Annotated in this window: 51 protein-coding genes and 1 tRNA gene (1 of these 52 running past the window's edge); 31 read left to right on the forward strand and 21 right to left on the reverse strand. The window is 67.6% G+C overall.

The window, feature by feature from the left end; translation table 11 throughout:
* The first annotated feature begins 446 nt into the window (after positions 1–446).
* The 9 genes from VKV57_04210 (at position 447) to VKV57_04250 (ending at position 11,652) form a co-directional block, all read left to right on the forward strand.
* On the forward strand, positions 447–980 hold the full coding sequence (locus VKV57_04210) for a hypothetical protein (protein HLW59113.1): 534 nt from the start codon (positions 447–449) through the stop codon (positions 978–980).
* Between the two features lie 71 nt (positions 981–1,051).
* Entirely contained in the window at positions 1,052–2,338 is a 1,287-nt protein-coding gene (locus VKV57_04215) for a terminase large subunit (GenBank protein HLW59114.1), read from the forward strand.
* Positions 2,339–3,654: 1,316 nt separating this feature from the next.
* On the forward strand, positions 3,655–3,861 hold the full coding sequence (locus tag VKV57_04220) for a helix-turn-helix domain-containing protein (protein HLW59115.1): 207 nt from the start codon (positions 3,655–3,657) through the stop codon (positions 3,859–3,861).
* 511 nt (positions 3,862–4,372) lie between these two features.
* Positions 4,373–4,735, forward strand: coding sequence for a hypothetical protein (locus VKV57_04225; GenBank protein ID HLW59116.1), 363 nt, complete (start codon positions 4,373–4,375; stop codon positions 4,733–4,735).
* Positions 4,736–4,801: 66 nt separating this feature from the next.
* Entirely contained in the window at positions 4,802–5,203 is a 402-nt protein-coding gene (locus tag VKV57_04230; protein ID HLW59117.1) for a hypothetical protein, read from the forward strand.
* 59 nt (positions 5,204–5,262) lie between these two features.
* Complete coding sequence (locus VKV57_04235) at positions 5,263–5,559, forward strand: hypothetical protein (GenBank protein HLW59118.1); 297 nt, start codon at positions 5,263–5,265, stop codon at positions 5,557–5,559.
* A complete protein-coding gene (locus tag VKV57_04240) occupies positions 5,556–7,991 on the forward strand; it encodes a hypothetical protein (protein HLW59119.1) in 2,436 nt (811 codons plus the stop codon). The genes VKV57_04235 and VKV57_04240 overlap by 4 nt, the downstream gene beginning before the upstream one ends.
* Positions 7,992–8,028: 37 nt before the next feature.
* Positions 8,029–9,969, forward strand: coding sequence for a DNA polymerase (locus VKV57_04245; GenBank protein HLW59120.1), 1,941 nt, complete (start codon positions 8,029–8,031; stop codon positions 9,967–9,969).
* A gap of 525 nt (positions 9,970–10,494) precedes the next feature.
* Positions 10,495–11,652 (forward strand): tyrosine-type recombinase/integrase, encoded by a 1,158-nt coding sequence (locus VKV57_04250; GenBank protein ID HLW59121.1) that lies wholly within the window; start codon positions 10,495–10,497, stop codon positions 11,650–11,652.
* Positions 11,653–11,713: 61 nt separating this feature from the next.
* On the opposite strand, the gene VKV57_04255 is transcribed toward VKV57_04250, so the two are convergent.
* From VKV57_04255 to VKV57_04265, 3 genes are all read right to left on the reverse strand, one after another.
* Positions 11,714–11,788 (reverse strand) — tRNA-Thr (locus VKV57_04255).
* 108 nt (positions 11,789–11,896) lie between these two features.
* On the reverse strand, positions 11,897–12,067 hold the full coding sequence (locus VKV57_04260; protein HLW59122.1) for a hypothetical protein: 171 nt from the start codon (positions 12,065–12,067) through the stop codon (positions 11,897–11,899).
* A 48-nt stretch (positions 12,068–12,115) separates the two neighbouring features.
* Positions 12,116–13,876: a gamma-glutamyltransferase family protein gene (locus tag VKV57_04265; protein ID HLW59123.1), complete on the reverse strand. Its 1,761-nt coding sequence runs from the start codon at positions 13,874–13,876 to the stop codon at positions 12,116–12,118.
* A gap of 231 nt (positions 13,877–14,107) precedes the next feature.
* On the opposite strand from VKV57_04265, the gene VKV57_04270 reads away from it, so the two are divergent.
* The 4 genes from VKV57_04270 to VKV57_04285 are packed head-to-tail and all read left to right on the forward strand — an operon-like array spanning position 14,108 to position 18,142.
* Positions 14,108–15,061 (forward strand): YegS/Rv2252/BmrU family lipid kinase, encoded by a 954-nt coding sequence (locus tag VKV57_04270; protein HLW59124.1) that lies wholly within the window; start codon positions 14,108–14,110, stop codon positions 15,059–15,061.
* A gap of 5 nt (positions 15,062–15,066) precedes the next feature.
* Complete coding sequence (locus tag VKV57_04275) at positions 15,067–16,239, forward strand: glycosyltransferase (GenBank protein ID HLW59125.1); 1,173 nt, start codon at positions 15,067–15,069, stop codon at positions 16,237–16,239.
* A complete protein-coding gene (locus VKV57_04280; protein ID HLW59126.1) occupies positions 16,236–17,393 on the forward strand; it encodes an MFS transporter in 1,158 nt (385 codons plus the stop codon). The genes VKV57_04275 and VKV57_04280 overlap by 4 nt, the downstream gene beginning before the upstream one ends.
* An 8-nt stretch (positions 17,394–17,401) precedes the next feature.
* Positions 17,402–18,142 (forward strand): polysaccharide deacetylase family protein, encoded by a 741-nt coding sequence (locus tag VKV57_04285; protein HLW59127.1) that lies wholly within the window; start codon positions 17,402–17,404, stop codon positions 18,140–18,142.
* On the opposite strand, the gene VKV57_04290 is transcribed toward VKV57_04285, so the two are convergent.
* The 4 genes from VKV57_04290 to VKV57_04305 all read right to left on the reverse strand — a co-directional run bounded on the left by VKV57_04290 (position 18,143) and on the right by VKV57_04305 (position 22,371).
* On the reverse strand, positions 18,143–18,634 hold the full coding sequence (locus VKV57_04290; GenBank protein ID HLW59128.1) for a VOC family protein: 492 nt from the start codon (positions 18,632–18,634) through the stop codon (positions 18,143–18,145).
* A gap of 122 nt (positions 18,635–18,756) precedes the next feature.
* Positions 18,757–20,346: a GGDEF domain-containing protein gene (locus tag VKV57_04295; GenBank protein HLW59129.1), complete on the reverse strand. Its 1,590-nt coding sequence runs from the start codon at positions 20,344–20,346 to the stop codon at positions 18,757–18,759.
* 338 nt (positions 20,347–20,684) lie between these two features.
* Positions 20,685–21,077: an SRPBCC family protein gene (locus VKV57_04300; protein HLW59130.1), complete on the reverse strand. Its 393-nt coding sequence runs from the start codon at positions 21,075–21,077 to the stop codon at positions 20,685–20,687.
* 406 nt (positions 21,078–21,483) lie between these two features.
* Positions 21,484–22,371 (reverse strand): helix-turn-helix transcriptional regulator, encoded by an 888-nt coding sequence (locus VKV57_04305; protein ID HLW59131.1) that lies wholly within the window; start codon positions 22,369–22,371, stop codon positions 21,484–21,486.
* Between the two features lie 234 nt (positions 22,372–22,605).
* Here VKV57_04305 and VKV57_04310 point away from each other — a divergent pair, with 234 nt between their 5' ends.
* Positions 22,606–23,616, forward strand: a complete 1,011-nt coding sequence (locus VKV57_04310) for a hydroxyacid dehydrogenase (protein HLW59132.1) — start codon at positions 22,606–22,608, stop codon at positions 23,614–23,616.
* A gap of 122 nt (positions 23,617–23,738) precedes the next feature.
* Here VKV57_04310 and VKV57_04315 read toward each other — a convergent pair whose 3' ends face one another.
* Genes VKV57_04315 through VKV57_04335 form a run of 5 tightly spaced genes read right to left on the reverse strand, consistent with a single transcriptional unit; the run spans position 23,739 to position 27,880 of the window.
* A complete protein-coding gene (locus tag VKV57_04315; GenBank protein HLW59133.1) occupies positions 23,739–24,290 on the reverse strand; it encodes a hypothetical protein in 552 nt (183 codons plus the stop codon).
* Entirely contained in the window at positions 24,287–25,129 is an 843-nt protein-coding gene (locus VKV57_04320; protein HLW59134.1) for an ABC transporter permease, read from the reverse strand. Before VKV57_04320 ends, VKV57_04315 begins: the two co-directional genes overlap by 4 nt.
* Complete coding sequence (locus VKV57_04325) at positions 25,126–26,061, reverse strand: ABC transporter permease (protein ID HLW59135.1); 936 nt, start codon at positions 26,059–26,061, stop codon at positions 25,126–25,128. Before VKV57_04325 ends, VKV57_04320 begins: the two co-directional genes overlap by 4 nt.
* A gap of 8 nt (positions 26,062–26,069) precedes the next feature.
* Positions 26,070–27,578, reverse strand: coding sequence for an ABC transporter substrate-binding protein (locus VKV57_04330; GenBank protein HLW59136.1), 1,509 nt, complete (start codon positions 27,576–27,578; stop codon positions 26,070–26,072).
* Positions 27,575–27,880: an MTH1187 family thiamine-binding protein gene (locus VKV57_04335; GenBank protein HLW59137.1), complete on the reverse strand. Its 306-nt coding sequence runs from the start codon at positions 27,878–27,880 to the stop codon at positions 27,575–27,577. The genes VKV57_04330 and VKV57_04335 overlap by 4 nt, the downstream gene beginning before the upstream one ends.
* 206 nt (positions 27,881–28,086) lie before the next feature.
* On the opposite strand from VKV57_04335, the gene pyk reads away from it, so the two are divergent.
* Positions 28,087–29,550, forward strand: a complete 1,464-nt coding sequence (gene pyk, locus VKV57_04340; protein HLW59138.1) for a pyruvate kinase — start codon at positions 28,087–28,089, stop codon at positions 29,548–29,550.
* A 71-nt stretch (positions 29,551–29,621) separates the two neighbouring features.
* The gene (trxB, locus tag VKV57_04345; protein HLW59139.1) at positions 29,622–30,542 is read left to right on the forward strand and encodes a thioredoxin-disulfide reductase; all 921 of its coding nucleotides are present in this window, start codon (positions 29,622–29,624) and stop codon (positions 30,540–30,542) included.
* Here the strand turns inward: trxB and VKV57_04350 are convergent.
* Positions 30,539–31,057, reverse strand: coding sequence for an NUDIX domain-containing protein (locus VKV57_04350; GenBank protein ID HLW59140.1), 519 nt, complete (start codon positions 31,055–31,057; stop codon positions 30,539–30,541). The two genes, trxB and VKV57_04350, sit on opposite strands and share 4 nt — an antisense overlap.
* Before the next feature lie 93 nt (positions 31,058–31,150).
* Here VKV57_04350 and VKV57_04355 point away from each other — a divergent pair, with 93 nt between their 5' ends.
* Positions 31,151–31,447, forward strand: a complete 297-nt coding sequence (locus VKV57_04355; protein ID HLW59141.1) for a hypothetical protein — start codon at positions 31,151–31,153, stop codon at positions 31,445–31,447.
* Here the strand turns inward: VKV57_04355 and VKV57_04360 are convergent.
* The 4 genes from VKV57_04360 to VKV57_04375 form a co-directional block, all read right to left on the reverse strand.
* On the reverse strand, positions 31,444–32,547 hold the full coding sequence (locus tag VKV57_04360; protein HLW59142.1) for an aminopeptidase: 1,104 nt from the start codon (positions 32,545–32,547) through the stop codon (positions 31,444–31,446). The genes VKV57_04355 and VKV57_04360 overlap by 4 nt on opposite strands.
* A gap of 637 nt (positions 32,548–33,184) precedes the next feature.
* Positions 33,185–34,459 carry an MFS transporter gene (locus VKV57_04365; GenBank protein ID HLW59143.1) on the reverse strand — a complete coding sequence of 425 codons (1,275 nt, stop codon included), beginning with the start codon at positions 34,457–34,459 and terminating at the stop codon, positions 33,185–33,187.
* Between the two features lie 58 nt (positions 34,460–34,517).
* Entirely contained in the window at positions 34,518–35,786 is a 1,269-nt protein-coding gene (locus VKV57_04370; protein ID HLW59144.1) for an FAD-dependent oxidoreductase, read from the reverse strand.
* A gap of 276 nt (positions 35,787–36,062) precedes the next feature.
* Entirely contained in the window at positions 36,063–36,752 is a 690-nt protein-coding gene (locus tag VKV57_04375; GenBank protein HLW59145.1) for an isochorismatase family protein, read from the reverse strand.
* Between the two features lie 407 nt (positions 36,753–37,159).
* Between VKV57_04375 and VKV57_04380 the strand changes: the two genes are divergently transcribed.
* Both VKV57_04380 and VKV57_04385 read left to right on the forward strand, forming a co-directional pair.
* A complete protein-coding gene (locus VKV57_04380) occupies positions 37,160–39,580 on the forward strand; it encodes a xanthine dehydrogenase family protein molybdopterin-binding subunit (protein HLW59146.1) in 2,421 nt (806 codons plus the stop codon).
* 12 nt (positions 39,581–39,592) lie between these two features.
* Positions 39,593–40,597: an LLM class flavin-dependent oxidoreductase gene (locus VKV57_04385; GenBank protein ID HLW59147.1), complete on the forward strand. Its 1,005-nt coding sequence runs from the start codon at positions 39,593–39,595 to the stop codon at positions 40,595–40,597.
* Between the two features lie 63 nt (positions 40,598–40,660).
* Here the strand turns inward: VKV57_04385 and VKV57_04390 are convergent, their stop codons facing one another.
* From VKV57_04390 to VKV57_04400, 3 genes are read right to left on the reverse strand one after another with little or no spacing between them, the layout of a single operon-like run.
* Positions 40,661–41,548, reverse strand: a complete 888-nt coding sequence (locus tag VKV57_04390) for an ABC transporter permease (protein HLW59148.1) — start codon at positions 41,546–41,548, stop codon at positions 40,661–40,663.
* Entirely contained in the window at positions 41,548–42,498 is a 951-nt protein-coding gene (locus tag VKV57_04395) for an ABC transporter permease (GenBank protein ID HLW59149.1), read from the reverse strand. The genes VKV57_04390 and VKV57_04395 overlap by 1 nt, the downstream gene beginning before the upstream one ends.
* A gap of 3 nt (positions 42,499–42,501) precedes the next feature.
* A complete protein-coding gene (locus tag VKV57_04400) occupies positions 42,502–43,302 on the reverse strand; it encodes a FadR/GntR family transcriptional regulator (GenBank protein HLW59150.1) in 801 nt (266 codons plus the stop codon).
* A 119-nt stretch (positions 43,303–43,421) separates the two neighbouring features.
* On the opposite strand from VKV57_04400, the gene VKV57_04405 reads away from it, so the two are divergent.
* The 4 genes from VKV57_04405 to VKV57_04420 all read left to right on the forward strand — a co-directional run bounded on the left by VKV57_04405 (position 43,422) and on the right by VKV57_04420 (position 48,667).
* Complete coding sequence (locus tag VKV57_04405) at positions 43,422–44,996, forward strand: ABC transporter substrate-binding protein (protein ID HLW59151.1); 1,575 nt, start codon at positions 43,422–43,424, stop codon at positions 44,994–44,996.
* A 626-nt stretch (positions 44,997–45,622) separates the two neighbouring features.
* Complete coding sequence (locus VKV57_04410; protein ID HLW59152.1) at positions 45,623–46,633, forward strand: ABC transporter ATP-binding protein; 1,011 nt, start codon at positions 45,623–45,625, stop codon at positions 46,631–46,633.
* Complete coding sequence (locus VKV57_04415; protein HLW59153.1) at positions 46,623–47,411, forward strand: ABC transporter permease; 789 nt, start codon at positions 46,623–46,625, stop codon at positions 47,409–47,411. Before VKV57_04410 ends, VKV57_04415 begins: the two co-directional genes overlap by 11 nt.
* Positions 47,412–47,629: 218 nt before the next feature.
* Complete coding sequence (locus VKV57_04420; GenBank protein HLW59154.1) at positions 47,630–48,667, forward strand: LLM class flavin-dependent oxidoreductase; 1,038 nt, start codon at positions 47,630–47,632, stop codon at positions 48,665–48,667.
* A 132-nt stretch (positions 48,668–48,799) separates the two neighbouring features.
* Here the strand turns inward: VKV57_04420 and VKV57_04425 are convergent, their stop codons facing one another.
* On the reverse strand, positions 48,800–49,342 hold the full coding sequence (locus VKV57_04425) for a hypothetical protein (GenBank protein HLW59155.1): 543 nt from the start codon (positions 49,340–49,342) through the stop codon (positions 48,800–48,802).
* 217 nt (positions 49,343–49,559) lie between these two features.
* On the opposite strand from VKV57_04425, the gene VKV57_04430 reads away from it, so the two are divergent.
* From VKV57_04430 to VKV57_04465, 8 genes are all read left to right on the forward strand, one after another.
* On the forward strand, positions 49,560–51,245 hold the full coding sequence (locus tag VKV57_04430) for an ABC transporter substrate-binding protein (GenBank protein HLW59156.1): 1,686 nt from the start codon (positions 49,560–49,562) through the stop codon (positions 51,243–51,245).
* Between the two features lie 163 nt (positions 51,246–51,408).
* Positions 51,409–52,332 carry an ABC transporter permease gene (locus VKV57_04435; protein HLW59157.1) on the forward strand — a complete coding sequence of 308 codons (924 nt, stop codon included), beginning with the start codon at positions 51,409–51,411 and terminating at the stop codon, positions 52,330–52,332.
* Complete coding sequence (locus VKV57_04440; GenBank protein HLW59158.1) at positions 52,329–53,201, forward strand: ABC transporter permease; 873 nt, start codon at positions 52,329–52,331, stop codon at positions 53,199–53,201. Before VKV57_04435 ends, VKV57_04440 begins: the two co-directional genes overlap by 4 nt.
* A 33-nt stretch (positions 53,202–53,234) precedes the next feature.
* Positions 53,235–54,476 (forward strand): amidohydrolase family protein, encoded by a 1,242-nt coding sequence (locus tag VKV57_04445; protein HLW59159.1) that lies wholly within the window; start codon positions 53,235–53,237, stop codon positions 54,474–54,476.
* Between the two features lie 13 nt (positions 54,477–54,489).
* Complete coding sequence (locus VKV57_04450; protein ID HLW59160.1) at positions 54,490–55,308, forward strand: SDR family NAD(P)-dependent oxidoreductase; 819 nt, start codon at positions 54,490–54,492, stop codon at positions 55,306–55,308.
* A 96-nt stretch (positions 55,309–55,404) separates the two neighbouring features.
* A complete protein-coding gene (locus VKV57_04455; protein ID HLW59161.1) occupies positions 55,405–56,481 on the forward strand; it encodes a 2-dehydropantoate 2-reductase N-terminal domain-containing protein in 1,077 nt (358 codons plus the stop codon).
* A 238-nt stretch (positions 56,482–56,719) separates the two neighbouring features.
* A complete protein-coding gene (locus VKV57_04460) occupies positions 56,720–57,397 on the forward strand; it encodes a CDP-alcohol phosphatidyltransferase family protein (GenBank protein HLW59162.1) in 678 nt (225 codons plus the stop codon).
* Positions 57,394–57,671 carry the 5' portion of a phosphatidate cytidylyltransferase gene (locus VKV57_04465; GenBank protein ID HLW59163.1) on the forward strand. The gene runs 673 nt beyond the window's last position, so only the first 278 of its 951 coding nucleotides appear in the window; it begins with the start codon at positions 57,394–57,396; its stop codon lies off the right edge, out of view. The genes VKV57_04460 and VKV57_04465 overlap by 4 nt, the downstream gene beginning before the upstream one ends.

Here is a 57,671-nt window from a genome sequence, read left to right on the forward strand (position 1 = left end):
CAACCGGGAGCGCCCGCATCAAGGCTATCGACTGCAAGGCCGGACGCCGGCGACGTTGTTCGCCGGCAGGAAGGTCAGCTAACCAATGCCGGAACGTTCGGTTGGAGTGCAAAGGTGTCAACACCTCATCCACACTGGACAATCTAGGGGTTACTAGTGGAGATCCCGCTTCAGTCCACTCGGTATACCAAAGTCCATTCCGTTACCCGAAGTGTAGAAATCCTCTGGGGGAATGGTAGACCACGCTCCCCTACTCGGTACATGATTGGACTCATGTTTGGGCACAGGTCAACAAACAAACCCTTGAAAAACAAGCCCTAGAAATAGTGGCGGCGGGAATCGAACCTGCAACCTCTCACCCAAGAATGTAGTTGTTCGGCAAGAAAGACGAATCAGCGGGAGTCTTCCAGAATCCCTCGAATCAATGGTGTTGGAGGGGATCCCGAATGCCACCGACGACCGCCGCGGGAAAGCGCCGTGCGCTGGCCAATCTACGCCAACATCGCTCTCTCACGCCTAGCAAGGCCTTCGCACGGGTCCCGTCCGACGCCATCGCGGCCAAGCGCCAAGAGGTCGAAGCAATCCTGCAGGGGGACGCCGCAGGGTGGCTGCAGCCGTCCGACTCCGTCACGGTCGACCTCCTGGCTCGGGTGCTTGTTCGCCTCGATGCCATCGACGGGACAGAAGCAATTGACCGCTGGCTCCGTCAGCAGGCGCATGCGGCCAAGCCGGTGATGGGGATGCCAGGCTTCGTGCAAATTTATCTGCGCCTGCTCGAACGCGCGCATAGGTTGAGCGAGTCACTCGGGCTTACGCCCGTCTCTCGAAACCGCCTCGGGATCGTTGCCGGAGCGGGACTGGACCTCGCGGCGGCCTTGGCGGCAATGTCCAAAGGGGAGAAAAGCTGTCCCCCCGCCTTCCGATCTGACGGACCGGCCCCGCCCGAGGAGAAATCATCGAACGACGAGGTCGAGGAATAGTGGCGATCCAGAGGGTAGATCGGCAAACGCGGGACTTGGTAGACCAGTTGAGTCGGTGGCGCCGCGACCGCATGGCCTTCCGTCGCGAGGCGATTCTGCTGGAGGACGGGACACCTTGGGGCGAGGTGGCAGAGCCGTGGCAGCTCGAGGACTTCGCCGCCCTCGACAGCGGTCAGCATCGGCACGCCTATCTTGAACGACCTCGGGGCCATGCCAAAACTTTCGATCTGGGTACGGAGGCGGTGACGGAACTGATCCTGGGTCGGCCGGGGCAGCAGCTCTTCTGCGCTGCCGCCGACGAGGATCAAGCGAGACTCCTCTTCGAGGATGTGGCGGGCAAGTTCCGGCGCAATCCCCTGCTCAGCGCCAGCGTACGGATCACGCAGCGGGAGATCACGGTAAGAGCCACCGGGAGCCGGCTGCGCGTCCTCGCCTCCGACGCCCCGACCTCCTGGGGCCTGCGCCCAGACTGGATCGCCGTGGACGAGCTCGCGGAATGGCGCCGACGAGAGCTGTGGGACAGCCTGTGGAGCGCCACCGGCAAGCGCAGACGGTGCAGGATGTTGGTCATCAGCACTGCAGGCTGGGATTTCACTTCGATCGCCTCTGAAGTCCGTCAGAATGCCGCGCGTGAGGTCGACTGGTATTTCACCACTCGAGGCCAATGCGCGTCATGGATCGACGCTTCGTGGTTGGACCAGCAACGGCGGACCCTGCCGCCGCACGTCTTCGCCCGCCTGCACGAAAGCAAGTGGGTCGAGGGTGCGGGTGCGTTCCTGACCCGCGAGGAGGTTGAGCGTATCTTTGCGGGTCCACCACCGGTGAACGAGGCTGGGCCCCGGCACATAATCGGCCTGGACATTGGACTCGTACAGGACCGCACCGTCGCTTGCTTGGCCTACAGGTCCGGTGCGGACGTTATCGCGAAGCTGTTCCGAACCTGGGCTGGTCGAGCCGGGGCACCAGTTCAACTGGGCGAGGTTGAGGCAGAGGTAACGCAGCTTGCCCGCACGTTCAGCGCGCCTGTCATCCTCGATCCATATCAGGGTGTACTGCTCGGGCAGCGGCTTCGGGACCAGGGGGTCGAGGTGTACGAGCATCCGTTCACACTAGAGAGTCGCAGGCGCTTATTCAGCGTAGTCCTACAGCTCGTCCGAGATGGCCGTCTTAGGTGCGCTCCCCACGAAGCTCTGCGCCAGGAGTTACTGACCCTCGAGGTAAGCGAGACCACTTCTGGATGGCGGGTGGACCATCGTCCCGGTAGACACGATGATCATGTGGTCGCCCTCGCGCTGGCGGCGCACCAGCTTACATCGCAGCGACCAAAGCGATACGGGATAGATTATGGTATTGCTTGACAAACTGCTCCGTTCGTCTCCGACGACACGCGAAGACTTCCTGCTAACTGCCTCGAGCATCAGCCAGGCTAGAACGACTCAAGGCTGGACCCATTCGGTCCACCCGCAAAGAAAATCTGCAGATCGCACAGATCCATCGACCACGTATTAGCGAGTCCGCGCTGCAGGAGTGCCCAGAATTTCTTCGCCTTCAATCGGCCCCGCGACCCCACGCTTTGTCTGGTTGCATCTTTGACGTCACCGCACTATGTTTGACTTAGTTTGAGTTTTGATTTCTGACTCGAACCCGTGGCATTTCATATTCGGCAAACAGGGGGGAGCCAGTTGTTCCCTATGTTACCAAGGGCTTCGGGTGGTAACTATCAACGGAGCGAACATACAGCGGTTTCTGAGGCACGAGTCCTGTTCCTGCAGGCTGTGCAAAGAAGGGCTGTCGGGGCCCTGGAGGCTCTACGTGAATCGGTCCTCCCACTCATATCAATACCCAGTGCGCCTTTTCCTCTGGCCCGCGTTGAGTGGATCAACCGTCCTGATGGAACATGGACGCTCATCTTCCTAAGCGCCCAGAACGAGCAGGTGGTGATTGAGGACAGCCGACGTTGGGTCCCTTTTGACGTTTCGCGTACAGATGATCCCCCCGGAGTAGCGCGCGTGAGGAAGGGTCTGACAAGTTGGGCGGATCAGTTCCACCTACGTCACACCTGGGTACTGAATGCGGCACTCGGCACACTACGACTATGGCAGATCGCCCCCCAATCCCTGAAACGGACTGACTGGGACCTGAGCTTTTCTTGGGGAATATCAAAGCGAGCGTTAGAAATCGATCCCCCCGGCTCAGAGTGGCATTGGGACCCCATCGCGGTCTGGTCCGGACTCCCCGTGGAACCATACATATTCCAAGACGCGTGGCTCATTGACCGGGAAACGCGACCTGAGGCCACGCGTCGTATCATGGAGTCCTGTGCCACGAACCTGAAAGTGTACCTAAATCGCGTAGAATCTCTCGCTCGGGAGCGAGGCCTTAAGCGGGCGAAGCAGAAGCGCAATCCCGAGCACTTCGAATGGTTGGTTGACTACCAGACAAACGAATGGAATCACCGGAAGATTGCTGATCACTACAGCAAAAACGGGAAAATCCTCACCGAAGATGCAGTAGGCAAGGCTCTGCGGGGGACGGCCGCTCTGATCGGCCTCATCCTGCGCCCTCCCGGGAGAGGCGGCAAACCGACCTCGAAACCCCCGACTTAGCCGTCCCCCCTCCAGCTCCTGTGCTGAAAGTCCGGCACCTCCGATAATGGTGTCGGAGGTGATGCGCTGTGCTCCTACGTGTTCCACGTGTAGCTAGGGTGCTGGATGTTCACGATCACCGCGTTTACAAACTGATCCGAAACGGAGTACTCCCTTCTGTTCGCCTGGGCCGTCAGGTTCGAGTTGACGAAGATGCCCTCCGCGACTGGATTCGACGCGGTGGCCAGTCACTTCCCGGTGGTTGGCGACGCGAGCCCAACGCTAAGACCCTCTAAAAATCGCTGACCACCCGCCCCGGCTTGGGGGTCTGAGCGGTTGGCCGATGGAGGCAGGCGATGCTGATGACTTCCTCCGTTTTCATTCATAGCACACCTCGGCGGCGCCACGCCAACGATAGCCTTCCGCTCGAGGCGCGAGAAAGCAATATCCTGTTCAACGATGCGAGCGCGATCGCCACGATTTACACGGCTCAACTTCCTCTCATGGCACGGCCCCGGAAACACCCGGAAGCCGAGCTCAAGCGTGAGAGACGCATCCCCGCGTAATCCGCCTCGGGCGGCGGATTCTCATATCCCGCGTGGCTGTAGAGCGCTGGCTCGCTTCCGGAGACGTGCAACAAGAGGATGCCTACGCAAAATGGGCCACTTAAAAGCGAGAAGCCCGGCTGACGGGCCGGGCGGAAAGGAGGCGATCTAATGCGCCCCCATTTTACCACGAAAGCGCCGTTTTGAGGCAAGCCTTCCCTTGAACCGGAACGATCCACAAAACCTTTGAGGAGGCCCACTGATGGACATGAACAAGAATCCTCTCACGAAGAAACCTACCTTCATGTACATGGGCCCTAATGCGATCACCGAAGGTGTGCTGATTGACATCCGCGCGCTCGGCTGCATCACGCCGGACGGGAAACCAGTCGCCTACGTGAGCCGCGCGGTGTGGGACGCGTTCACGAGCGTCGCACAACCGCCGCTCCAGCCAGATACAGACGTCGCTGTCCTACGAGACGTGGTGAAGTCTCTCGCCCGGACGGGCAACTTCGACGGCGAGATGTACATCGACGAGTACTCCGGGCATGAGCTGTGGTTGATGCCGAATGGAGACGGTCAGGGCGGTGTGGTGTTCACGTTGCTGGAACCAGAAGATTACTAAATGGAGGCGACTCCTCATTGAAACGAGTGAAAAAATCCAGTTTCGCAACAATCTAAGGAGGGGTCAATGATGCCAGAAAATCGGGAATGGGAAGAGCGCAAAGGCGACGCAGACGAAGTGGTGTGGGGCTCTCCCGGCAAAACCGTTAATTTCGATTCTTACCTCGGCCGAGAGGTGAAGACAGCATCCTATGGGCCAATGACGCGGCATTGGTTTGAACTAGATGGCCAGCGCGTTTGGTGTCGTGGATACTCAGTGCTCAATAGACGGCTGAGCGATCGTGACATCGGACGACCGGTTCAGATCGAGTACACCGGCACCCGCATTTCGGCCAACGGCCACCCGAACCCTACGAAACTCTTCAAGATCTCGTTCCCCAAAGAGAAAGCTGCTCCGAGCGCCGAGATGACCTCCCTGTTCGATCTACCTGATCGGGCAAACGCGGGGGACGAAGTGGTGCCGTTCTAGCGGAGAGCCAGGGGAGGCGAGCGGCATCGCCTCCCCTCTCCTTCAAAGTGAGGCGTCTCATGGACACCTTTTCTCCTACGGACGATTCGCACAACGGTGGGATCCGCGCCACATCGACGCCAACAGGGCAAGACACCGACGTGTCGATGGTCCGCGCGGCGCTCAGCGACCTCGTAGTGCTCGTGGCGGTCACGCGGACGGTGTGCTGTTGCCTATGGGGGGCGAACGACACGCTCACCCTCCAGTACTCGGAGGCGGAGCGGCATGTCCTTCTCAAGGGGTACCCCGATCCGCTCCATGCGTGGCACTGCGATGAGCGCTACGAGACATGGCGCACAGACGAGCCGCAGCTATGACCTTCTCCTCGCCGCACGAGCAGTTTGTGGCGATCGTTCACGCCCTGCAATGTAAGAACCCGGGGTGCGCCTGCCAGCAGGATTTGGAGATGATCCGGAGTGTCGACGTTCACTGCCCCGTCCACGACGATGCGCATCCCTCGTTCACGGTCACGGAAGCCGCCGACCGCGTGCTGACTCATTGTAAAGCGGGCTGCGGTTTCGACGTTGTGAGCCAGGCGCTCAGGGTCATCGGGCTCTGGACCCTGCCAGCGCCGTGCGGACTCACCCTCGACCAACTCGCCGAGGCGAAACGGTTGTCTGTCGATTTCATCAAGTCGTTTGGCGTTTACCAACTGAACGAACGGCAATCTCCCGCGGTCGCGATCCCCTTCCACGGCCGTGACGGCGACGAACGGACGATTCAAATTCGTCAATCGCTGGATGGCGACCGTTTCCGCTGGTTGCGAGGGGGTCCGGACGTGCCCTATGGCCTCCCCAAGCTCTCCACGATTCTCGCCACCGGCTACGTGATCATCGGGGAAGGCGTCAGTGATGTCTGGACGGGCTGGTACCATTCTCTGCCCATGATCGGCGTCCCGAGCGCGTCGACTTGGGACGCCTCCTGGGCGGCGTTCTTCCCCGAAAACCTTAAGAAGTACATATGGTGCGAGGACGCTGCAGGCTGGGGCCTCGTCGACAAGATCGTCCGAGACCTGCCCGATGCGCTCGTGCTCCTGCCGCCCGAGGGCGTCAAGGATCTCAGCGCGCTGCACATCGCGGATCCCGAGACGGTGAAGACGATCGTGGCGCGGATGATTGCCGCGGCGAAGCCGGCATCGGAATTGACCGAGGAACGGAAACGCGCCGAGGCCGCAAAGCAGGCCGCGGCGGCGCTCGAGCAGAGCACGGGATTGCTGGACGACCCGGAACTTATGGATCGGATTGGTTATGTGTTACAGGCCAGGGGCTTGGTCGGGGACCTCTCTGGTGTGAAGTTATTGTACTTAATGCTGACGTCGCGGTTCTTGAGCCGTCCGGTGAACGGGTATGTCGAAGGACCGCCCTCGGTCGGCAAAAACTACTGCATCGATTGCACGAAATCGCTCTTTCCCGACGACGCCTACTATGAGCTGACATCGTCGTCCGATCGGGCCGCCGTCTTTTCCAAAGAAACGTTCGCCAACAAAATGGTGATCATTAGCGAGGTGACGGGCCTGAGCCAGGACGGCGTCGGCGCCTCGATCATCCGCGAACTGGCCTGGCGTGGGCAGCTCAGGTACGAGATCACTGAAAAGACCAAGAGCGGAACCTTCGAGACCCGGCTCATCATCAAACCCGGGCCGACAGGATTCATTACGACGACGACGGACGGGGTGGAGCCGCAACTCGAGACGCGCATGTTTCCGCTGACCGTTTCGGATACGCCCGAGCAAACGCGGCTCATCGTCAATGAGCTATCCAGGCAGGCGGAAGAGGGCGAGCCCGAGGTTGACGTCTCCGCGTTGGTCGCGGTGCAGCGCTGGCTGGCGTTGGCCGGTCAGTATACTGTGATCATACCGTTCGCGAAAGCGCTGGCGACGCTCGTGAACGTGCGCGCGATCCGGATGCGTCGGGACTTCTCGCAACTGCTTAACTTGATCCGGTCCTCCGCCATCCTTCACCAGCGGCAGCGACCACGAGACTCCCGTGGCCGAATTCTGGCAACTCTGCGGGACTATGCGATCGTGTACGATCTCGTGGCCGGCTTCCTCGGGGAGGAGGGGGGCGGGTTGGCTCCAGGGCAGCGCGAAGCGGTCGAGGCGATCAGGACGCTCCAGGACGGGGATGACCGGAGGCCTGTCTCGGTCTCTGAGGTCGCGAAACAGCTCCGGATCGACCCGAGATCTGTTACTCACCGAATCCAGAAGCCGCTGCGCCTGGGGTACCTGGTCAACGATGCCGAAAGGCACCGGCCCTGCAAGCTCCGACTGGCCGAGGACCCCTCCGTCGCGGCCAGCTCGGTTCCGACGCTGCGGGTGCTGGAAGCTGCGCTAAGCCGCCCCATCACCAGCGGACCAGCGCCATCTGCCAAGCCCCCAGAAACTGACAGCACCGCAGCACTTGCTTCTGCGGCCGTTGAAAATCAAGCGTTCCAGGTGCCGGTGCCCCTAAAACGTGTAAACGGCACGCCAGGCGTATCCGACCCTTCCGCCGTCACGGGAAACGGTGGAGCCGGTGCCCAGGTGCCGTCGGTGCCGTCTACCTCCAAAACCTACGTTGGCATCTCAAGCGGGCCTGCATCAAGGCCGGGCGAGTCAAGTGCCGTGGAGTCGTCCATCTTGGGGGGGATCGCGGATGGTGGAGACGGAGACGGAATCCGCCTCCCCCCCGAACAGACCTCCCTTCCGGCGGACGGGGACGGGGACCCGGACGAACTTGTCAGCCTCCTCGAGCCTCCCGGGGCCGGGTAACCAGTCCGTGTCGAGCCAGAAACCGACCGCATACCCGGTGGCGCGGCTCCTGTTGGACCTCCGTCGGCAGGGTGTCCAGACGATTCAGAGGACGAGCGGGGTAGCGCTTGTATGCCCCCGGCATGTCCGCACACTCGAGCTCCAGAGCCGCGTGCAGGTCAACGCGCTGGCGCTCGCGGACCTCCTCCAGGGTCTTCACGTCACTCTCCACCTTGGCATCCCGGAGGATGCCTGGTGGCGGCACCTTGAGCAGGTAGCGGGGACCGGGACGAAACCGACCGCCGCCCGTGCGGCCGTGGCAACGGTGCTGGCCGGGAAGCCGATGCTCCCTGACACTTTGGACGAGCCCCCGGCCATGATTCCGGAGACCGAGCCGGTCGCCGTGGACGTGGAAACGATCGGCGGCGTCGCCAGCGATCATCGGGTGCCGCTACCGTGGGTCGATCCGTCCGAACTCGTCTGCGTCGGGTTCTCGATTGCCAACTGCCGGTTCGCGTTCCCAGCATCGGACCGAGCGAACATCCAGCGGTTTCTAGGAACCTCAAACCCCAAGGTTTTCCATAATGCCATCTACGACCTCGTATGGTTGCTCGACGCGGCGTTCGAGATCCGCGGGTCCGTCCATGACACCCTGTGGTCGCGGGCGTTCGAGAATGGTGCTGGCGTGCACGGGCTGAAGGTCACCGGCACCTTCACGTATGCGGTGCACCTCCCGGAGAAGACGCCAGACCTGGCAAAGGTGCTGACCTACTGCGCGAACGACGCGAGGAACACCTTGAGCCTCTTCAACCCGACCTCGCCGTGGTGTTCGCATCCGTTGTACCGGCTCTATCAACGCATGGCACCGCGGGTCGCCGCCATCTCCAGAACCGGCCTGCCGTTTTTCCGGGACCGAGTTGAGGCCCGATACGCGGAGGCCGTGGCGCGGGTAGCGTGGCTCGACGCCGCCCTGGGGCAGATCGCGCGGATCAATTGGCGGAGCGCCGACCAGGTGGCGCATGTTCTGGAGGAGGCACTGCCCAACCGTTGGACGCCGGGCGGACAGCGCGTGGTGGACGACGCGGCCCTCCGCGAGTGCGAACATCCAGCGGCCGCCGTCCTGCTCGAGAAGCGCGAGGTGGACAAGGTCGTTGGCACATACCTCAGGCCGTTCCTCCAGCGGGATCGCGTCTGCGGCCTGATCACCCTCAACGCAGCGCGGACCGGCCGGACCTCGTCCCGCTACACCAACCTGCAAAACATTCCGCGGTCGCTGCGTACGCTGTTCGGGAAAGCGGGCCACGATTGGGTCAAACTCGACTTCGCGGCCGCCGAGCTCGTGGTCGCGGCTGTCGTCGCGGAGTGCTCGTCACTGCTCGCCTGGTTCCGGGAGGGCAAAGACCCACATGCGGAAACCGCGGCCCGTATCTTCCACAAGCCGTCCCTATCCGTCACCGCCGAGGAACGTGCGGTCGGCAAGACCCTGAACTTCTCCCTGTGCTATGGCGGCACGGCGCGGACGATCGTCCAACGGGCGACGAGCTACGGCTTGGCGTTCTCCCTCCCCGAGGCCGCGACGTTTCGAACGGCGTGGTTCGCCGCGTTCCCCGAGATGACCGCCTGGCAGGCGGAGACGATGCGCCAGCTTGAGGACGGCGAGCCGATTCGCAGTCCGTTCGGCCGCATGTGGACGATCCCGCCGCACTCGAGCCACGAGCGGAACATGGCGCTCAACGCCCCCATCCAAAGTACCGCCTCCGACCTGCTCCTGCTTGCGGCGGACGCAATCTGGGATGTCCTCCCCGGGCCGGTGGTCAACCTGGTGCACGATGAGGTTGATGTGCTGATTCCCAAAGGGACGTGGGACGAGGCACAGTGGCGGGACATCGCCAGGCGGATGGCCGGCGTCGACGCGCGGTTCCCCATGCGGGTGGAAGTCGCCGTCGGCCCCGACTGGGGGGCGACGGTAGAGCAGTTTGTCGAGGGCGTATCGGTGTGAACACTGCTAAGCGCGGAGTGCCAGCGAATTGCCCCGGCATGCCCGCGCTGTGGTGCACGGGCCTAACGTCTGCGGCGCATGAGATCGCAGTGATGGAGCGTGTGGAGGAACGTCAGCGATGGATCGGCAGAGAAGAGACCGATGGGAAGCGAAAACCCAATGAGCGGTGAGCGGCAGCTCTTACTGACTGTTCGCGAGGCGAGCCGGCTGCTTGGCCTGTCAGAACGGCGGCTCTATGCTCTCATAGCTGAAGGAAGACTTCCAGGAGACATCATGATTCGGCTCGGTCGAGCTATTCGACTCAGCGCGCCACGGCTTCGGCGATGGCTTGGCGCTGATCCCACCGGAGAGCTGGGTATGGACGATAACCAGAGTCGGCCGACCATCGCACAAACACTTCGACGCTCTGCCTCTGACGACGGTGATTGAGGGATTCGTGCACGCCTGCTACCGGGTTGCTACCGAACTGGGGAGGACGTGAATGCGGTAAGCCAGAAGCCGCAGGATGCCAAAGGAGGTGCGGCTGTGCGCGGATATGTGGTAAAGCGTGGTCCCCATTCATTTGCAGCCGTAGTCTACATCGGGCGCGATGCTGATACCGGCAGGGAGCGGCGGAAATGGTTCAGCTTCAAGACGCGTCGCGAGGCTGAAGCCCACGTTACTTATCTTGTCTCCCAGATCCAAGGGGGTGGAACGCTCCCGGCCACCAAGCAACGGGTCGGGGAGTACCTGGAGCAGTGGCTGAAAGACTATGCGGAGGGCTCCCTCGGACCGATCACCATCGTGCGCTATCAAGGGATCATCCGCAAATACCTCATCCCTACCCTGGGGCACGTTCCGCTAGCACGTCTGTCCCCGCAGACCATTCAGGGCTACCTCACTGGTCTTCAGCAGAAGGGTCTTTCCACAACCACAGTGCGCTATCACGCAGTGATTCTGCACGAGTCCTTCGGTCATGCTGTTAAGTGGGGGTTGGTCGCCCGTAACCCCGTTGATCACGTGCAGGTCCCGCGTAAGCAATACGTCGAGATGCGTATTTGGGACGAGGAACAAGTCAAGCTCTTCCTCGCCGAGGGGAAGCGGTCGAGCCCCTACTACCCACTCTACCTCGCCGCCCTCACAACCGGCATGCGACAGGGGGAACTTTTGGGATTGCGGTGGCAGGATGTTGACTTTCTGCTCGGTGAGGTCCGGGTCACGCAGACGTTCTACCGCCTCGGGGGGCGGGCGATCTTCAAAGCGCCAAAAACGGATAAGGCCCGACGCACGGTCGCGGTCCCTCCAGTTCTGTTGGAGGCTCTGAAGAGCCTAGGCGAGGTACGGAACCGGCGGAAACGGGAGGCTGGCGACGCGTATGAGGACTTGGACCTCGTATTCTGCCAAACCCTGGGTAAACCGCTACATGCCCACAACGTCGTCCGGCGCGATTTCCGGGACGTCATGAAGCGTGCAAAAGTTCCCCGTATCCGGTTCCATGATCTGCGGCATTGTCACGCCACGCTGCTCCTCCAGCAGGGCGTCCACCCGAAGATCGTGCAAGAGCGACTTGGGCACGCCACACCGGCATTCACGCTTCACATTTACAGCCATGTGCTACCGGGGATGCAGCATGAAGCAGTTGCCCGGTTGCAGGACCGCCTGTTCAGTAGCCATAGTGGTGAGAATGAATCTAGCAGCCGGTAGCAACCGGTAGCAGATTTGAAGATCTCGGGTGGAGCCGTCATGCGGAAACCGTTGATAAATATGGAGCCGGCGAACGGATTTGAACCGTTGACCTGCGCATTACGAGTGCGCTGCTCTACCACTGAGCTACGCCGGCCCGGTTGGCACCGCCAAGTATACCCCAGGGGGGCCAGCGCCACAACCTCCCTCACGATCGCCTGCGGAACGCTCGTGAGATGCCGGCCTTCGGTAAGCCGGTCGCCGTCTAGTGCTGCCCGCGCGAATGTTCCATGATGATCAGGATGCCAGCGACTAGGGCGATTATGTATATCAACTGGTAAAAACCTGCGAGGAAACCGAGGATGCCGAGCGAGCTCAACCCCGCGAGCACCAGGTACACTCCGAGCAGAAACATTCCCCAGTTCGTCACTCGCATCGGTGCCCTCCCTTCACATATGGCGCGGACAATCTGACGGCCGCGCCCTCACCATCCCATCGCATAGCCGTTGCGCCGAGGGTCCGCGCCCCCCATCATCCAGCGGTCGTCCCGAAAGACGATCCCCTGTCCCCCTCCGACCCGCGCCGACCAATCCTCGAGGATCTCGAGCCGGTACCCGCGGGCGGCAAGGGCCTTGCGAACCGCGGGCGGGAACCGCCCTTCCAGGAGGAGGACCTTGGGCGGCAGCGGGTCCCCGACATCGTCCTTCCACCGGAACCGCGGCGCCGCGATCGCGTCCTGAATGTTCTTGTCGAAGTCGATCAGGTTGATGATCATCTGAGCGGTCGTCTGTGGAATGCCATAGGATCCGGGGGTGCCGATCATGAACGCGAGCCGCCCCCCTTTCGAGACGTGCGCGGGTCCGAGTGGGTCAATCCCAAACGATTGGGTCGGCCCTACCGGCACCTCGTTCAGCCCGAAGACGTGCATCGGCGACGAGGGTGATTCACGCCGCTTCCCGGGGGCGAGTTCCTTGGGATCCCCCGGGATCAGCGTGCACCAGTGGTGCCCGTTGTTCATCGCGATACCGGTCCGGCCGATGACGACGCCTGATCCGTACGAGGAGCCTAGTGTTTGCGTGATGTTGACCGCGAGCCCGCTCGCATCGGCGGCGGCCAGGTGGGTGGTCGAGCGCTCGGGCGCGGACCGAGCCCGGCGAATCCGCTCCGCCGTCCGGCGGCGGCCGCCGTTGCGGGTCGCCCGCGCGACACGCCGCCGCGAACGGCCCCCCATCGCGTCCATGCGGCGGCTCACCTCCGCCCGGAGCTCGCGGATGCGCTCGTCGCTCAGCATCCACGCCAGCGGCACCTCGACGAACAGGGGATCGGCGACGTGGGCCGCCGCGTCCATTCGAGCGAGCCGGATCGCCTCGGCGACCACGGCCACGTGCGCCGGGCCGAGATGTTCTAGGTCGGCGAGGTTGAACGCCTCGAGGATGCGCAGCGTTTGAAGGATCTGCACCGCGCTGCTGGGAGGCGGGGTCGTGCGAAGCTCGTACCCCCGATACATCGCGGTGACCGGCGCCTCCCAGTGCAACGAATCGGGATAGCGCTGTAGGTCCTCTTCTGAAATCAACCCGCCGTGCTCGACCATGTAGGTGGCGATCGTCTGGGCGATGCGTCCTTCGTAGAAGGTCATCCACCCTTCTTGAGCGATCGTCCGGAGCGTCAGGGCGAGGCCCGGCTGGCGAAGCAACTCGCCCACCGCGTATGGACGGCCGTCGTTGAGGTAGGTGCGGGCGGCGTCGGGGTGCGGGGTCAGACGGTCCACCGCCAGGGCCGTCCGCTCGAAGTCGAAGCGCGTGACCGGGATGCCGCCGTCCGCGAGCTCAATCGCCGGCTCCAACACCTGCGCGATCGGCAGCGAACCGAACTCGCCGTGCAGGCGCGCCCACCCGGCAACGTTCCCGGGGACCATGGGAGCGAGCGGGCCGAGGTCCTGCGTGCGCGCCGTGAACATCTCGGGGCGCGCCCGTGCCGGGCTGCGGCCCAGGAAGTTCAGCGTCCGGGTCTCCCCGGTCGGGAGCGTCAGCACGGCGATGCCGATGCCCCCTACCGCCGAAAAGTACGGCTCCACCACCGTGATGGCCGCCGCGGTCGCCACGGCCGCATCGACGGCGTTCCCGCCCGCGGCCAACATCCGAAGACCGGCCTGCGTGGCGAGCGTGTTGGCCGAGGCGACCATCCCGCGCCGGCCCAGAGCCGTGGGCCTGACGCCAAACTCCGATGCGCCTCCTGCGTACGCCACGATGCACCTCCACGAAATGCGCGCGCCGGAGACTGATGGCGCACCGCCGACCCTGCGGGCTTTCTACGCCACCGGATCGATTCCTCCGGACTCGTCCGACGGCGTGTTGATGAGATTTTCGGCGAAAATTGACACGCCCAAACATTCACGCCATAATAAGACGTCAGATACGGCACGATATCAGTCCACGCCGCCCACGTACTAGGGCGCGGACCGTTGAGGAGTGATGGTATGCCGGCCACACTGATTGTGGCGAACCTTCGCTCCGGCGGCGGGCGTGCGCGTGATGCCCTCCCCCTCGTCACCAACGCGCTCCGGCGTCACGGCCGGGAGTACGAGCTGATCGTCACCCCGTCCGGGGAGGCGACCGCCCCCCTGCTCGCCGAGTTCCTCGGCGCCGGGCGGCCGGAGTTCGATCAAGTGGCCGTGGTAGGGGGCGACGGCACGCTCAACGGCGCCGTCAACGGCATCCTGACGAGCGGGCTGAGCCTTCCGGTCGGCATCATCCCCTGCGGCACCGGGAACGAAACGATCCGCGCGCTGGGGATCCCGAAGGATCCAGAGAGGGCAGTCGAGGTCCTCCTCCGCGGGCAGGTCTGCCCCATCGACGTCGGCCGGGTAAACAACCGCTACTTCCTCAACATCTTCGGCCTCGGCTACGACGTCCAGGTCGTCAAGATGGTCAACATGCTCCGGTCGCGGTACCGGCTCGCCCGCAACCGCTCGATCTACTATCTGGCCGCGCTCCTCCTGCTCTCTTCCGGGTTCGATCCGTTCGAGGTGCGCGTGCAGGTCGGGGAACGGGTGTTCAACGGCCGCGCGGTCTTGGTGGCCGCGGCCAACGGCCGGATGTACGGCGAGAAGCTGCTGGCACTGCCCGCCCCCAGCCTCTCCGACGGGTTGCTGGACCTCTACCTGCTCCAGGAGCTGCGCTCCAAGTCGTTCCGCAAGACCACCCGCCTCCTCCGGCACCTGCCGGTCCCCGAGCTGAGCGTGCAGCGGGCCCCCTCGGTCCGCATCCAGCTCGACCAGCGCCGCGAGGCGCAGGTCGACGGCAGCCTCCTCGGCCCGTCCCTGACCTACGACCTCTCGCTGCTGCCGCGCGCCATCGGGGTGATCCACCCTGCTCCGCCGGCTCTGGCCGGCCAGCCGCGCCGGCCCGAACTGGGCGCGGAGCGCCGGTAGGCGGAATGCTGCTCACGATTCTCTCCTGCAACTACGGCGGCGGGCACCGCCGGGTGGGCGAAGCGATCGCGGCGGAGTGGGAGGCCCGAACCGGGGGACGCGCGGACCTCGTCGATTACTTCGCCCGGTTCGTACACCCCGTGTTCGACGCGGTGACGAAGTTTTCGTACATCCAGAGCGTGCGGCGGGCGCCGGGGATGTACGGGATGTTCTACAAGGCGACCGGGGAGATCCGGCCCGACTCGCTGGTTCAGCGGGCGATCAACCGGATGGGGATGGAGCGCCTGGACCGGTACCTGAAGGCGGAGGAACCCGACGCCGTCTGCTGCGTCCACTGCACCCCCGCCGGCACGATGTCCGACCTCAAGATTGCCGACCGCACGCAGATCCCCTGTCTCACCGTCATCACCGACTACGTCACCCACAGCCAGTGGATCCATCCGCGCGTCGATGAATACTCGGTGCCGGCGGCGGAAGTGCGCGACGGACTCGTGTCCCGCGGCGTCCCCGCCGAGCGGATCGCGGTCACGGGGCTGCCGATCGAGCGGAAGTTTCTCCGGACGCTGGACCGCGAGGCGCTGGCGAGACAGTTCGGGCTTGCACCCGGCCGGCCGGTCGTGCTGGTAATGGCGGGGGCGTACGCGATGCTCGGCGGGGTCGGCGACGTCGCCCGCGTGCTGGCTCGCTTCCCGCGTCCGCTCACCGCCCTGATCGTCTGCGGGCACGACCGCCGGCTACAGGACCAGGTGCGCGCCCGCATGGCCGGCTCGCCCCACCCCTTCCAGGTCTTCGGCTACATCAATAACGTCGAGGAGCTGATGGCGGCGAGCGACCTGCTGATCACGAAGGCGGGCGGGGTAACGGTGAGCGAGGCGCTGGTGCTGGGACTACCGATGCTCATCTACCGGCCGATCCCCGGTCAGGAAGAAGGGAACACCCGGTACCTGCTGGAGCACGGCGCCGCGCTGGCGCCCAAGACCCCCACGATGCTCCACGAGATGCTGGAAGGGCTGTTCGCCGATCCCGCGCGCCTCGCGGCGATGAAGCGGGCGGCGTCTGGGCTGGCCCGGCCCGCCGCCACGCCGCAGGTGGTCGCGCGCCTGATCGCGCTCGCGGCCGGGACCGCCGGCAGCCCCACCCCACAAAGGACGCTCGCCACCTCCGCCTCCCGGACTTGAAATCCCCGAACGACACTGCGCTCCTCGCCACAACCGTGGGCCTGGTGGAATTCGTCCACGGCGCGCTGCTGTTCGTCCTCCTGCCGACCCTTGTGGCGCAGCGGCTGGGCTGGCCGATGGGCACGACGGGCGCGGCGGTCTCCGCCTACTTCTTCACCGAAGTGGCCGCGAAGCTTCTTTCCGGATGGCTGGTGGACCGCGTGGGCCCGCGGCAGATGCTGCTGTGGGGGTTTTGGATCTACGCGGCCGCGTTCACCGGGCTGGTGGTGTCCACGGCCACCTGGCAGGTGTTCCTCGCCCTGGCGGCGATGGGCGCGGGCGCCTCTCCACTCTGGCCCGCCGCGCTGACCCGGCTGACGCGGAGCGCGGGGGCCGAAGTCGGCGGCGCGCTCGGCCATGTGTTCTCGATGTGGTTCTTCGGCGCCGGACTCGGCATCGGTGTCGCCACCCTCCTCAGCCGGACCAACCATCCCGTGTCGCTGATCGTGTTCGTGTTCCCGCTGCTCGCCGCCGGGGTCCTCGGGCTCTTGGTCCGCGGCGACCCGGCGGGGACCGGGGCCGGCACCGGCCCGTCCGTCGGCCACCTGCTGCGCATGGTGGGCCGGTCGCTCGTGCAGCTGGCGACGAGCCTCATCCCACAGATCCTCGCGGCCGGGGTGCTCATCCCGATCGTCGTCCCCTACCTGGAAGTCGTCCGCGGTCTCAACGAACGGGAGCTGCTCGTACTGATGGTGCTCGGGATGGGCGCCGGCCTCCTCCTGCTCGCCCCCGCGGGGCGGATGGGAGACCGGCTGGGCCGGCGCAGGACCTACGGGCTCGGCCTGGGTGCCGTCGCGCTGCTGCTGATCGCGGTGCCGTTCTGCCACTCGCTGTGGCTGCTCGCGCTGGACTTCATCGGGATGGGAGTCGGGTACGCGTTCGTCCTGCCGGCGTGGAACAGCATCCTCCTCCGGCTCCTCCCCGAGGACGTCCGAGGCGCCGGCCTTGGGATCTTGATGACCGTCGAAGGCATGGGCGGGGTGATCGGCCCGCTGGTCGGCGGGCTCCTCTGGCAGTGGGCGAACCCCGCCTCGCCGTTCTACCTCAGCGGCGGCCTGCTGCTCCTCGCCTCGGGCGCCGCCACCCAATGGCGCACGGAGGCCGTGGAAGGCTAGTGGGACGGATGCCGACCGGCCTGCGTACCGGCCTCACCGCCGTGGCGGGCGCGCTGGGAGGCGCCGCGGCCTACACGCTCGGCACCCAGATGGTGGCGGGGGCGATCCGGGTCGGCGTGATCAAGCGCGGTCCGGCCCGTCCGATGGTGGCGCTGACGTTTGACGACGGCCCGGACCCGGAGCACACCCCGCGGCTCCTGGAGGCGCTGGCCCGGGCCGGGATCCGGGCGGCGTTCTTCATGGTGGGCCGCCAGGCCGAAGCCCTTCCCGGGGTGGCGCGGGCGGTGGCGGATGCGGGACACGACCTCGGCAACCACACCTACGGACACCGGCACCTTTGGACCCTCCCGCCGCGGGCGGCGGCGGAGGAGGTCGAGCGCGGAGCGGCGGCGATCGCCGAGGTGACCGGGATTTTTCCCCGGTACTTCCGGCCGCCCTGGGGAATGTTTAACTGGGCCGCCTACATCCGCGCGGGCCAGCTCGGCGAGATGCGCATCCTCTGGTCGGTCCGTCCCGAGGGGTGGCTGAGCCCGGTGAACGCGGGCGAGATGGCCGCGCGGGTGATCCGCTGGGCGCACCCCGGCGCCATCATCGACCTGCACGACCGCGGCGGCCACCCGACGACGCCGCGGGCCACCTGGACCGCGCTCCCGGGGATGATCGCCGGGCTGCGCGCCCGCGGCTACGCCGTCGTGCCGCTGAGCAGCCTCCTCCGCCCGGCGGCGGAAGACAACGCCCGGTGCGGCTGATCAGCGGGGCGGGTACTCGGCCTCCGGCGGGACCCTTTCCCTCGGAATCTCGATGAGCTCGAGGATCACCCCGAAGAGGGCCTCGGTGTCGAGGTAGGCGAAGCCGCCGTCCCCGAGCCGGCCGTATCCCCGCCCGCTCTGCAGCACGGCGAATCCCCGCCGCTGCGCGTCGGCGACGGCCTCATCGAGAGCCGGAACGAATACGCCGAGGTGGTGGAGTCCCTCCCCCTTGCGGTCCAGGTGATCGGCGTAGATGTTCGGCGGCGACAGCGGCTGAATCAGTTCGATCGTCTGCGCGCCCGCCTGCGCCAGCGCGAGCCGCATCCGATAGTCCTGGCGCCGCCCGTGATAGGTCATCTCGCGCACCAGCGGCGGGCCGTAAGTATACACCTTCCAGGGGCCGACCCCGAGCGTCTCCCAGTACCGCCGCATCACGGCGTCGAGGTCGCGAACGACGAGCGCGATCTGATCGACCCGCGACAGTGGAAACATGCGGTCCCCCCGCGTCATGACGTGCTCTGGCGATGTGCCGACTGAAGCGTACTCCAGCGGCGGCGGAAAGGGAACCGGGAGAAACGGTGGGGAGGAACGCGCGGGCAGGCGGCCCCGGCGTCTCAGACCCTTCGTCCCACCTTCGCCGTGCCCCGCAGCTGCGGGGGGCGGAGGCGATTGATGTCGTACCGGTGCTTCTTCATCTCGTAGAGCCGCCGGTCGGCGGTCCGCAAGAGCTGCTCGGGGGTGGCCCCGTCCTCGGGCCAGGCGGCGATGCCCCACGAGAGTGTGAGCTGAAGCTCGCCGCCGCCCGCGGCGGAGATCGACGTCTTCATGGTGCCCATCCGGGTGAGGATCCGCGCCACGTCGGGAGCGGCGGTCTCGGGAAACAGCAGCACAAACTCGTCCCCGCCGAAACGGGCCACCAGGTCGGACCCGCGCATGCCGGCGACGAGCACCTGCGCCACCCGCACCAGCGCCGCGTCCCCGACGATGTGCCCGTGGCCGTCGTTGATGGCCTTGAACCCGTTGAGGTCCACGAGCGCGACGCTGAGCGACCGCCCCAGACGGTGGCCGCGCGCCATCTCGGCCGTGATGCGGTCGAAAAAGCTCCGCCGGTTGGCGAGGCCCGTCAGCGAATCGGTGGCCGCCAGCTCCCGGACCTTCTCGTGCAGCCGGGCCGCCTCCAGGGCGGACACCCCCTGAATGGCCAGCCGGTGCAGGCGGCGGCGGACCGGATCGGGGAGGGCGATGGGCGGCCGGGCCACCCCGCAGATCCACATCCGCACGCGATCGCCGTGGACCAGGGGCACGCACGCCATGGCTTCATCCGGCTGGCCGTCCTGCGCCGGGCAGGACCGCAGGATGACCTCGCCGCCCCCCGTGCCGGTAAACGCCTCCGGCAACGGAAGGTGGGCCGGGCTCAGCCCTCCGTTCTCCCAGTCGAACCCCTCCGCCGCGATCAGCGTGTGGGGCTTTCCCTCTTCGCGTCGATCCCCGCACAGGAACGCCGCCCCCTTGTGGAGCCCGGTGATCTCGAGGAAGGCCTGCAGGAGGATCCCGGCCAGACCCTCTACGCGAAGCTCGCCGGAGACCCTGGAGGCAAGGTCGCTCTCAAACTCCAGCTCGTGCACGCGCTCCTGGGCGGCCCGGTACTCCTGGACCAAGATCCCCAGCAGCAGGGCCAGGAAGAAGCCGCTGGCGATGAAGGCGCCGAGCCGGAATCCCGTCGTCTCCAGGGCCTCGGGGCCGGCGCCGCGCATCCACAGGAGGATGATCATCGCGGCCATCGCCACGGAGGCCGCGAGCGCCTGCCGCAGGTTCATCCGGATGGCCGCCTCGAGAATCGTGAGGTAGTAGAGGTAGAGGAACGGGCTGGATACCCCGCGTGAGATGTACACGACGAGCGTCACGACGAGCAGGTCGAGGGCAATGACCAGATCGGTCCGCCGGAGCAGGGAGAGCCAGCGCGAGCCGAGTGCCAGGACGATCACGTAGGCCCCCAGGACCACGATGATGATGTTGACGGCCGGCTGGGGGATGGCGATGATCCCGAACCACAGCGCCGGGATCAGCGTCAGCAGCAGCACGACCCGGGCGAGGCTGATCCACTCCTCGGTTCGGGCAACGCCGGGCCCGCCTGCCCACCAGGAACGGCGGCGCAGGCCCCTCGTCGGGCCCGGCGTTGTGTGTGCGATCGTTGCCTCTGCCATGAAGTCGCTCCTGGGACGACGCGTCCGGAGGCGCTCCGCGCTTCCTCGAGACCACACGTCGTCCCACTCTAGGTGAATGCCCCTGTCCGCAGCGGATCGGTCTCGTCCATTCTGACGGCTTCCACGTATCGTTCGAGTTGCCGACCCGGAGGCCCGAGACAGGCTGGGCGGAAGATCGACGGAGGTTCCCCCGAACGCGGAGCGGCCCCCCAGGCGGCGAGTGGTCCGCTGAGGGCGCGACGCCTTTTCGCGGGTTTTCGTGTGGGGCACGGCACGCCGGGGGGACCGGATGGCCTAGGGGCAGCACCTCTTCGATCGGGCGGGCGACGTTGTGTGTCTTACGATTTCTCCAGCATCGCCTTCATCGGCCGCCAGTAGTGGGTGATCCAGCCCGACTTCTTGTCCCGGTAGTCTCGATCCGGCACTCCCACCTGAACGAAGGTGAGGCGGGTCCCGCCCCGCACCGGCCTGAGGTCGAACGTGACCGTGGAGTAGTGGAACTTCGGCCAATTGTTGGACCGCCAGAATTGCACGATTCGCCGGCCCGGCACGAGCTCGAGGTTGACCCCGCTGAGGTAGGAGCCGTAGGCGGTAAAGCTCCCGCCCGGCTTGCGGCTGATGCGGGCCGGCGCCCCGGTAAACTTCGCGTGCCGGCGCGAGTCCACCAGCGCCTCGTAGACGGCGCGCGGGCTGGCCTTGAACGTCACGGACTGTCGGATGGTCTTGGGCATTGCTCCCTCCCCTGCGTTAGGCTGTCCGGCGCGGACCGGTCGGTTCCCTTTAAGAATCCTTCAAGCGAAACATCAATGATCCCCACTTCGAGTTGCAGGAGGCGAGGAGCGGCGCGCGCGCGCACCACCTCGCAGTCGGTATTCAACCATATGGTTGAATTATAAGAATGCCGGGGCGGGATGTCAAGCGACGTGCGGGAGGCACCGCAGGTCAGGAAGCGGGCGGCAGCAGCAGCACCAACGGGATGAGCGCGAGGCGGAGGACCGCGCGCACCAAGTTCGTGACCGCAAAAGCCTCGATGAACGGGGCCGGGGTCCGTTCGCCCAACGCGGTGACGTGGCCGCCCGCATGGGCAAAGAAGAGCAGCCCAAGCGGGAGGAGGGCATGCCGATTATTGCGCGGCGGTTACGAGTTCTTGCGGGACCGCCGGTACCGCATCGGGGACACGCCGGCGTGCGCGCCGAACGTGGTGATGAAGTGGCTCAGGTTCCGGAATCCCACCTCGTAGCAGATCTCCGTCACCGGGAGCGTCGAAGTCTCGAGGAGCCGCATCGCCTCCGCGATCCGCAGGCGGGTCAGATACCGGTAGGGAGAGACCCCGACGTGGGCCTTGAACATCCGGCTGAAGTAGTAGGGGCTCAATCCCGCCGCGCGGGCGAGCGAGGCGAGATCGATCTCGCCCGCAAGGTGCGCGGCGGCGTACGCTCGGGCCGCCTCGATACCGTCCCGATGGCGCCGGGTCGAGGGCAGCGCGTGCCGCGGCTCCGCCGGCGCTTCTTCCCGGCCGGAGGCCCTCAGCAGCTCCACGAGCACCGCCGCCGCTAGCAGATCGATCTTCAGGAGATAGCTCGGGCGCTTGCGCTGCGCTTCGGAGAAGAGCGCCTGCCGGAGACCGGCGAGTGCGGGGGTCTGCGGCACCACGGTGCGCGGGAACAGCGGACGTTCCTTTGTTCCCCACCGCGGTGCGGCGCCGTAGCGGGAAAACAGATCCTCGAGCGCGGCCGTGTTCAGGCGCAGGACAAGATGCCGGTCGGTCGGGATCGCTTCCAGGTGGCGGCAGCGATAGTGCTGCCCCGCGCACCCCAGCACGACGGCATCCGGGCCCACCGCCACGTCGGTATCCAGAGATCGATACTGCCACGCCCCCTCAAGCGTGAAGATCACCGTGGGCTCGTGGAAAATCTCGTCGTCCGGATCGCGGTGCGGACGGTTGTGGTGGCGAAAGGACAGCAGAGTCGCCAAGGATCCTCGGGCCAGCGTCTTCCGCGCCCCGACGTCGGCCTCGACCGTCACAAGCCGTCCTCCATGGGGGGGACTATAGCAGGGGAATTATAACTTGTCAAACATGATTTACAGGTTATACAGGTCGCCCGGCGAACGCGCGTCGAAAATCGGATCGCGCGGATCCGGGATCATTGGCCGAGAAGATCCCGATGCCCCCGTTCGGGCCCGCGAGAGAAGGTCCAAGACGGCCGCTGCGGGCCGCGCCGCGCTGCGCTGATGCCACATCTCATGGAGACGTCGTCCATGCCACGGAAGCGCCCCACGGTCGTCCTGATCGAGGCGATGTATCACCGAGCCGGCGAAGATCTGCTGCGGGAGCAGGCCGACGTCCGGGTGCTGACCGGCGCGACCCCCGAGATGATCCGCGAGGCGCTCGGCACGGCGGCGGCCGCGTGGGTCCGCTATCCGACCCGCCTCCACGGAGAGGCCATCCGGAACGGAGCGGCGCTCCTCGTGATCAGCACCTCGGGGCGCGGGACCGACGCCATCGACATCGCCGCGGCGACCGAGCGAGGCGTTGCCGTGGTCAACAACCCGGGGTTGGGGGCCGCCCCGGTGTCCGAACACGCGGTCGCGTTGATGCTGGACCTCGCGAAGCAGATCACCCGCTCCGATGCCCGGGCCAGGCAGCCCGACGCGTGGGCCGACCGGAATCGGTCGCCGCGAATCGAGCTGGAGGGACGCACGCTCGGGCTGATCGGCCTGGGCAGCATCGGCTCGGAGGTGGCCCGGAAGTGCATCGCCGCGTTCCGGATGCAGGTGCTCGCGTACGACCCGTACGTCCCGGCCGCCAACGCGGAAGCGATGGGGGTCAGGTGGGTCGAGGAGCTGGCGGACGTCCTGCGCCAGTCCGACGTCGTTTCCGTGCACGCCGAGCTGAACGACGAGACCCGCGGCATGCTCGGCGAGCCCGAGCTGCGGTTGATGCGGCGGGAGGCGTTTCTCGTGAACACGGCCCGGGGGCCGATCGTCCAGCAAGGGGCGCTGATCCGGGCGCTTCGCGAGGGCTGGATCCAGGGAGCGGCGATCGACGTGTTCGACCCGGAGCCGCCGCCCTCGGGCAGCCCGCTGTTCGACCTGGACAATCTCATCCTCACCCCGCACGTGGCGGGGCTGACGGCCGAGGCGGTTCGCGCCCTCGCCGTCTCGGCCGCGACCCAGATCCTGCAGGTCCTCCGGGGAGAGCGGCCGCCGCACCTGCTCAATCCCGAGGTGTGGGAGCGGGTGGCCCGGCGGCTGGGCAGGGACGGCTGAAGGGCGGATGATGGATCGCTCGGGGCAAGGGTGCCGCCCTTGAACCCGGCGGCGCGCATCACCCGCGCCGCGATCCGCTTCGACGCGGGCCCCTCCGGCGCGGTCTGACGCCCGGGAGCGCCTCAGCCGTCGCCGCGCCCTGCCCTCCCCCCGCCGTACCGTTCCAGCAGCGTCGCGCGGGTCATCCAGATCTGCCGGATCTCCCTGCGGTTGCCCTGCGCGAGGCGCCGCCGGCCGGCGGGGTGGTAGCGGGCGAGCAGGAAGCGCTCCCACGCCGCCAGCCACCATCGGCCGAACGCGGAAATCGGCCAGTGTTCGAATCCCACCAGCCTGGCTTCGTCCCAGAACAGGCTGGGGCCGCCCACCATCTCGATCTCCCGGTACTCGGGGCGCGCGCGGAGCTCGCCGGCCAGCACCGGAAGGGCGCGAAAGACTTCCCGGCGGTACCGCAGGGCCCCCTTTCCCCCCTCGTGCAGGGAGGCGGCGAGCCGGTTGTCGACGTGGACCTCCCCCACGAGCGCGCCGCGCCGGACGACCGTGCCGTCCTTGAAGATCAGCGTTCGTCCGCGGTACCGGATCAGTCCGAGGCGGATGATGTACCCGCCGCCTCCGATCGGCCGGATGTGATACCGCCGATCGAACCATTCCTCGAGCCGGTCGGACAGACGGGTCACAGCGCCGGCTCCCGTCCCGCCACGCGCCGGAGTTGGGGATCCAGCGCGTCGCGGAGGCCGTCCCCCAGCAGGTTGACCCCCAGCACCATGATCCCGAGGGCGATCCCGGGGAACACCGCCATCCACGGCGCGATCCCGAGCGCGCGCGTCGCCTCCAACAGCATGCGGCCCCACGACGGCACCGGGGGTTGGGTGCCGACGCCGAGAAAGCTGAGCGACGCCTCGCTCAGCACCGCCCCGCTGAACGTCGTCGTCGCTTGGATCGCCAAAAGCGGGGCGACCTGGGGCATGACGTGCCGCCAGAGGATGCGCCCCTCGGTCGCGCCGAGGCCGCGCGCGGCCTCCACGAACTCGCGGCCGGCGACGACGAGCACCTGCGCCCGGGTCTGCCGCCAGAACACCGGCACGAGGACGATCCCGATCGCGATCATCGCCTGCACGTAGCCGGTGCCGAGCACCGCCACGATCGCCAGCGCCAGCAGGATCGCCGGGAACGCCATCAGCCCGTTCATCAGCTGGGCCAGGATCGCCGCCGGCCACCCCGCCCACCGCAAGCCCACCAGCGCCAGCGAGACCCCCGCGGCGAGGCCGATCCCCACGGCGACGGCCCCTACCTCGAACGCCACGGCGCCGCCGCCGAGCACCCGGGCGAGGAGATCGCGGCCGAGATCGTCGGTGCCGAAGACGTGGGCCCCGGTCGGCGGCTGAAGCCGCTCCTCGATCGCGATCCGGGTCGTCGCGTTTCCCCCCCACATCGCCTCGTACAGGACGCCGGCGAGGACGAATGCTACCAGCGCGAAGCCGACGATGAAATGGGGCGAGGCGCGCCGAGGGGTCATCCCGCCCCCACCCGCGGATCGACGGCGCCGTAGAGCAGGTCCACCAGCGTGTTGAGGACACAGACCAGCACCGCGAGCACGACCACCGCTCCCTGGACCACGGGGAGGTCGCGGGCGAAGATCCCCTGCAGCACCAGCCGGCCCATCCCGGGGAGCCCAAAGACCTGTTCCACGACGACCGCGCCGCCGAGGAGAAACCCGAACTGCAATCCGGCGATCGTCAGCACCGGGATGAGCGCGTTCCGCAGGACGTGGCGGAGCAGCACCGATCGCTCGCCGAGCCCCTTCCCCCGCGCCGTCCGGACGTAGTCGCGGCCCAACTCCTCGAGCACCGAGCCGCGGATGAACCGCATCAGCTGCGCGGCGCGGGCCACCCCCAGCGTGACGGCGGGGAGCACCAGATGCCCCACCCACGCCCCGGCGCCGCCGCGGATCGGCGCGTAGCCCTGCAGGGGCAGCCACCTCAGCGTGACGCTGAAGCCCAGCAGCAGCAGGATCCCCACCCAGAAGTTCGGGACGGCGAGCCCGGCCTGGGTGGCGGCCGCGAGGCCGAGGTCGAGCGGCGACCGGGCGCGCACCGCGGCGAGCAGGCCGAGCGGGAGGGCGACGGCGACGGTCACCGCTATCGCCGCGGCGGCAAGCGAGAGCGTCACCGGCAGCCGCTCCGCGATCAGCGCCGCGACCGGCGCACGGAAGCGGATCGACTCGCCGAGCCGTCCGGTCGCCAGCCCGCCGACCCAGGCGGCGTACTGCTCCCAGATCGGCCGGTCCTCCCCCAGCTGGTGCCGGAGCTGACGGAGCTCCTCGGGCGGGGCCTCCAGCCCGAGCATCAGGGCGGCGGGATCGCCCGGGATCACGCGCAGCAGGACAAAGGCGATCGTGGCGGTCACGACGACGGTGGGGACGACGGTCAGGGCGCGGAGGGCGCGCATGCCGCGCGCTACTTGGCGGCGGTCCGGAGGTCGTACGTGTCGATCGCGTACATCTCCTTCACGCCGCGGACGCCGCGTCGCATCGCCAGCAGGTCCTCGGGCTCGCCGAGGTACACCATCGCCGCGTCCTGGGTCATCCGCCGGAGGGCGTCGGCGTAGGTCCGCCTCCGCAGGTCGGCCCGCAGGGTGAACCGTCCGGCGTCGATCAGGGCGGCGACCTGGGGGTTACTGTACTGCACGTAGCTGCGGGCCGGGTCGCCGTACCCGGCCAGCCGCCCGTCCGGATCGAGCTTCCCGGTGTGGCCGATGATCGTCAGATCGTAATCGTGCGGGCCGCCGAAAATCCTCGACAGCCAAAATCCGAACTCCACCACCCGGATCTTGGCCTGGATGCCCACCGACCCCAGCATCGCCTGGACGAGCTCGCCGGCCTTGATGTGCGTCGCGTAGGGCTGGGGGAGCGCGAGGTCGGTGGAGAACCCCGACGGGTATCCCGCCTCGGCCAGCAGCAGCTTGGCTTTCGCCGGGTTGTAGGGATACGGATCCCCGAGGTCCACGTAGTACGGGCTCAGGGCGTCCATGAACTCCGCCACGGGGGAGGAGCCCGGGCCGTAGGCGGTCTTGAGCACGGCCGCCCGGTCGATGGCGTACCAGAGCGCCCGGCGCACCCGGACGTCGGTGTAGGGCTTGCGGGCGTTGTTGATCGCGACGACGTTTACGGTCGAGCTCTGCCGCCTGACGATCGTGACCCTGGTGTCGCGTTCGAGCTTCGGCAGTTCCAGCGGATCGACCGCGTCCACGACGTCGTACTCGCCGGTGAGGAGCCCGGCGGTCTTCACCGGGCCCTCCGAGACGAACCGGAAGGTCACCCCGTCCAGCTCGGGTTCGCCCTTGGCGAAGTACCCGTCGAACTTTCCCAGGCGCAGGTAGCTGTCTCGCGACCACTCCATGATCCGGAACGGCCCGGTGCCGACCGGCCGGCTGCCGAGGTCGTCTCCAGAGGCGATCGCGTCTTTGGGGAGGATCGCGCCCCACCCCTGCCCCAGGGCCGCCAGGAACGGGGCGAAGGCCTGGGTGAGCACGAACCGGACGGTGAGCGGATCGACCGCCTCGACCCGCTCGATGGCCGCGTAGTCGCCCCGCTTCGGCGACGCCGTCTTGGGATCGAGGATCCGGGTGAAGGTCGCCACCACATCCTGGGCGTCGAGCGCCTTTCCGCTGTGGAAGTGGACGCCCGGCCTGAGTGCGAAGGTCCACTGTTGGCCGTCCGGCGACATCGCCCACGACCGGGCGAGATCGGGCACCAGGACCCCATGGTCGTCCGGCTCGACCAGCGTGTCGTAGAGGCTCTTCATCATCTGGAATGCGAGGGTCGCCGCCGTGCGCTGGGGATCGAGGGTATCGGGCCCCCCGGAAATCGCGAAGTTGAGGGTGCCGCCCCGGCTCTCGGCCGGGTGGGGGGCGAGCGCCGCCAGGCAGACCGCGGCCAGCAGGACGAGGGCACGGCGGCCGGTCATGGCTGGGGTATTCGATCCACGACCGAACGCACCTTCCCTTCTATAGAAGAGGGCGCGTCCCGGCGATCGTCGATCTTGATGACGGTGGAGAGCCGCAGCGCTCCGCGGGCGAAGCAGGCCCGGTGGATCGCCGGCACGAGCGCCAGCAGTTCCTCGAGCCCGCCCTCCACCTCGGTGTGCATCGCCCGGAGCTGGTAGCGCAGGCCGCTCCGCTTGATCACCCCGAGCGCGTCGGCGACGTACGCCCCCACGCTCGGGGATCCCGTCCCAATCGGGGTCACGCTGATCGCCAGAATCGCCACCGCTCTCCCCTCCCCCCGAATCGGCGCACCCCTCCGCCCGGACGATCTGCTACGATGGGCTTCGGCGGCGGGCACGCCCCCCCGAGTCTAGCACACAGCCCGCCGGCGCCCGGCGTGTGACGGGAATGCCTGAGGGGGAATACAGGAGGTCGCGCATGCCGCAGGATCTCGCATCCGCGTCGCGGACCGGAGAGGGAGGCTGACCGATGCCCAGCGATGTGCCGGCCGCCCTCTCCCCCGGGCTGCTCGCCAGGCGGACGAAGATCGTGGCGACGATCGGCCCCGCCAGCAAAGACGCCAGGGTCCTCCGGCGGCTCCTCGCCGCGGGGATGGACGTGGCGCGGCTGAATTTCTCGCACGGCACGCGCGAGGAGCACGGGCGCACGATCCGGCTCCTCAGGAAGATCGCCGCCGAGGCCGGCCTCCCCCTGGCGATCCTCCAAGATCTCCAAGGCCCCAAGATCCGGGTGGGGCGGCTCGCCGCGCCGGTGCGGCTCGTGGAGGGTGCCGAAGTCGTCCTCACGACCCGCCGTGTCGTGGGGAGGGGGAGCCAGATTCCCGTCCCGTTCCCCGGGCTGGTGCGGATCGTCAGGCCCGGCGGGCACATCCTGCTGCGGGACGGCACCCTGGAACTTCAGGTGCTGGCCAGACGCGGACGCGACGTCCGCTGCCGGGTGGTGCGGGGCGGCGTGCTCAAGGAGCGCCAGGGGATCAACCTCCCCGGTGCCCGGCTGCGGGGGCCGTCGCTCACGCCCAAGGACGCGATCGACCTCCGGTTCGGGCTGCGCCACGGGGTCGACTACGTCGCGCTGAGCTTCGTCCGCAGCGCCGCCGACCTCAGGCACGCGCGGCGGGCGCTGCGCCGGTTGGGGCGGACGGTGCCGATCGTCGCCAAACTCGAGAAAGCGGAGGCGGTCCGCAACCTCGACGAGATCGTCGCGGAGGCGGACGCGGTGATGGTGGCGCGGGGCGACCTCGGCGTGGAGCTGCCTCCGGAGGAAGTCCCGCTCATCCAGAAGCGGATCATCACCCGGGCGAACGAGCGGGGGATCCCCGTGATCACCGCGACCCAGATGCTCGAGTCCATGGTCCGCCAGGCGCGGCCGACCCGGGCCGAGACCTCGGATGTCGCGAACGCCATCCTGGACGGCAGCGACGCGGTGATGCTCTCCGAGGAGACGGCGGCCGGCCGGTTCCCGGTCGAAGCGGTGCAGGCGATGGCCCGCATCGCCCGGGCGGTGGAATCCGGGACCGAATTCTCGTCGGGAAGCCGCCGCCCCGCGCGGCCGAGCTTCCTGCACGCGATCGCCACCGCCGCCCGGGCGCTGGCGGCGGACCTCGCCATGGACATGGTGGTCGCGCTCACCACGACCGGCCGCACCGCGCGCCTGCTCTCGCAGATGCGGCCGCCGGTGCCGGTGCTCGCCTGCACGGAGGACGAGCGCGTCGCGCGCCTGCTGAGCCTCTACTGGGGCGTGCGCCCGCTGCTGACCCGGTTTCAGCCGACGTTGCGGGCGATGGTGCGGGTGCTCGACCGGGAGCTCATCCGCCGCGGCGTCGCCAGTGCCGGGGATGCTCTGGTCGTGGTCGGGTCGGTCCCGATCGTCGCCCGAGGGCGGACGAACTTCATCCAGCTCCACCGCGTCGGCCGGAGCGGCACGGAGGCCTGAGCGGGCGGCCGCGGGAAGAATATCGGGCGGGCGGGCGTTCCATTGGAAAGATCCCACGGGAGGGCGGCGTGATGGCAGACACCCGGAAGGTGATCATCATCGGCTCGGGGTCGGCGGGGCTGACCGCCGCGATCTACGCGGCGCGGGCACAGCTCCGGCCGATCGTCATCGCCGGAAGCCAGCGCGGCGGCCAGCTGACGCTCACTACCGACGTGGAGAACTTCCCCGGCTTCCCGGAGGGGATCCAAGGCCCCGAACTGATGGAGATCATGCGCAAGCAGGCGGAGCGGTTCGAGGTCGACTTCATCGACGCCGACGCCACCACCGTGAACTTCCGGAAACGGCCGTTCGAGGTCACATCAGCCGGGGAGACGCTGGCCGCCGAGTCGGTGATCATCGCCACCGGGGCCGGCACCAACTGGCTCGGCGTGCCGAACGAGCATCGCCTGATCGGCCACGGGGTGTCCTCGTGCGCGCCATGCGACGCCTTCTTCTTCCGAAACAAAGAGGTCGCGGTCATCGGGGGCGGCGATTCGGCGATGGAGGAGGCGCTGGTCCTCACCAAGTTCGCCACCAAGGTGACGATCATCCACCGCCGGGATCAGTTTCGGGCCAGCAAGATCATGGCCGAGCGCGCGCTCCGGCACGGGAAGATCGAGGTGATCTGGAACACCACGGTCGCCGATGTCCTGGGGGACGGGTCGGTCCAGGGCCTGCGGCTCCAAGATGTCAAGACGGGGAAGCAGCGGGACTTTCGGGTGGACGGGGTGTTCGTCGCGATCGGGCACCACCCGAACACGGAGCTGTTCAAGGGGCAGGTCGAGCTCGACGACCAGGAGTACGTCGTCCTCAAGAAGCACACGATGACCAGCGTGGAGGGGGTGTTCGCCGCCGGGGACGTGCACGACCACCGCTACCGCCAGGCCGTGACCGCGGCGGCGTGGGGGTGCATGGCGGCGATGGACGTAGAACGGCACCTGGAGGGGCACTAGCCGCGGCCCAGCTCCCGACGCAGCTGCCGCAGGGCGACGCGGCCGTTTGTGAAGGCGAGCCGTCGGGGCAGCCTGCCGAGGGGGAACCAGGCGCAGGCCGCGGCGTCGTCGCCCGCGCGCACCGCGGACGCATCGCCCTTCAGCCGCCCCAAATAGTGGATGTTGAGCGAAGGCAGCCGGCCCACGCCGTAGACGTCGGGGTAGATGCCGATCACCCGCTCCAGGGTCACGTCGACCCCGAGCTCCTCGCGCGCCTCGCGCCGGGCGGCCTGCTCGGCGGTCTCCCCCGCTTCGATGAATCCCCCCGGAGTGTCCCAGGCGCCGCGCGCCGGCGCGACCGCCCTCCGGACCAGCAGCACCCGGCCTCGACGCACGATCAGGATCGAGGCGGTGGGGGCGGGGTTGTTCCAGTCGATCCACCCGCAGCGCGGGCACTCGCCGATCCGGCGGGTCCACCCCGCCTTGCGGGCGCGGCGGAGGCGGGCGCCGCAGCGGATGCAAAAACGTCTCGGCATTGGACAGCGCTCCTTGTGTGGGGAGTCCGGCCGGCGGAATCGGAAGAGGACCGCCGCCGGGCGTCCATAGTATATCCCCAGGGGGGGTGGCGCGTGAGCGAGCAGTTGTGGGAGCTCTACCAAACGGTGTGCCAGGACGAGATGCGGCCGCTCGGCGAATTCATCGACCGGGTGCTGGCCCGGGAGTGGGGCGCGTTCCCCCGCGAGGAGATCCTCGACCTGCTGCGCGAGATCGAGGGGCAGATGCTCTCCAACATCCAGATCAAGACGATGGAGGGGTCGCGGTTTGCCGAGATGGCCGACGAGGTCAGCGAGGAGACCCAGAAACAGTTCGAGGCGCTGATCGGCCGGGTGGAGCAGGCCTTTGCCGGCGAGGGCGGCCCGCCTTAGACGAGGAACCGACCGTTGCGGTAGATCACCTCGCCGTCCCCGAAGACCTCCGCCCCGTTCCTGAGCTCGAGGATCATGTCCCAGTGGAGCCCCGAGACGTTCCGCCCGCCGGTCTCGGGATACGCCGCCCCCAGGGCCATGTGCAGCGTCCCGCCGATCTTCTCGTCGAATAGGATATTGCGGGTGAACTGCTGGATGTCGTAATTCAGCCCGAACGCGAACTCCCCGAGCGTCCGGGCCCCCCCGTCGAGGTCGAGCATCGCCCGGAGGAAGTCCTGGCCTTTCGCCGCCGTCGCCTCGGTCACCCGCCCCCCGTCGAACACGAGCCGGACGTCGGTCACCTCCCTGCCGCCGTAGATCGCGGGGAACGAGAACCGCACCGACCCTCGGGTCGCATCCTCCACCGGACCGGTGAAGACCTCCCCGTCCGGGAAGTTGTGCTCCCCGGAGGCGCTGATCCACGTCCGGGCTGCGGCGGAGATCGTGAGATCGGTGTCGGGGCCGACCACCCGCAACGTTTTGATCGAGTTGAGCCGGGAGACGAAAGCGGCCTGCTGGTGCGCCACGGCCTCCCAGGCCGCGACCGGATCCTCGCGGTCCAGGTGGCCGGCGGTATAGACGAAGTCTTCGTACTCGCCGAGGGCCATCTCCGCTTCCTGAGCGTCGGCCTGGGTGGGAGCCTGTGTGAGGCACCACCGGAGCTCCCCCCGGCTCGTCCGCTCCATGAAGGTCTTCATGAGCTCGCGGGTTGCCTCCCGGCGCGCCGCGATCCGCTCCGGCGGGACGCGGGTGAGGGCCCGGGTGTTGAACGAGCCCAGGTACCTGAGGTCGGCGTCGAACCGCTGGGCCTCTATCCGGTCGAGGTCCGAGATGAACCGGAGCTGCTCGTCGCTGGCGGTCTTGAAGTACAGTTCCTCGAGCCCTTCCAGCCCGACGCGGACCGATGGGTAGGCGCCGGCGGCCAGCGCCTCGCGGTAGGCCGCGGCGATGTGCGGGGCGGCGAGTGACGTCCCGCTGATCCTGACGAGTTGGCCCCGCTTGAGCTTGAGCGAGTAGTGGACGAGCACGCGTGCGAGCTTTTCAATTCTGGGATCGACCATGCCCTGTCAGTTCAGCCAGGGCCGAGGGACCTCCTGCGGCCCTGGCGCCGAGGCCATCCCCTCCCGGGTAACGCAGCGGAGGGGCACTGCCCATCCGAGCAGTGCCCCCCCGTTTCGAGCGGAATCAATTTCGAGGTTAGCGCTTTTTGCTCTTCTTGGCTGCCTTCTTCTTCGCCACGGAAGGGGCCCTCCTTTCGATTTAGGTATCGCAGGGGGCCTGTTCTTGCCCCTCGGATCCTCATATACGACACTCTTTACTTTTCTCCTCCTGGGAATTGGAGGAAATTTCAAGAATCGTGAGAGAATCCGAGGGGCCGTGGGGTGAGCCCAGGATTCCCCCAGAATTTCGATGTCTCGGCCTCCCTCCCTTAGTTGCAAGCGTGCGTAAACCCGGTACTCAGAACACCCGTCCCCCTTCGATCGATCATGCCGCCCGCGCAGACATTGAGATGAGGTTCTCATCCTGGCGCCCCCGGAGACGTCCGGACCCAGCATCTGCGCGGCCGCCCTGCTTCGCGGGCAAAGGTTCCGGATCGACGGGCCCCGGCGCCCGTTCGATTCGGTGTAATATACGTTGCAGGTATTCGCAATCAATGATACGCAAGCCACGGCCCGACGGTGGGGATGCGGCCGGTGTTCAATTGTGCAGGGAACCCATCGGCCCGGCATCCGGTGAGTCCCCGACCTGCGGCGCCTCGCCCAGCCGGTGGAGGGGGTGGAGCGCGGGCAGCATTCCGAGGGTCCCCGCGGCCACGATCGACCCGCTCAGCGCCAGGGCGGCGGGCATGCCGAGGACCGTGGCGGCCGCCCCGACGCCGAGCCATCCCAGGGCGCTGACCCCCATCGTGGAATAGTAGAGGCCGAGCACGCGCCCGCGGGTCTCGTCGGACGATGTCGTCATCAGGACCGTCGACATGGAGGTGTCGTAGGACGAGCCCAGCGCCCCCACGATCGTGACGATCACCAGCGACACCGAGAACCACGGGGACAATCCGAACAACGCGATGAACGCGCCGAACCCGGTCGCGGCAACCGCGAGCAGCGTGCCCTTGTTGCGCGGGTCTCCCCGCGACGCCACGGCCAGCGTCGCGCACAACTGCCCGACCCCCACCATCGCCGCGAGCGACCCCAATCCGATCGCCCCCACCCGCAGCACGTCGCGCGCCATGACGGGCATCATCGCCTGATAGCCGAACCCGAACGCCTCCACGATCAGGCTCAGCAGCAGGAGCGCGCGAATCTCGCGCACGCGCAGGGCGTACCCCAACCCCGCCGCGACGGCGCGGACAAACGGCCCCGCTGCCCCCCGGGCGGTGGTGGGGCTGCGGAGCACGAGCAGGGCGGCGACCCCTCCACCGTACGCGGCGGCGATGAGCAGATAGTTCTGCCCCACGCCCAGCCGATCGATGACGATGCCTCCGGCGAGCGCGCCGATGATCCTGACCACGCTGGCCGCCATGAACTGGAACGCGCTGGCGTTCAGCAGGCGCCGAGGGCCCACCACATCGTACATCAGGCCGCTCGCCGACGGCTTGCTGATCGCGAGCACGATCCCGTTCAGCACGAGGTAGCAGAGGACGTGCCCGAGCCGGGCGGTGTGGGTGAGCAGCAGCGCCGCGAGCGCCAGCGCGCCGAGCGCGGCCGCGAGTTGGGCGGTGAGGAGCATCCGGCGGCGGTCGGCGCGGTCGACGACGGGGCCGCCGAGCACGCTGAAGAGAGCCTGGGTGCCCCCCCGCACCCCCGCCGCCAAGCCCACCCAGAATGGGGAGTTGGTGAGCTGCAGGACCACCCACCCTTGGGTGAGCAGTTCGAGCGTGAACGCGCCCGAGCCGAACAGCGAGTACATCCACAGACAGCGATACCCGGGAGCCTCAAACGCGAGCGAAAAACGCTGGGGTCTGCCTCCGGGCACAGGCAGGAGTTTCGCGCCTCCGGCGGGTCCTCCCCTGCCCCTCCCCGTCGGCCTCGCGCTAGCGCCGCCGCGCGAAGCGGCCGGGATCGAAGGCGGAAAGCGAGACGCTCGACCGGCCGGTCGTGACGAGCTCCGCCAGCGCGGATGCGGTCGCGGGAGCCAGGGTCACCCCGAGCATCCCGTGTCCCGTGGCGATGTAGAGTCCCTCCACGCCGGGGACGGAACCAATCACCGGCAGCCCGTCGGGAGTGAGGGGGCGCATCCCGGCCCACGCCACCTCCCGCTCGCCCCGCCCCCACCCCAGGAGATACCGGTCGGCCCCGCGGCGGATCGCCTCGATCCGACGCATGTCGAGCGCGGGATCCAGGCCGGAGAGCTCCATCGTGCCGCCGAGGCGGAGCGCGCCGTCGAAGTTGCTCACGGCGATCCTCGCCTCGTCGAGGTAGAGGGGCCGCCTCACCGACGCGCTCGGGCGGGTGAGCGTAATGCTGTACCCCTTCCCGGCTTGGATCGGAAGGCGATACCCGACCCGGCTGGCGAGGACCCCCGACCACGCCCCCGCCGCGATGACGACGCGGTCGGCCTCGAGGACTCCCTCGGCGGTCTCCACCGCGGCGACGGCGCGGCCTCGGCGCCGCAGGCCGCTCACCTCGACTCCCGTTCGGATCTCGGCGCCGCCTTCGCGCACGCGCCGCAGGAGACCGGCGGTCAGCGTTTCCGGGCGAACGTGCCGCTCCCCCTCGGCCAGGATGCCCCCGACGACCGACGGACCGAGCAGCGGCTCGACCTCGCGGACCTCGCGGGCGGTGAGCCGAACCGGCTCCGCACAGCCGAACGCCCGCATCCGCTCCAGGTCTCTCGCGATATGATCCAGGGCGGACCGCCCGAGGAAGGCGAGGAGGACCCCCTGGCGGTGCATCTCGATCTGCACCCCGTCCTTCTCCAGGGCGTCGTAGAGCTCCATCGTCCGGGCGTTGAGGGCGGCCACCGCTTCCAGCCCGGCGCGGTGGGCCGGCGCGGTGCAGTGCCGTCGGAAGTCCCACAGCCACCCCAGGAACTGGAGGTCCGCGCGCGGTCTGATGTAGAGCGGGCTGTCCGCCTTCAGCAGCCACCGCAGCGACGTCCCGAGCAGGCCGGGCGCCGGCACCGGACCGGACAGGGCCGGGACGATCCATCCGGAATTGCCGGATGAGCACCCGGCGCCCGGCTCGCCCCGGTCCAGAATGGTGACGCGCTCGCCGCGCCGCTGGAGCTCGTAGGCGCAGGCGAGGCCGATGACTCCGGCGCCGATGACGACGGTGCGGCTCATCCTTCCGGCGGTGGCCACGCCTCCTTCCGGCGCAGAGGTCCCGGGGGGCGCGACCGCCGGCGGCTCACCTCCACGGCACGATCGCCCCACGCATCGTGCGGGGCCGAGACCACCGCGTTTTGAAGAACGCCCACTTTTTCGATCTCAACTTCGACGGGATCCCCGGGCTCCAGCCAAAAAGGCCCGGGATCGGGCCTGCGCCCCACGGCGGCCCCGTTATCCCGAGTACGGGGCGGAACCGTCACCGTGGTCATCGCGCGCACCTCGGAAGCTCCTCGGCGACCGCCGCGGGGCTCAGCGGAACGTGATGAGATCGCTGCGGCTGAGCGTGACCTTCGCCTCGGCCAGCGGCAAATTCTTCGGATTGGCGAAGCCCGGAGCGTTCAGCATCTGGTACTGCGTGTAGAGCAGGGGAAACGGATCGGCGGAGATGCCGTCGGCCGCCACGACAACCGTATACCCGCGCAAGTTCGCGCCGAACGCGGTGTAGAGCACCGAGCCGTTCGCGGCGGTTCCGACGATGATGCAGGTCTTGATCCCCTTGGACTTCAGGATCTCGTCGAGCGTCGTCCCGTAAAATTTGTCGGCGCGCGTGGTGACCTTTAGGTCCCCCGCCGCCGGCGCGACCTCGGCCAAAATAGTCGACCCCGCCGTCGGCGTCTCCGAGTACACGACGAGCGCGCCGGCGCCCCGCGCCTTCGCGAGCAACGCCGCAGCCGCCGGCAGCGTGGCCCGGCACGACGGCCGGGGGGCACAGACGATCGACGTGAGATCGAGCACCAGGTAGGCCGTGGTCTTCGCATCGACCGCGACCGGCACGGGCTGCGGAAGCGCGGGCACCTCGACTTGGGCCGTCGCCCCCGGAACCACCGCCATCCCCAGGGCCACCAACGCGGGGACAGCGAGCCAGCGCGCCGCGGTTCCAATCGCCGTGCGGGGCCGGGGCGTCGAAAGGCGGGTGGGTGTCGGGCGTGCCGCGCCCATTCATCTTCCCTCCATGATCCACAACGTCTGACGACGCCTTCGCCGAGTGAAAAGCCCTCCCCTTCAGCCGCGGGCCCGCGTCCACCGCCTCTCCGCGGGCGTCCGGGTGGACCAGCCACCACCGTGCCCGTTCCACCGGACGGACTGGCGAGATGAAGCGGACCTCTGGTGAGAGCGGTGGGGATCTTGCCCGGTGCGGTCTCTCTGGCGCAAGCCGCCTTTCCTCGGAAGAATCCCCGATTCTCGGCCCGGCCGCGCCGACGGCCGCCCAGGCAGGGTTGCATGAACCTCGCGGCAAATGCGATAGCGACTTCTGGAGTGCCCCCACTCCGCCGCCGTCCACGCATCCCGCTGGCCCGCGGAGCGATCACCGCGGGGCATGCACTTGCTCGCCGGGAGGGTCGTCCGTGCGTGAGCAGCCTGGGCGGGGGTACGTCGGCCGCAGCATTCCGCGCAGAGAAGATCAGCGGATGCTGAGAGGCCGCACCTCGTTTGTCGCCGATGTCCGGCTTCCCGGCATGCTGAGCGCGGCCTTCCTCCGCAGCCCGCACGCCCACGCCCGGCTCGTCTCCGTGGATGTGGCGCCCGCGCTGCGGGTCCCGGGCGTCGTCGCCGCGTTCAGCGGCCGCGACCTGGCGGACGTGCTCCCGCCCCTCCCCGATCCCCAGGTGTCCTTCCCCGAGCGGTGGCGGCAGGGGGTCGTCCACCGCGTGAACATCCCCCAACCCCGGATCCTCGCCGTGGACAAGGTGCGCCACGTGGGGGAGGCCGTCGCCGTCGTCGTCGCGCTGGATCGTTATGCGGCGGAAGATGCCGTCGAGAAGATTGCCGTGGTGTTCGACCCCCAGCCGGCGGTGATCGATCCCGAGGACGCGCTCCTCCCCGATGCGCCGCTCATCCACCAAACCCTCGGCACCAACCTGATGGGGGAGTTTCGCATCGAGAAGGGCGATGTGGACGGGGCGTTCCGCGACGCGCCGCAGGTGCTCCGCTCGCGCTTCACGCACCATCGCTACACCGCCGTGCCGATGGAGGGCCGCGGGGCGGTCTCCGCGTACGACGCGCGGACAGGCACCCTGACGACGTGGTGCTCCACCCAGATGGTCCACGCCGTCCGCCGGGCGACCTCGGCACTGCTGGGCATGCCCGAGGCACGGGTCCGCTGCATCGCCCCGGATGTCGGCGGCGGGTTCGGCGCAAAAGGAATGGTCTACCCCGAGGACGTCCTGGTCGCCTACCTGACGCGGACCCTCGGCCGCTCGGTGCAGTGGCTGGAGGACCGCCGCGAGCATTTCGTCAGCACGATCCACGCCCGAGACCAGATCCACGACGCGGAAGTGGCCTTCGAGCGCGACGGCCGCATTCTCGCCGTCCGCGACCGGATGATCCAGGATGCCGGCGCCTGGAATCCGCTGGGACTCGTCACCGCGTACAACACCGCGGCGCATCTGCTGGGACCGTACGCGGTGCCCCACTACCGCCTCGAGGCCAAGGTCGCCGCCACGAACAAGGTGGCCAACGCCCCCTACCGGGGAGCCGGCCGGCCCGAAGGCGTGTTCGTGATGGAGCGGTTGGTCGACCTGATCGCCCATCACCTCGGCCGCGATCCCGCCGAGATCAGGGCGCGCAACATGATCCCGCCCGAGGCGATGCCGTACGCGGTGGGCATCCCGTACCGGGACGGCTCGCCGGTCGTGTACGACAGCGGAGACTTCCCGCGGGCTCTCCAGCTCGCCCTCGACGCCCTGGGCGGCCTCGACGACATCCGCCGCCGCCAGCGCGAGGCGCGGCGGGAGCGCCGGTATCTTGGGCTCGGGCTGGCCTGTTATACGGAGGGGACCGGAGTCGGCCCCTTCGAAGGGGCAACCGTGCGGGTCGATTCGACCGGGGCGATCTCGGTGGCGAGCGGAACCTGCTCGCAGGGGCAAGGGCACGAGACCGCGTTTGCCCAGGTCGCGGCCGACCTCTGGCGGGTCCCTCTCGACGGCGTCGTGATCACGACCGGTGACACCGCCGCGATCCCGGCCGGCCTCGGCACCATCGCCAGCCGCAGTGCCGTCGTCGTCTCGGCGGCGATCCACGAGGCCAGCCGGCGCGTTCAACAGAAAGCCTTCGAACTCGCCGCTCAGGCGCTCGAGTGCGCCCCGGAGGACCTGGAGCTCCGAGAGGGGCGGGTGGGCGTGCGGGGGGTGCCGGGTCGATCGCTCACGCTCGCCCAGCTGGCCCGAGCCGCCCATCCGGGCTGGGACCACCGCCGGCCCCAGGGGATGGAGCCGCTGCTCGAGGCGACGTCGTACTATGAGCCGCCGACGGTGACCTGGGCGTACGCGGCGCACGCGGCGATGGTGGAGGTTCACCCCGAAACCGGAGAGATCACGATCCATCGATACGTGGTCGCCCACGACGCGGGCACGGTGATCAATCCGCGCATTGCCGAAGGGCAGATCCACGGAGGCGTCGCCCAGGGGCTCGGCGCGGCCACGCTGGAGGAACTGGTCTACGACGAGGGAGGCCAGCTGCTCACGACCACGCTGATGGACTACGTCCTGCCGTCGGCGGTGGAGGTGCCCACGATGGAGGTCATCCACCTGGAACATCCCTCGCCGCTCAACCCCCTCGGCGTCAAAGGCCTCGGGGAAGGCGGGGCGATCGCCCCTCCCGCCGCGATCGCCAATGCCGTCTCCGATGCCCTGCGCCCGTTCGGGATCGAGTGCAACCGCCTGCCGATCCGCCCGGACCGGATCGTCGACGCGCTCAGGTCGGCACCGAGCGGGGCACCGAACCCGCCGGACGGCGGGGAGACGTTGTCCCGATCATCCGGGACGTGAAAAGGAGGATCCATGGCCAGGGTCGGGATGGCGCTGGGGTACGGCAAGTTCACGAACAGCCGGGAGACGGCGGACTTGATGCGCCGCGCCGAGGAGCGCGGGTTCGAGATGGGCTTCTTCTCGGAGACGATCGAGTTGATGCGCGATTCGGTCACCGTGCTGGCGGCGATCGGGCTGGCCACCAGCCGGCTCACCCTGGGGACCACGCAGATCGTCCGCCTCCGCAGCCCGGTCGTCATGGCCCAAACCCTGGCCAGCCTCGACGAGCTCACGGGCGGGCGGATGACGCTCGCGCCCGGAGCGTGCACCGGCAGCCACGCCAGGGCGCATTCCCTGGAGCCTTTGGACCCGGCGCTCACGCTCAAGGAATGGATCGAAAGCATCCGGCTCATCCTCACCGGAAAGAAGGTCTCCTACGATGGCACGGTCGTGAAGTTGAAGGACGTCGGGCTGGGATGGACGCCGGCCCGCACGACCGTGCCCCTGTACGTGCCCGCGACGAGCCGGACGGGACTGCGCCTGGCGGGAGAGCTGGGCGACGGGGTGGTGCTCAACGCGGTGTGCTCCCCCGAGTACACGGTCAACGCCCTGAAGATCATCCGGGAGGCGGCCGCGGCGGCGGGCAGGGATTGGGCGGGGTTCGAGGTGGCCCAGATCATCAACTGCTCCGTGGAGGACGACCACAAAAAGGCGTTCGACGCGATCCGGTGGGAGGTGGCGACGAAGTTTGATCCGGCGCAGATCTCCTTCATCGCCGGCCCGAAGATGCGCGTGGGCGAGCCCTACATCCGCAAAGAAGACATCCCGAAGTTCGAAGAAGCGCACGCCAAAGGGGGGATCGAGGGCCTGATTCGGGCGGTCCCGGACTCGTACGTGGCGGGGATGACGGCCAGCGGCACCCCGGATGAGGTGCGAGCCCGGGTGCAGCAGTACCGCGACGCCGGGGTGAGCCTGCCTCTGCTTCGCCCGGCGGCCGCCCACCAGACCCAGCGGCTGCTGGACCTCTTCGCCCGGTAACGGCACAAAGGGGCTGACCCGGCCGGGCCGTTCCCGCAGGGACGGCCCCCGCGCCGCCGTCCGCTACCGCGACCGGGGGTCGAGCACCTCGCGCAATCCCTCCCCCAGCGTGTTGAACCCGAGGACCGAGAGAAATATGGTGAGGCCGGGGACGGTGGCGACGTGCGACGCGACCGTGATGAACCCGCGCCCGTCGGCGAGCATCGTGCCCCAATCCGGCGTGGGCGGCTGCGCGCCGAGCCCGAGAAAGCTCAGCCCGGCGGTCTCCGTGATCATCCAGCCGATGTTGAGCGAAACGAAGACGAGCATGGCGGCGACGACGTTCGGCAGGAGATGGCGGATGATGATCCGGGTGTGCGTGGCGCCGGCGGCCCGGGCGGATTCGACGAACTCCGTCGAACGGAGCAGGAGGATCGCGCCGCGCATCCCCCGCGCGTAGAACGGTACGTTGGACACGGTGACGGCCAGCATGGCGTGGGTGAGGCCGGGGCCGAGGGCGGCGACGATCGCGATCGCGAGGAGAATCTCCGGGAAGCCCATCAGGATGTCGATGCCGCGCATGAGCAGGTTGTCGAGGCGGCCGCCGTAGTACGCGGCAAGAATGCCCAGCGCCGACCCGAGGCTGAGGGCGAGGAAGGCGGCGGAGACGCCGATCGTCAAGGAGGTCCGCGTCCCCCAGAGAAGGCGGCTCAGGATGTCCCGACCGAGCTGGTCCGATCCGAGCAGGTAACCCGATGTCAGCGGGGCCGCCAACCGGTGGCCGAGGTGGGGGATGGTGGGGGGATCGAGGGGGAGGACCGGCGCCAGCACCCCGAGGCCCGCGATGACGGCGACGATGATCGCCCCTCCCATCGCGGACCGGTTGCGCCGAACGCGGGCAAGGACCCCGGCGGCGGGCCGGCGGGTGGTGCGCACGGGGAATTCGGCGGACGAGGCGACCTGTTCGGCCATCACTCAAACCGGATCCGAGGGTCGAGGTACGCGTAGAAGAGGTCGGTGACGAGGTTGATGATCACATAGGTCGTCGCCACGAGGAGCACCGCGCCCTGGACGAGCGGGAAGTCTCGGGTGAGAATCGCGTTCACGAGCATCAGCCCCACCCCCGGCCAGTCGAAGACGGTTTCCACGTACACCGCACCCGCCAGGAGAAATCCCATCTCCAGCCCCACGACGGTGACGATGCCGACGAGCGTATTGCGGAAGGCGTGCCTCATCGTGACCGCCGCCTCCCCCAGCCCTTTTGCCCGCGCCGTGCGCACGTAGTCGCCGCGGAGGGCCTCGATCATGCCGGTCCGGGCCACGCGCGTGATGATCGCCAGGGGCAGCGCGCCGAGCGTGAACGCGGGGAGGATGAGGTGCGTCAGCACATCCCCCACCGTCGCCGCCCCCGACGGTGAGGACATCCCCGTTCCCGGGAGCCAGCCCAACCGCAGCGAGAAGAGGATGATCAGGATCATGCCGAGCCAGAAGGGGGGGATGCTCGCCCCGCCCACGGTCACGATCATGGAGAGGCGGTCCACCAGCTGCCCCGGGCGCCTCGCGGCGAGGACGCCCAGGGCGATGCCGGGCCCGAACGCCACGATGACGGCGCCCGCGGCCAGGATGATCGTCCCCCGGAAGCGCAGGAGGAGCTCTCCGAGAACCGGCCGGTGCAGCGTGATCGATCGTCCCAGATCCCCCTGCGCCACGTGCGCGAGCCAGAGCACGTACTGGGTCGCGAGCGGCCGGTCCAACCCCAGCTCTCGGTGCAGCCGGGCCAGCTCCTGAGGGGTGGCGATCGGGCCGAGGAGGATTTGCGCGGGATCGCCGGGGGTGAGGTGGAGCAGAGCAAACGTGAACACCGAGATCCCGATCAGGACGACGGCGACCCAGGCGGACCGCTGAACGATGTACCGCGACATCCGCTACCCCCGTCGACGTTGGGACGATGCCCGGCTCGGCCGCACCGCCAGGATGCCGCGGGCCCGGGGCACCACGCGCCCGGCCGTCCCTGGCCCTAGCGCGAGGCGTTCGACCGTCAGGAGGTGCGCCCGCATCAACTGCTCCGCCGCGCGGGGATCGCGCCGCTGGATCGCACGGAGGATCCGCCGGTGCTCCTGGATCGCCCGTTGGGGCCCTCCCGGCACGCGCGCGGACGCCTCGCGGCTGGGCATCAGCGCGTCGGTGATCACCTCGACCATCTTCAGGAGGAGAGGATTTTTCGCCGCTTCCGCGATGGTGGTGTGAAACTGTGCGTCACCGCGCAGCCCCAGCTCCGGGGTCGGGATGCCGCGGGCCTGGCCCTCGAGGGCCGCGGCGAGCGCTCGAAGGTCCGCCCGCGTAGCGCGCTGCGCGGCGAGCGCCGCGGCGCGCGGTTCAACGATCAAGCGAACCTCCATCTGCGCCCGGGTGAGATCGCGGCCGCCGGTCAACGCGGCGGCGACCGCCAAGACCCCTCCGCGTGCCGTCCGGGCGGCGAAGACTCCCCCGCCGGAGCGGATCTGGATGAGGCCCATGGCGTGGAGGACCGCGAGCGCCTGCCGGACCGAAACCCGGCTGACCCCGAACCGTCCGACGAGCTCGCGCTCGGAGGGCAGTCGGTCGCCGGGCCGCAGCGGACCGTGCAAGATGAGCTCCTGGAGCTGCGCGACGATCGCCTCGTAGACGCGCGCCCGCTCGATCGGTCGGAGCTCGACTGGACGATGCGAGGATCGACGCGTTGACACCGGTTCCTCAGGTTCCGTATAATCGGTTGTGGACTACTGGACAGTCCAGTGGTTCTCCTGCAGCATAACGCACCCGCGGTATCCGCTCAAGGCGACAGCATCATAAAGGGGGAATGAGTGTGCGGCGACGTCTGGCGTGCGTGGCGCTTATCGTCGGGATGATCCTTGTTGGGCTGTGGGCGTCGTCCCCAGGGATGGCGACGACCCCTGGCACGCTTGTCGTCGGGCTCGTCGCGGAGCCCACCTCGATGGATCCGGGGCAGCTCAACGACATCAACTCGATGCGGGTGCTGGCGAACATCTACGATACCCTCGTGCGGTTCGCGCCCGGCACTTTCGAGTTGAGGCCGGGCCTGGCCACGTCGTGGACCATCTCCCCGGATGGGCTGACGTACACGTTCAAACTGCGGAAGGGCGTGACGTTCCAAGATGGGACTCCCGTCGACGCGGCGGCGATCAAGTTCGTGTACGATCGCCTGCTCGATCCCGCGCACCCGTACCACAACACGGGACCGTTTCCGTTCGCCACGTTTTACTACGGGGCGATCAAGGAGACCCGCGTCGTGGACCCGTCCACGGTGCGATTCGTGCTCAAGCAGCCGTTCTCTCCATTCCTGCACAACCTGACGCTCAACACCGGCCGGATCGTCAGCCCCGCCGCGGTCAAGAAGTGGGGCAAGGAGTTTGCCAGCCATCCGGTAGGGCCGGGACCGTTCAAGTTCGTGAGCTGGGAGAAAGGCGTCCGCATCATCCTCGACAAGAACCCGGCGTACTGGGACGGCGCCCCCAAGCTGAATCGGCTGGTGTTTCGCCCGCTGGTCGAGGAGCAGACCCGCGTGACGGAGCTGCTGTCCGGCGGAGTGGATTTCATCGTCGATGTACCGCCGGATAACCTTGCGCAGCTCAAGAACGACAGCCGGTTCCAGCTCTACGAGCAGCCGGGGCCGCACATTTGGTGGGTGACGCTGAACACGAAGAAGAAGCCCTTCAGCGACCCTCGGGTGCGGCAGGCGGTCAACTACGCCATCAACAAGGAAGGGATCTGTCGGGACGTGCTGAAGGGGACGTGCACCCCCGCCGCCGGCCCAATTCCTCCGGCCATCACCTGGGCGTTCTCGCAGCAGATCAAGCGGTACACGTACAGCCCGGAAAAAGCGAAGGCGTTGCTGCGCGAAGCGGGATATCCCAACGGGTTCAGCGCAAGCTTTTGGATCCCCGAGTCGGGGTCCGGCATGCAGTCTCCAAAAACGATGGCCGAAGCGATTCAGGCGGACCTCGCCGCGGTCGGGATCAAAGCCTCCATCCAGACGTACGAGTGGGGCGCCTATCTCAGCCAGTACAGCAAGGGGCTCGCCTCCGCCGACATGGGCGCGATGTCCTTTATGCTCGATCCGGGAGACCCCGCCCCGATGCTGAGCCTCGTCATCGATGGGCACGCCAGCTCACCCAACGGGTTCAACAGCGGGTACTATGACAACCCGAAAGTCAACCAGTTGCTGCTGCAGGCGACGGAAACGGTCGACCAGGCAAAGCGCGGCGCCCTGTACCGTCAGGTCGCCTCGGTCGTGGCGGACGACGCCCCGTGGATTTTCATCGACAATGCGGTGCAGACGGCCGCGGCCGTGAAACGGGTGAAGGGATTCGTGCTGTCGCCAACGTTTTACCTATTCTTCCACGACACCTGGGTGCAGTGAGCGCGGAGGCTTAAAACCCCCTCGCACCGGGGGGAGAGAGAAGAGCAGCAGGGGCACAGAGACCCGCCCGCGGCGCGTCAACACTGCGGGCGGGGGCGACCCGTCATCGCGGAATGGTCCGGCGCTTGGTCGGAGACGGCCGTCGAGACACGGCCGGTTTCCGCCGGGGCCCTATTCCGTTGTCCGCGCGCAAACCTCCCTCCCCTGGAGGGTCGTTATGACCGGAGGGCGGGCCCGTTCCGGTGCACGTGAGGGCCTGGTTTTGACCCCGGCCGCAAGGCGGTGCGGCCAGCGTGCGGGAGACGCACGGCGCACCGGCCACTGTTTGGACTGGTGACCTCGTCCGCAGACAAACCCCCTCCGCGGGTGCGCATCGGCGAAGCCGGCAAAAAGGGCAGGCCCAGAACCCCGCCACGCCGGGGGGGAAGCCTGCCGCTGAGGCGCGACCCCGACCCCGCTTCGGAGAATCCCCGGCGGGAGCCGGCAACGCTTCCGGGGAACACCGGCGAAGCGGACGAACCATACCGTTCAGGGCAGGCGACAACGCCGGTGCGTCTCTGGTAGAGTTGATTCGCTCGGCGGCTCTCGCCTGGAGATTGTGCGGAGTAATGGGAACGGTGGGCAGCATGGACAACCCGACGCGCTCGAACGGTCTGGCGCTTCCCCCGGCCGAGACCATCGCTCGTAGGTCAGGCCGGGACACGCCGTCGACCGGTCCGCTGCTGGAAGTGCACCATCTCACAAAAGATTTTGGCCGGTTCAGGGCCGTCGACGACATTTCCTTTGCGATCCCCAGGGGCAGGGTCATTGGCCTCCTCGGCCCCAATGGGGCGGGAAAGACCACCACGATCCAAATGCTCCTCGGCATTACCACTCCCACGTTCGGACGAATCACCTATTTTGGAAAAGAGTTCTTCGCGCACCGGCAGGAGTGCCTGCAGCGCATCAACTATGCTTCATCGTTCAACACCCTGCAGGGCCGGATCTCGGTGTGGGAAAACCTCTTGGTCTACGGGCATCTCTACGGCATGAGGAAGCCCGAAGGACGAATCCGGGAGCTGACCGCCTACTTCGAAATCACCGGCCTCCTCAATACTCGGTATTGGGACCTTTCAGCCGGGCAGAAAACGCGGGTGAACCTCATCAAAGCGCTGTTGAACGACCCTGAGCTGATTTTGATGGACGAGCCCACCGCCTCCCTGGATCCCGACATCGCGGACAAAACGCTCTCGCTGATCGAGGCGGCGAGGCAAGCCCTGTCCGTGTCGATTCTGTACACCAGCCATGACATGGAAGAAGTGACCCGGATCTGCGACGAGGTCATCTTCCTCGACCACGGGCGGATCGTCGCCCAGGATACCCCGCTTGGGCTCACCAAGCGCATCCGCACGGCCCATCTGAAGGTCACGTTCGAAGGCGAGCGTCAGGCCGTCGAAGCTTTCCTTGCGCAGCAACAGCAGCCGTATCAATTCACCCAAGAGTACGCCGTATCGATCGACACCACGGAGAAGATGATCCCGGCGCTGATCTTCGGGATCAGCAAGGTGGGCGTCTGGATCACCGACATCGAGGTGAAGAAGCCAACGCTCGAGGACGTGTTCCTGCGGATCGCCCGGGGAGAAGACGATGTCGATTGAGCGGATCGGCGCGGTGATGCTGCAGGAACTCTATATCACCAAGCGATCGCTCGAGGTCATCGTGGATCTCTTCTTCACGTCGCTGATGACGGTGATCGTCTTCGGGTTTGTGACGCGATTTCTGGTTGGGGCGCTCAGCTCCTCCACCGGAGCATACTTGATCCTCGGCCTGCTGCTGTGGGAGGTCATCCGGGTGAACCAGTATTCCCTGTCGGTGGGGAGCCTGTGGAACATCTGGGCGCGCAACCTCAGCAACATGTTTATCGCCCCATTGTCGGCCGCGGAGTATCTCGTGGCGCACATGCTGTCCGGGCTGGCGAAAACGTTCTGCATCTTCGTGATGATCTCCGCGATCGCCGCGTACGGCTTCCACTTCAATATCTTGCGCCTCGGACTCACCAATCTCGCGCTGTTCTTTGCGAACCTGACGGTGTTCGCCTGGTCGGTCGGGCTGATCTTGCTCGGAGTGATCTTCGTCTTTGGAACGAGGATCCAGGCGCTGGCCTGGGGACTCATTTTCCTCTTCCAACCGCTGACCGCGGCGTTCTTTCCGCTGAGCGTGCTGCCGCCGGTCCTCCGTCAGGTCGCCTACGGACTTCCCCCGACGTTTGTCTTCGAAGCGGCTCGAAGGGCCCTGAGCCGCGCAGACGTGGATTGGACGTCCGCCGCCAGGGCGTCCGGTGAGAACCTCGTGTACTTTATGCTCGCGCTCTTCGTGTTCAATCGCTTGTTTGCGCATTCGCGGAAGACCGGGCAGTTTGCGCGCAGTGAAGGTTGAGGAGCGTCCGGCCCGGGCGTCGGGATCAGGCCGGCAACATTCCCAAGGCCGTCCGGGGCATCGGGGGCCGCCGGCCGTGTGCGTCGATGGCTCCCCCCGCCAATCTCAGGGGGGGTGGGCGTGTTGGTCCGATTCTTGAGCGCAGGAATGGGTGCAGCAAAGGCTTGGCGTGAAGTGGGTTCCCAACGGCCGGACCGCCGCACGGAAGGAGACAAGGCTTGAAGCTCTCGATCGTTGATCAGTCCCCGGTTCCGGCGGGCGCGACACCCGCAGATGCGCTGCGCAATACAATCAACCTGGCCCGGCTGGCCGACCGACTCGGCTACGAGCGGTACTGGATCGCCGAGCACCACGCCACCCCCGGCTTCGCCAGCCCGGCGCCCGAAGTCCTCATCGCGCGGGTGGGGAGCGAGACGGCCGGCATCCGCATCGGCTCCGGCGGGGTCCTGCTGCCGCATTACAGTCCGCTCAAAGTCGCGGAGACGTTCCGCGTCCTCCACGCCCTCTACCCCGGCCGGATCGACCTTGGCATCGGACGTGCCCCGGGGAGCAGCCCGCTGGAGGCCTACGCCCTGCGCCGCGACCGTGATCGGCAGGCCTTGACCGACGACTTCCCGGAGCAGCTCGTGGAACTCCTGGCGTTTCTGCGCCACACGTTTCCGCCGGACCATCCGTTTAGCCGGATCAAAGTTTCCCCGGAGATGCCCGGATGCCCGGAGGTCTGGCTCCTCGGATCGAGTATGTGGAGCGCGACCGCGGCCGCGCAGCTGGGGTTGCCCTACGCGTTCGCCCACTTCATCAATCCCGAACCCACCCGCGCGGCGCTCGAGTACTATCACTCGCACGTCACCGCTGCGGGCGGATCGGCTCCGGGAACGATCCTGGCCCTCGGGGTGATCTGTGCCGACACCGAGACCGAAGCCCAGCGCCTCCATGCCAGCGTCCGCGTGCGCCACGTCCTGCGGGAGCTGGGGATCGATCCGGGCCCGATTCCCACCCCCCAAGACGCGCTCACCAGGTTGGGCGCCGGGGCCGCCCGGACATCCACGGACGAAAGCGAGTGGCCCCGGTACGTCGTGGGCGCGCCCGAGCAGGTGCACGCTCAGCTCGTCCGCATCGCCACGGAGCTCAAAGTTGAAGAGCTCATGGTCGTGACCGTGGTCCATGATCATGAGGCACGCCGCCGCTCCCACCTTCTTCTAGCCGAGGTCTTTGGTCTCGAATCACGCGCGCAGGGGGCGCCCCCTCCCCGCTAGTGGAAATCCTAAGAACAAGACTCCCCGCAGCCGAGGGATTGGAGCGTGGACGGAGGGTTCATCCGCGCCGCTGATCCAAGGGCGCGGGAATACCCTGCGCAGGTGGAGGGAAAGGCCGAGCCTACCCGGTCTTCATCGATTCGCAAAGTTCCATTCCACATTCCAGCTTGCGATGGCGTCGTAGGTTTGCACCGTCATCGGGATTTGCCCCCAGGCTTCGAGTCCCGATACTTGTCCCTTATCGTCCGTCGTCCGGATCATGTGGCTCAGCAGGACATCGGCCTTGACGAGGGGGAAGCGGTCCGCGTCCTGAAAAATAATGGTGTAGGAAGAGAGCGCCTGATTGCTGCGGGCGCTCTCTACGGTCTTGGTCGCGGGCTCGACCGAGAGATGATAGGATAGCCTTCCATCCTGCCACTTCGTCCCCAACGCCAAACTGACATCACCATGCACCGGCAACTCGATCTTGTCCCAACTGTGCAGGGCCCGACGGGGCAGAGAATGCGGCACGGGCGGCGGAAGTATATCGCTGAGCCTCACGATCGTCCCCGAAAGCCGATCCAACCGATACACACGGCCGGCGCTGTCCTCGTGAAGCACAAATCGAAACTCCCAGAGCCCGGCCACCCCGATGAACACCACAAGAAAAAAGGCCAGAAGGTCGCGACGATTCACCCCGCACCCCCCGCTGCCGGCCGTCACTCCTTCAAGAACTCGATCCCCCGGTTGCCATTCAAGTTCGTCCTGCGACACCGTCTCTCCCGCCACACCATTCGGCACGGGGTGCGCCGATGGTAGGGAGACAAGCGACGCGAATGAGAGCCCAGGGTCCAGGCACGGGGGGCGTCGAATGCTTGGAGTCGGTGTAACCGTTGTGGGAGGAGGGAACAGCATGAACATCTCCACGGCACAGTCACCCCACGGGCAGGATCGTCACCGTCGCCAAAGTCGGGTGGCCGCTCGCCTGTCTCGGCGGGAGGTCCTGCAAGTGGCGGGAGCCGCCGGTGTGGCGGCCTCCCTGGGGAAAGCCCTCGCCGCGGTCGAACGGGCATCTGCGGCGGGAGCGCAGGGCGGCGAGCTGTTCTACGGTCTGACCAACAAGTTCGATACCCTCGACCCGAACGTCACGACGTTCTCCGACGTCGCGCGAATGGCGTATCACATGTTCGATCCCCTGCTGTGGGAGTCAAAAGCCGGCGTGTTCGTACCCGGGCTGGCGGAGAAGTGGGAGGTGAACGCGGACGCCACTCAGTACACGTTCCACCTCCGTCGGGATGTCAAGTTCCACGACGGCACGCCGTTCAACGCCGAGGCGGTGAAATTCACGTTCGACCGCATCGTGGATCCGGCGCTGAAGTCGCAGTCGGCGTTTTCCGCAATCGGGCCGTACGACAGCAGCGCGGTCGCGGACCCCTACACGGTCGTGGTCAAATTCAAGGACCCCTACGCGCCGTTCTTGAGCTCGGTGGCGCAGTCGCTCCTCTCGCCGGTGTCGCCGGACGCGGTGAAGAAGTACGGCAAGGATTTCGGTACGCATCCGGTGGGGACGGGGCCGTTCAAGTTCGCCTCGTACACGACCGACAGCGTCGTCCGGATGGTGAGAAACCCCGACTACCGATGGGCGCCGTCGATCTTTAAGAACCACGGCCCCGCGTCGCTCGACGCGATCAGCTACCGGATCATCCCGGAGTCCTCGACGCGGCTCGCGGCGCTCAAATCGGGCCAGATGCAGGTGATCCAGGATGTGCCGACGCAGGACTACGAGAACCTGCGGCGCGACAATACCATCCAACTGCTGCAGGGCCTGATGACCGGATCGGGCTGGACGATGATGATCAACGTGACCAACCCCCCGATGGACGACGTGCGCGTCCGCCAGGCGCTGCAATGGGGCGTGGACAAGAGCGCGATGATCAAGGCGGTATGGCAGGGGGTGTACAAACCGGCCACCAGCATCCTGACCGCGGCGACGTTCGGGTACGATCCGGCGACCCGGAACGTGTATCCCTACGATCCCAAGAAGGCCGGCGCCGCGCTCGACGAGGCCGGGTGGAAGCTGGGGTCGGGCGACGTCCGCCAGAAGGGCGGCCAGGACCTCACGCTCGGGCTCTACTATCGCGCCGACAACTCCGATTTCGTAGCGATGGCGACGTTCCTCCAAAGCATGTACGCGCAGATCGGCATCAAGATCGATCTCCACGGGCTATCGCAGGGCGGGTACTTCTCCGCGGTGCGAGCCGGCCAGCATCACCTGCAGTTCTGGTGGGAGCCCGACACCGATCCGGACGTGGTGCGGATTCTGCTGTACTCCAAGAACGCCGACGGAGGGACGAACCGCAACCGCTACAAGAACGCCGAGATGGACAAACTGATCGACGCGGCCGCGGCGACCGCCGACTCGGCCAAACGGAAACAGCTCTACTCCCAGATTCAGATGAAGGCGCTGCGCGAGTCGGTGATGGTGGCGTTTTCCGATCCACTCGACCTCTTCGCCTACCAGAAAGGGAAGGTGGTCGGCGTGGTGCTCGACTGGTCGGCGACGAACGTCCTGCTCCACGACGCATCGTTGCGGAAGTGAGGCGTCCTGCCCGCCGCGAACATGGTGAGGCGTAGCGAAGGGCCCGGTCGGATAGACCGGGCCCTCGCCTCGCGATGCCGGCGTGGGGTGCGGCCTCGCCCGCGCCGTGATGACGTGAGGCCGAAGGCGGGGGTCCCGTCACCGGCGTGACGGATGGCGGCGAATGCTGAAATACGCCCAACGGCGCGTGATGCTGGCGGTCCCGACGATCGTGTTGACATCGGTGGTCGTGTTCCTGATGCTGTTCTTCATCCCCGGCGACCCGGCGTCGATTTACATCGGCGAGCAGACGGCAACGCCGGAGCGGATGGCCCAGATCCGGCACGTCATGGGCCTCGATCGGCCGATCTACGTCCAGTACGGCGAGTTCGCCTGGCGCGGGGTGCACGGCGATCTGGGGCGGTCCCTGCAGACCAGCCGGCCGGTGACCGCGGAGATCATGAGCCGGCTCCCCGACACCGTGGAGCTGGCGGTCGCGGCGATGGTGGTCGCGGTCGTTCTCGGGGCGGGGCTCGGGTTGCTCTCGGCGCTGCGGCGGAACAGCGTGGTCGACACGCTCTCGATGATGGTCGCGCTGTTCGGCGTCTCCGTGCCGGTGTTCTGGCTGGCGCTGCTCTTGATCATGCTGTTCTCGCTTCGCCTGGGGTGGCTCCCGGCGACCAGCGAACCGGGAGTGCGCGGGCTGCTCCTCCCCGCCGTGTCGCTGGCGCTGCTGTCGGCGGCGACGCTCGCGCGCCTGATGCGGTCGAGCATGCTCGAGGTGCTGCAGCTGGACTACCTGACGACCGCCCGCGCCAAAGGCGTGCGCGGCGCGGGCGTGGTGTTCCGGCATGCGCTGCCGAACGCGATCATTCCCGTGATCACGGCGATGGGGCTGCAGTTCGGGAGCCTGCTCAGCGGCGCCGTCATCACGGAGACGGTGTTCGCCCGGCCCGGCCTCGGGAAGCTCGTCGTGGACTCGATCCAGAACAAGGACCTGCCGACCGTCCAGGGGGTGATCCTGGTCCTCGCGTTGATCTACACGGCGATGAACCTCATCGTCGATCTCTCCTACGCGTTCATCGACCCGAGGATCCGCTTCGAATGAGCGCCCGGCAACCGGCGATGCGGCGTCGGCGCGGCCTGTGGGGCGACGCGCTCGGCCGCATCGCGCAGAACCCTGGGGCAACCGCCGGCGGGATCGTCTTCCTGCTCATCGTGCTGGCCGCGGCGGCGGCGCCGCAGCTGGCCCCCGACAACCCGATCCGGCTCAACGTCTCCGAGTCGCTCGCCTCTCCGAGCGCGCGCCACTGGCTGGGAACCGATCAGTTCGGCCGCGACATCCTCACCCGGATCATCTACGGCGCCCGCGTGTCGGTGGCGATGGGCCTGGTCGCGGTGGCGATCTCGGTCGCGGGCGGCTCGGTGCTGGGGTTGTTGTCGGGGTACTATCGGGGAACGGTCGATCTCGTGATCATGCGGGTCGTGGACGTCATGCTCGCGTTCCCGGGCATTTTGCTCGCCCTCGTCATCATCGCCGTGCTGGGGCCCAACCTGACCAGCGCGATGATCGCCGTCGGAGTGTCGGGAATGCCCGTGTTCATCCGTGTCGTTCGCGGCTCAACGCTCGCCGTGCGCGAGTTCCAGTACATCGAGGCGGCGCGGGTGGCCGGGTGCGGCGACCTGCGCATCGTCTTCCGCCACGTGCTGCCGAACGTGTCGGCGCCGGTGATCGTCCTCGTGACGCTCGGCATCCCGAGCGCGATCATCGCCGGAGCCGCGCTCAGCTTCCTCGGCCTGGGCATCCGACCCCCCACCCCCGACTGGGGAGAGATGCTCAGCAACGGGCGGTCGTTCATGAGCACCGCGTGGTGGCTGTCCACGTTTCCGGGTCTCGCCATCGTCCTGATCGTCATGGCGATCAACCTGTTCGGGGACGGCCTGCGGGATGCGCTCGATCCCCGCTTGAAACTCTGACCCCCCGCCCCAGAGACGAAGGGAGGCCGATCGATGGGATCGACCGCGACGCACGTGATCCGCTGCGGCACGCTGCTTGACGGAATGGGAGGCGTGCGCCGCGATGCCGCCGTGACCGTGGCGGACGGCCGCATCGCCGACATCGGCGCGTGGAGCGACGCGAGGCGGCCGCCCGGCGTGGCTGTCGTCGACGCCGGCAGACTCGTGGTCTTGCCCGGATTGTCCGACTGCCACGACCACCTGGCGGCTCCCGGGAGGGGTCTGGCGGAACGCAGCGCGACGCCGCCCTCCCTTCACGTCTTGCGGGTGGCGGAGACGATGCGCGGCATGCTGCAGGCAGGATTCACCACCGTGCGGGACCTCGGCGGCCTGGACCTCGGGATGAAGCAGGCGGTAGACGAAGGCCTCCTGGCGGGGCCGCGCGTGATCATCTGCCTCGCCATCATCACCCAGACGGCGGGATTGAGCGACGCCACGAACGCCGTCGGGTTCAACGCCGACGTCCTCCGGCTCCCGGGAGCCCCCGACGGCGTCTGCGATGGGGCGGATCGGCTCCGCCAGTTGACGCGGCGGCTCATCCGCGCCGGCGCCGATTTCATCAAGATCGCCACGACCGGCGGGGTGAGCTCGAGGATCAGCAGCGTGCTGACCCGTGAATTCACCTTCGAAGAAGTTCGCGCGGTCGTCGATGAGGCGCGGGCGTTCGGCCGCCCCGTCGCCGCCCACGCCTACGGGGGGGAGGGGCTGAAGAATGCGCTGCGCGCCGGCGTGCACTCGGTGGAACACCTCGGCCCCCTCGATGACGAGGACATCGCGACGATGGTCCGGCAGGGCACCTTCCTCGTGCCCACACTGCTGAATATGCGAGTCCGTCAGGAAATGGCCGGGGAGCCGGGCGCCCTGTCGGCGTACAGCATCCAAAAAGCCGCAGAGCTGGCCCCGCTGCAGAAGGCGGTCTTCGCCCGCGCGCACCGCGCGGGGGTGCGCATCGCGGCCGGGACGGACTCGCGCGGATTGCGTTCCGGCGGCAACGGCAGGGAGTTGAGCCTCCTGGTGGAGCACGGGATGAGCCCGATGGAGGCGATCTGCGCCGCCACGTCCGTTGCCGCCGCGTGCTGCGGCGTGCCGGACGCCGGATGCCTGCGGGCGGGGATGCGTGCCGACCTGATCGCGGTGGATGGGAATCCGCTGGACGACATCGGCGTGCTCGCGGACGCCGACCGGATCGCCCTGGTGATGCGCGACGGTGACGTCTTCAGGAACCGAGTTGCATAACGGGGAGGCAGCCATGACGGGAGAGTTTGCCGGGAAGGTCGTGATCGTCTCCGGTGGGGCACAGGGGGTCAGCAGCGTGATCCTGCGGCGGTTCGCGCAGGCGGGGGCTCGGGCCGTGATCGCCGACATCGACGACGAGCGCGCCGCCGCCGGCATGCGAGAGCTCACGGCGCAGGGCTGCGACGTCCGCTTCGTCCATACCGACGTCCGCGACAGCGCACAGGTGAACGCGATGGTCGACCGCGTCGTCCGGGAGACGGGACGGGTCGACGTCGCGGTCCACGGCGCCGGCGTGGGGGTGCACAAAGAGATCGTCGACCTCACCGACGACGAGTGGGACCTGCAGATCGATGTGCAGCTGCGGGGTGCGTTTCTGCTGAGCCGGGCGGTGGGCCGTCGGCTGATCGCGCAGGGGAACGGGGGCCGAATTATCCTGATCGGTTCGACCTCGGGGAACAACGCCCGCGTGCGTGGGGGGCCCCACGCCGCCTCCAAGGCCGGAGAGATCCAACTGGCCCATGTGATGGCGATGGAGATGGGGCGTCACGGCGTCACGGTCAACGTCGTCTCTCCGGGGCTGACCGACATCGCGGGGATTTCGCGTTCGACGCAGACGCCAGAGTACCAGCGCGCCTTTATCGCGCAGGTGCCGCTCGGACGTCTCGCGGTGCCCGACGAGATCGCGGATGCGGTTCTATTCTTCGCCTCGGACCGCGCGCGGTTCATCACCGGGCAGGTACTCTGCGTGGACGGCGGGTACTCCGCGGGGAAGCTCGCGGTGCAAGGACCCAGCGTCGCGGCCCATTACGGGCAGGTCGGCGCCGGCCGGTAGGCATCAGCCTCCCTGGTTCGCACGGAGGTTCAGTCTCGCCGGCACGTCGAGATCGGAAAGCGGTAGGGCGCACGGCACCTCATCAGGGAGGCGGGCATGGCGAAAATTGCGATCGTGGGCTGTGGGGGAATCGGTGGTTTAGCGGGGTTCTACATGGCCCGCGAGGGAGAGCGCGTGCTGTTCATCGATCAAAATGCCGAACACGTGCGGGCGATCCGTGAGCGCGGGATTTCTGTGAACGGGGTCTACGGGCCGATGGCAATCCCCCCGCAGCACGCATGCACGCCCGGCGAGATCGGTGAGCCGCTGGAGGGCCTGGTATTCCTGGCGTGCAAGTCGCAGGCGACCGATGCGGCGGTACGCGGCATCGCCCCGCACTTGACGCCCTCGGCCTGCGTGGTCTCGCTGCAAAACGGCATGAACGAGGAAGGGATCGCGGGCGTCGTCGGACGCGAACGCACGATGGGGGCCCTCCCCGACTACGGCGGCGCGTATTTGGACCCGGGCCTCCTGGAGGCGGTGCACGAGGGGACGGTCTACGTCGGTGAGCTCGACGGCCGCGTGACCCCGCGCCTCCGCGAGGCGGCCCGGCTGCTCGGGATCGGGCGCAACGTGTGCGAAGTGCTCACCGACATCGTGGGACGACTGTGGACCAAGCACGTGTACAATTCGCAGATTGTCGTGACCGCGCTCGTCAACGGCACGGTCGTCGAGGTCCTCGGCAACAACGACGTCCAGCGTCTCGCCGGAGCGGCTGTACGCGAGGCGATCCGGGTGTCCGACGCCGCCGGCGTCCGCCTGCACGCCGACCGGTGGTTTGACCCCGCACTGTACAATCCAGCCACCCCCGCGGAGACGGCGCGGCTTCTTGCGACGTACGATCAGCTGGTGAGGCACCTCGGCGGCCACCAGGTCCACGACGGGCCGGGCGGGTACACGTACGTCAAGAAGGCGAGCGGCATTCACTGGGACCTCGTCTACCGCCGGCGCAAGAGCGAGGCGTCGTATCTGACCGTCTGCACCCACGCCGCCCGGTACGGGGTCGCCGTCCCGCTGAACGCCAAGATCGTCACGATGATCGAAGAGGTCGAGGGCGGGACGCGCGAGCTCGGCTGGCACAACATCGCCGAAGGCAGCGCCTGCGCGGCGCAGCTCGGGGCCGCCCTTCCCTGACACGCCAGCCCCCCGTAGCGTTCATCGACGGGAAGGAGTCCCGCGGCGGCCCGGAGGGGCGCACCCCGGCGCTTCCGCAGGCGTTCGACCCGAACGGATCCCACGGGGAGCCTCACCCGCGAACGCGCGGTCCGCGTCCGATCCGTGGCCGTCCGGAATCTGATCATCGCGGCGGCCCGTGTTGGGTATTGTAAGGTCATGGTCGGGTGATGTCGGACGGCGGGGGACGGCGACGACAATGCGACGGACGAATGCCGTGGACCGCCGGCCGATCGCGGCACGCGGTTGGCCGGCGGCCCGGTGGGTCTCCTCCCGGCTCAACGGGCATGGGGTCCTCCCGAACACGATTTCCATTGCCGGGATGGTGTGCGGGATTGGCGCCGGAGTGGCGCTGGCGGCGACGGGACCCGCTCCCCGCGGCAACCAGCTGGCCTGGCTGATCGCGGGGGCGCTCATCCTCCTGCGGGCCGCCGCAAACATGCTCGACGGGATGGTGGCCGTCGAATTCGACCGTGCCTCTCCGCTGGGCGATCTGTACAACGAACTGCCCGACCGCATCTCCGATATGGCCATGCTGATCGGGCTGGGCTACGCCGCGGGGGGAAACGTCACGCTTGGCTACGCGGCCGCGGGGGCCGCGCTGCTGGTGGCGTACATCCGCACCCTGGGGAAGGCGGCGGGGGCCCGTCACGAGTTTGGCGGACCGATGGCCAAGCAGCGGCGGATGTTCACCGTGGTCGGCCTGTCGGCCTACATGGGCCTCTCCCCGCACGCGTGGCAGCCCCTGTGGGGATCGCCGCCGCGAATCGGCCTGGCCGCGGCATGCCTGGGTGTCGTCATCGTGGGGTGCGTGTGGACGGGCATCTTGCGGCTGAGGCGGATTGCGGCATCACTGCGAGCGGCGGCTGGGGGATGAACGCGACACGCGCAACGTGGATGGCCCTCTCCCCGATCGCCCAGATAGGGTTGATCGTGCTCGGGATGCTGCTGGTGGCGTCGGGGGCGGTCTGGGCGCTCCGCCGGAGATACCCGGAGCGCGATTTCAGCGAGCTGGCATCCCGCACGCGTTCCTGGTGGTGGATGGCGGCGGTGTTCATCGGCGCCGTCGCCGCGAACGCCACGCTCGCCCTCGTCCTGTTCGCGCTTCTCAGCTTCTGGGCGCTCAAGGAGTACGTCACCTTGCTGAGGAC

The sequence above is a fragment of the bacterium genome (assembly GCA_035307765.1).
Classification (GTDB): Bacteria; Sysuimicrobiota; Sysuimicrobiia; order Sysuimicrobiales; family Segetimicrobiaceae; genus Segetimicrobium.

Excerpts from the sequence above, each read along its gene's own strand:
- VKV57_04210 (HLW59113.1), top strand. The coding sequence starts at position 447 with ATGCCACCGACGACCGCCGCGGGAAAGCGCCGTGCGCTGGCCAATCTA.
- VKV57_04215 (HLW59114.1), top strand. The coding sequence starts at position 1,052 with ATGGCCTTCCGTCGCGAGGCGATTCTGCTGGAGGACGGGACACCTTGG.
- VKV57_04225 (HLW59116.1), top strand. The coding sequence starts at position 4,373 with ATGGACATGAACAAGAATCCTCTCACGAAGAAACCTACCTTCATGTAC.
- VKV57_04230 (HLW59117.1), top strand. The coding sequence starts at position 4,802 with ATGATGCCAGAAAATCGGGAATGGGAAGAGCGCAAAGGCGACGCAGAC.
- VKV57_04235 (HLW59118.1), top strand. The coding sequence starts at position 5,263 with ATGGACACCTTTTCTCCTACGGACGATTCGCACAACGGTGGGATCCGC.
- VKV57_04240 (HLW59119.1), top strand. The coding sequence starts at position 5,556 with ATGACCTTCTCCTCGCCGCACGAGCAGTTTGTGGCGATCGTTCACGCC.
- VKV57_04260 (HLW59122.1), bottom strand. The coding sequence starts at position 12,067 with ATGCGAGTGACGAACTGGGGAATGTTTCTGCTCGGAGTGTACCTGGTG.
- VKV57_04270 (HLW59124.1), top strand. The coding sequence starts at position 14,108 with ATGCCGGCCACACTGATTGTGGCGAACCTTCGCTCCGGCGGCGGGCGT.
- VKV57_04275 (HLW59125.1), top strand. The coding sequence starts at position 15,067 with ATGCTGCTCACGATTCTCTCCTGCAACTACGGCGGCGGGCACCGCCGG.
- VKV57_04285 (HLW59127.1), top strand. The coding sequence starts at position 17,402 with ATGCCGACCGGCCTGCGTACCGGCCTCACCGCCGTGGCGGGCGCGCTG.
- VKV57_04290 (HLW59128.1), bottom strand. The coding sequence starts at position 18,634 with ATGTTTCCACTGTCGCGGGTCGATCAGATCGCGCTCGTCGTTCGCGAC.
- VKV57_04295 (HLW59129.1), bottom strand. The coding sequence starts at position 20,346 with ATGGCAGAGGCAACGATCGCACACACAACGCCGGGCCCGACGAGGGGC.
- VKV57_04300 (HLW59130.1), bottom strand. The coding sequence starts at position 21,077 with ATGCCCAAGACCATCCGACAGTCCGTGACGTTCAAGGCCAGCCCGCGC.
- VKV57_04310 (HLW59132.1), top strand. The coding sequence starts at position 22,606 with ATGCCACGGAAGCGCCCCACGGTCGTCCTGATCGAGGCGATGTATCAC.
- VKV57_04320 (HLW59134.1), bottom strand. The coding sequence starts at position 25,129 with ATGACCCCTCGGCGCGCCTCGCCCCATTTCATCGTCGGCTTCGCGCTG.
- VKV57_04325 (HLW59135.1), bottom strand. The coding sequence starts at position 26,061 with ATGCGCGCCCTCCGCGCCCTGACCGTCGTCCCCACCGTCGTCGTGACC.
- VKV57_04330 (HLW59136.1), bottom strand. The coding sequence starts at position 27,578 with ATGACCGGCCGCCGTGCCCTCGTCCTGCTGGCCGCGGTCTGCCTGGCG.
- pyk (HLW59138.1), top strand. The coding sequence starts at position 28,087 with ATGCCCAGCGATGTGCCGGCCGCCCTCTCCCCCGGGCTGCTCGCCAGG.
- trxB (HLW59139.1), top strand. The coding sequence starts at position 29,622 with ATGGCAGACACCCGGAAGGTGATCATCATCGGCTCGGGGTCGGCGGGG.
- VKV57_04350 (HLW59140.1), bottom strand. The coding sequence starts at position 31,057 with ATGCCGAGACGTTTTTGCATCCGCTGCGGCGCCCGCCTCCGCCGCGCC.
- VKV57_04360 (HLW59142.1), bottom strand. The coding sequence starts at position 32,547 with ATGGTCGATCCCAGAATTGAAAAGCTCGCACGCGTGCTCGTCCACTAC.
- VKV57_04375 (HLW59145.1), bottom strand. The coding sequence starts at position 36,752 with ATGGGCGCGGCACGCCCGACACCCACCCGCCTTTCGACGCCCCGGCCC.
- VKV57_04385 (HLW59147.1), top strand. The coding sequence starts at position 39,593 with ATGGCCAGGGTCGGGATGGCGCTGGGGTACGGCAAGTTCACGAACAGC.
- VKV57_04390 (HLW59148.1), bottom strand. The coding sequence starts at position 41,548 with ATGGCCGAACAGGTCGCCTCGTCCGCCGAATTCCCCGTGCGCACCACC.
- VKV57_04395 (HLW59149.1), bottom strand. The coding sequence starts at position 42,498 with ATGTCGCGGTACATCGTTCAGCGGTCCGCCTGGGTCGCCGTCGTCCTG.
- VKV57_04410 (HLW59152.1), top strand. The coding sequence starts at position 45,623 with ATGGACAACCCGACGCGCTCGAACGGTCTGGCGCTTCCCCCGGCCGAG.
- VKV57_04415 (HLW59153.1), top strand. The coding sequence starts at position 46,623 with ATGTCGATTGAGCGGATCGGCGCGGTGATGCTGCAGGAACTCTATATC.
- VKV57_04430 (HLW59156.1), top strand. The coding sequence starts at position 49,560 with ATGAACATCTCCACGGCACAGTCACCCCACGGGCAGGATCGTCACCGT.
- VKV57_04435 (HLW59157.1), top strand. The coding sequence starts at position 51,409 with ATGCTGAAATACGCCCAACGGCGCGTGATGCTGGCGGTCCCGACGATC.
- VKV57_04440 (HLW59158.1), top strand. The coding sequence starts at position 52,329 with ATGAGCGCCCGGCAACCGGCGATGCGGCGTCGGCGCGGCCTGTGGGGC.
- VKV57_04445 (HLW59159.1), top strand. The coding sequence starts at position 53,235 with ATGGGATCGACCGCGACGCACGTGATCCGCTGCGGCACGCTGCTTGAC.
- VKV57_04450 (HLW59160.1), top strand. The coding sequence starts at position 54,490 with ATGACGGGAGAGTTTGCCGGGAAGGTCGTGATCGTCTCCGGTGGGGCA.
- VKV57_04455 (HLW59161.1), top strand. The coding sequence starts at position 55,405 with ATGGCGAAAATTGCGATCGTGGGCTGTGGGGGAATCGGTGGTTTAGCG.
- VKV57_04460 (HLW59162.1), top strand. The coding sequence starts at position 56,720 with ATGCGACGGACGAATGCCGTGGACCGCCGGCCGATCGCGGCACGCGGT.